Annotated in this window: 40 protein-coding genes and 1 pseudogene (2 of these 41 only partly in view); 18 read left to right on the top strand and 23 right to left on the bottom strand. The window is 39.5% G+C overall.

From position 1 onward, the window contains the following. Positions 1-1,505 carry the 3' portion of a M23 family metallopeptidase gene (locus LBE40_RS00485; protein WP_004857501.1) on the top strand. The gene continues 487 nt to the left of window position 1, outside the view, so 1,505 of the gene's 1,992 nt are visible here — the last part of the coding sequence; its start codon lies beyond the left edge, outside the window; it ends in the stop codon at positions 1,503-1,505. A gap of 981 nt (positions 1,506-2,486) precedes the next feature. On the opposite strand, the gene LBE40_RS00480 is transcribed toward LBE40_RS00485, so the two are convergent. The 3 genes from LBE40_RS00480 to LBE40_RS00470 form a co-directional block, all read right to left on the bottom strand. After that, a complete protein-coding gene (locus LBE40_RS00480) occupies positions 2,487-3,917 on the bottom strand; it encodes a sensor histidine kinase (protein ID WP_004857508.1) in 1,431 nt (476 codons plus the stop codon). Positions 3,918-4,143: 226 nt separating this feature from the next. Further along, on the bottom strand, positions 4,144-4,698 hold the full coding sequence (locus LBE40_RS00475; protein ID WP_004857510.1) for an RNA polymerase sigma factor: 555 nt from the start codon (positions 4,696-4,698) through the stop codon (positions 4,144-4,146). Between the two features lie 7 nt (positions 4,699-4,705). Continuing rightward, on the bottom strand, positions 4,706-4,909 hold the full coding sequence (locus LBE40_RS00470; RefSeq protein WP_004857512.1) for a NepR family anti-sigma factor: 204 nt from the start codon (positions 4,907-4,909) through the stop codon (positions 4,706-4,708). A 168-nt stretch (positions 4,910-5,077) separates the two neighbouring features. Here LBE40_RS00470 and LBE40_RS00465 point away from each other — a divergent pair, with 168 nt between their 5' ends. The 5 genes and pseudogenes from LBE40_RS00465 (at position 5,078) to LBE40_RS00445 (ending at position 8,281) form a co-directional block, all read left to right on the top strand. Then, positions 5,078-5,872 carry a response regulator gene (locus LBE40_RS00465; protein WP_004857514.1) on the top strand — a complete coding sequence of 265 codons (795 nt, stop codon included), beginning with the start codon at positions 5,078-5,080 and terminating at the stop codon, positions 5,870-5,872. Between the two features lie 20 nt (positions 5,873-5,892). Continuing rightward, complete coding sequence (locus tag LBE40_RS00460; protein WP_004857516.1) at positions 5,893-6,906, top strand: PAS domain-containing sensor histidine kinase; 1,014 nt, start codon at positions 5,893-5,895, stop codon at positions 6,904-6,906. 71 nt (positions 6,907-6,977) lie between these two features. After that, complete coding sequence (locus LBE40_RS00455; RefSeq protein ID WP_252615206.1) at positions 6,978-7,352, top strand: hypothetical protein; 375 nt, start codon at positions 6,978-6,980, stop codon at positions 7,350-7,352. Between the two features lie 64 nt (positions 7,353-7,416). After that, positions 7,417-7,781: pseudogene (locus LBE40_RS00450) on the top strand (hypothetical protein). 50 nt (positions 7,782-7,831) lie between these two features. Beyond that, positions 7,832-8,281: a hypothetical protein gene (locus tag LBE40_RS00445; RefSeq protein ID WP_004857520.1), complete on the top strand. Its 450-nt coding sequence runs from the start codon at positions 7,832-7,834 to the stop codon at positions 8,279-8,281. Positions 8,282-8,777: 496 nt separating this feature from the next. Here LBE40_RS00445 and LBE40_RS00440 read toward each other — a convergent pair whose 3' ends face one another. Next, positions 8,778-9,512, bottom strand: a complete 735-nt coding sequence (locus LBE40_RS00440; protein ID WP_252615205.1) for a DUF4167 domain-containing protein — start codon at positions 9,510-9,512, stop codon at positions 8,778-8,780. An 867-nt stretch (positions 9,513-10,379) separates the two neighbouring features. Between LBE40_RS00440 and fdhE the strand changes: the two genes are divergently transcribed. Further along, positions 10,380-11,273, top strand: coding sequence for a formate dehydrogenase accessory protein FdhE (gene fdhE / locus LBE40_RS00435; protein WP_004857524.1), 894 nt, complete (start codon positions 10,380-10,382; stop codon positions 11,271-11,273). A 577-nt stretch (positions 11,274-11,850) separates the two neighbouring features. On the opposite strand, the gene LBE40_RS00430 is transcribed toward fdhE, so the two are convergent. From LBE40_RS00430 to clpB, 13 genes are all read right to left on the bottom strand, one after another. Next, positions 11,851-12,306 carry a hypothetical protein gene (locus LBE40_RS00430; protein WP_004857529.1) on the bottom strand — a complete coding sequence of 152 codons (456 nt, stop codon included), beginning with the start codon at positions 12,304-12,306 and terminating at the stop codon, positions 11,851-11,853. Positions 12,307-12,832: 526 nt separating this feature from the next. After that, on the bottom strand, positions 12,833-13,120 hold the full coding sequence (locus LBE40_RS00425) for a hypothetical protein (RefSeq protein WP_004857531.1): 288 nt from the start codon (positions 13,118-13,120) through the stop codon (positions 12,833-12,835). A gap of 199 nt (positions 13,121-13,319) precedes the next feature. Next, complete coding sequence (locus LBE40_RS00420) at positions 13,320-14,054, bottom strand: phage tail protein (RefSeq protein WP_004857533.1); 735 nt, start codon at positions 14,052-14,054, stop codon at positions 13,320-13,322. After that, positions 14,051-15,175, bottom strand: a complete 1,125-nt coding sequence (locus tag LBE40_RS00415; RefSeq protein ID WP_004857535.1) for a tail fiber domain-containing protein — start codon at positions 15,173-15,175, stop codon at positions 14,051-14,053. Before LBE40_RS00415 ends, LBE40_RS00420 begins: the two co-directional genes overlap by 4 nt. Beyond that, positions 15,172-15,630 (bottom strand): hypothetical protein, encoded by a 459-nt coding sequence (locus LBE40_RS00410; protein ID WP_004857537.1) that lies wholly within the window; start codon positions 15,628-15,630, stop codon positions 15,172-15,174. Before LBE40_RS00410 ends, LBE40_RS00415 begins: the two co-directional genes overlap by 4 nt. Positions 15,631-15,776: 146 nt before the next feature. Continuing rightward, a complete protein-coding gene (locus LBE40_RS00405) occupies positions 15,777-17,240 on the bottom strand; it encodes a hypothetical protein (protein WP_004857538.1) in 1,464 nt (487 codons plus the stop codon). Positions 17,241-17,488: 248 nt separating this feature from the next. Further along, positions 17,489-18,184: a phage adaptor protein gene (locus LBE40_RS00400; RefSeq protein ID WP_004857541.1), complete on the bottom strand. Its 696-nt coding sequence runs from the start codon at positions 18,182-18,184 to the stop codon at positions 17,489-17,491. Positions 18,185-18,330: 146 nt separating this feature from the next. Then, on the bottom strand, positions 18,331-19,449 hold the full coding sequence (locus tag LBE40_RS00395) for a N4-gp56 family major capsid protein (protein ID WP_004857543.1): 1,119 nt from the start codon (positions 19,447-19,449) through the stop codon (positions 18,331-18,333). Between the two features lie 319 nt (positions 19,450-19,768). Next, complete coding sequence (locus LBE40_RS00390) at positions 19,769-20,602, bottom strand: hypothetical protein (protein ID WP_004857545.1); 834 nt, start codon at positions 20,600-20,602, stop codon at positions 19,769-19,771. 61 nt (positions 20,603-20,663) lie between these two features. Further along, entirely contained in the window at positions 20,664-22,505 is a 1,842-nt protein-coding gene (locus LBE40_RS00385; protein ID WP_004857547.1) for a portal protein, read from the bottom strand. Continuing rightward, positions 22,505-23,854 (bottom strand): PBSX family phage terminase large subunit, encoded by a 1,350-nt coding sequence (locus LBE40_RS00380; RefSeq protein WP_004857550.1) that lies wholly within the window; start codon positions 23,852-23,854, stop codon positions 22,505-22,507. Before LBE40_RS00380 ends, LBE40_RS00385 begins: the two co-directional genes overlap by 1 nt. Before the next feature lie 243 nt (positions 23,855-24,097). Beyond that, positions 24,098-24,430 (bottom strand): hypothetical protein, encoded by a 333-nt coding sequence (locus LBE40_RS00375; protein WP_004857552.1) that lies wholly within the window; start codon positions 24,428-24,430, stop codon positions 24,098-24,100. Between the two features lie 870 nt (positions 24,431-25,300). Then, entirely contained in the window at positions 25,301-27,910 is a 2,610-nt protein-coding gene (gene clpB, locus LBE40_RS00370) for an ATP-dependent chaperone ClpB (protein ID WP_004857554.1), read from the bottom strand. Positions 27,911-28,342: 432 nt separating this feature from the next. Here clpB and LBE40_RS00365 point away from each other — a divergent pair, with 432 nt between their 5' ends. Beyond that, positions 28,343-29,362, top strand: a complete 1,020-nt coding sequence (locus LBE40_RS00365) for a DUF3472 domain-containing protein (protein ID WP_004857556.1) — start codon at positions 28,343-28,345, stop codon at positions 29,360-29,362. A 1,173-nt stretch (positions 29,363-30,535) separates the two neighbouring features. On the opposite strand, the gene yacG is transcribed toward LBE40_RS00365, so the two are convergent. The 6 genes from yacG to LBE40_RS00335 form a co-directional block, all read right to left on the bottom strand. Further along, positions 30,536-30,841, bottom strand: a complete 306-nt coding sequence (yacG, locus tag LBE40_RS00360) for a DNA gyrase inhibitor YacG (protein WP_004857560.1) — start codon at positions 30,839-30,841, stop codon at positions 30,536-30,538. Positions 30,842-30,866: 25 nt separating this feature from the next. Then, complete coding sequence (locus LBE40_RS00355) at positions 30,867-31,622, bottom strand: Maf family nucleotide pyrophosphatase (RefSeq protein WP_040296757.1); 756 nt, start codon at positions 31,620-31,622, stop codon at positions 30,867-30,869. A gap of 216 nt (positions 31,623-31,838) precedes the next feature. Next, complete coding sequence (gene infA / locus LBE40_RS00350; protein WP_004857577.1) at positions 31,839-32,057, bottom strand: translation initiation factor IF-1; 219 nt, start codon at positions 32,055-32,057, stop codon at positions 31,839-31,841. Between the two features lie 1,445 nt (positions 32,058-33,502). Beyond that, complete coding sequence (locus tag LBE40_RS00345) at positions 33,503-34,084, bottom strand: disulfide bond formation protein B (protein WP_004857579.1); 582 nt, start codon at positions 34,082-34,084, stop codon at positions 33,503-33,505. A gap of 10 nt (positions 34,085-34,094) precedes the next feature. Then, positions 34,095-34,247 carry a DUF5993 family protein gene (locus tag LBE40_RS00340; RefSeq protein ID WP_004857582.1) on the bottom strand — a complete coding sequence of 51 codons (153 nt, stop codon included), beginning with the start codon at positions 34,245-34,247 and terminating at the stop codon, positions 34,095-34,097. Positions 34,248-35,179: 932 nt separating this feature from the next. Next, positions 35,180-37,114: a type IV secretory system conjugative DNA transfer family protein gene (locus LBE40_RS00335; RefSeq protein ID WP_245256390.1), complete on the bottom strand. Its 1,935-nt coding sequence runs from the start codon at positions 37,112-37,114 to the stop codon at positions 35,180-35,182. Positions 37,115-38,128: 1,014 nt separating this feature from the next. Between LBE40_RS00335 and LBE40_RS00330 the strand changes: the two genes are divergently transcribed. From LBE40_RS00330 to LBE40_RS00285, 10 genes are all read left to right on the top strand, one after another. Then, on the top strand, positions 38,129-38,854 hold the full coding sequence (locus tag LBE40_RS00330) for a tRNA lysidine(34) synthetase (protein ID WP_004857586.1): 726 nt from the start codon (positions 38,129-38,131) through the stop codon (positions 38,852-38,854). Beyond that, complete coding sequence (locus LBE40_RS00325) at positions 38,844-40,067, top strand: MFS transporter (protein ID WP_004857588.1); 1,224 nt, start codon at positions 38,844-38,846, stop codon at positions 40,065-40,067. The genes LBE40_RS00330 and LBE40_RS00325 overlap by 11 nt, the downstream gene beginning before the upstream one ends. Then, on the top strand, positions 40,064-40,441 hold the full coding sequence (locus LBE40_RS00320; protein WP_004857590.1) for an AAA family ATPase: 378 nt from the start codon (positions 40,064-40,066) through the stop codon (positions 40,439-40,441). The genes LBE40_RS00325 and LBE40_RS00320 overlap by 4 nt, the downstream gene beginning before the upstream one ends. 103 nt (positions 40,442-40,544) lie before the next feature. After that, on the top strand, positions 40,545-40,940 hold the full coding sequence (locus LBE40_RS00315) for a P-loop NTPase family protein (protein ID WP_004857592.1): 396 nt from the start codon (positions 40,545-40,547) through the stop codon (positions 40,938-40,940). A gap of 889 nt (positions 40,941-41,829) precedes the next feature. Continuing rightward, the gene (locus LBE40_RS00310; RefSeq protein ID WP_004857594.1) at positions 41,830-41,982 is read left to right on the top strand and encodes a DUF5993 family protein; all 153 of its coding nucleotides are present in this window, start codon (positions 41,830-41,832) and stop codon (positions 41,980-41,982) included. A 10-nt stretch (positions 41,983-41,992) separates the two neighbouring features. Then, positions 41,993-42,580 carry a disulfide bond formation protein B gene (locus LBE40_RS00305; protein WP_004857595.1) on the top strand — a complete coding sequence of 196 codons (588 nt, stop codon included), beginning with the start codon at positions 41,993-41,995 and terminating at the stop codon, positions 42,578-42,580. Between the two features lie 454 nt (positions 42,581-43,034). Further along, the gene (locus LBE40_RS00300; RefSeq protein ID WP_004857597.1) at positions 43,035-43,811 is read left to right on the top strand and encodes a class I SAM-dependent methyltransferase; all 777 of its coding nucleotides are present in this window, start codon (positions 43,035-43,037) and stop codon (positions 43,809-43,811) included. Between the two features lie 904 nt (positions 43,812-44,715). Then, positions 44,716-45,096 (top strand): helix-turn-helix domain-containing protein, encoded by a 381-nt coding sequence (locus LBE40_RS00295; protein ID WP_004857600.1) that lies wholly within the window; start codon positions 44,716-44,718, stop codon positions 45,094-45,096. Positions 45,097-45,620: 524 nt separating this feature from the next. Further along, positions 45,621-46,118 carry a 5-(carboxyamino)imidazole ribonucleotide mutase gene (gene purE, locus LBE40_RS00290; RefSeq protein ID WP_004857602.1) on the top strand — a complete coding sequence of 166 codons (498 nt, stop codon included), beginning with the start codon at positions 45,621-45,623 and terminating at the stop codon, positions 46,116-46,118. Between the two features lies 1 nt (position 46,119). After that, a protein-coding gene (locus LBE40_RS00285) for a 5-(carboxyamino)imidazole ribonucleotide synthase (protein ID WP_004857604.1) crosses the window boundary here: on the top strand, positions 46,120-47,329 show its 5' portion. Its footprint extends 14 nt past the window's final position; 1,210 of the gene's 1,224 nt are visible here — the first part of the coding sequence; its start codon is at positions 46,120-46,122; its stop codon lies beyond the right edge, outside the window.

Here is a 47,329-nt window from a genome sequence, read left to right as displayed (position 1 = left end):
ATTCCGGACATATTTATGGAGCGAAGGTAGAAACAAAAATAATCTTACGAAACCGTAATTTTATCATTGATCAAGAAGACTTTGATGGCGCAGATACCCTAACAGATGGTGAAGTGCAACAAGAATTAAAAAAAGCTGGATTTTCTTTGGAAAAAACCAACGAACTCCTTTCAATCCTCACTCTTATTGACCCTTTAAAATTAGAAGACTTGTCCTCATCCTCGCAATTTACAGATACCCCTGAAGTCCGTATCGTTCAAGAAAATGTAACCGTTTCCCCTCAAAATCATCGCATTGATCTCACGAAAAACTATGCTGAAGATATTATTCCCATTCATAAAAAACAAAAGATAGCCGACGTTTTCAAAGAGACAAACTACACAAAGGAGCAAATTGAACAGGTTGTAAGCAATTTAGTGAAGTTTAACCATTCGGACACACTTAAAGAGGGAAGCCTTTTACGCATTGGTATCATTACACAAGCTGGAGAAGAAGATCATCTAGTGCGGGCAAGCATTTATCAAGGGATGTATCATGTTCTCACCATTGCTCTGAATGACAAAGGCCAATTTGTTGAAAGTACAGAACCTCAAATGTCCCATGTGCTTAAAACGGCTTTTCAGAATGGTATTCCGCATTCTTATATCAATACAGCACAATTACCCACAGCTTATGACGCGCTCTATAATTCTCTGCTCAGCCATAATATGTCACAATCTCTCTCTCAACGTCTCATTCGTTTGCTAGCCACCAACATTGATATGAAAAGCCGAATAACACCAACAGATCAGCTTGAAATATTTTATGCCGTGCCACAGCAAAACGATAAAGAAACCCAAAACGGCAAAAAGAACAAGAAAACAAAAAGTCTACCCACCAATGTAGATCCAGAAATTCGTTATATCAGCGCTACCTTCGGTAATACAACGTATAAATATTACCGTTATCAATCAAAAGACGGAAGCGTCGATTATTATGATTCAGAAGGAAAAAGCTCTAAACCTTTCTTGCTCCGCAAACCCACTCCAAATGGCATTTTTGGTTCCCCCTTTGGACCACGCAGACATCCTATTTTAGGCTATGTTCGCATGCATACGGGCGTTGATTGGGTTGCACCAAAAGGCTCGCCTATTATTGCTGTAGGAGATGGTATTGTCACAAGAATTGGCGTAACAGGCGGCTATGGAAACCATACAGAAATTCAACACAGCAATGGATATATCAGCAGTTATTCACACCAGAGCCGCTATGCACCAGACATCAAACTAGGTGCTAAAGTACGTCAAGGACAAGTTATTGGCTATGTTGGAACAACAGGAATGGCAACCGGTCCGCATTGTCATTTTGAAATCATTGTCAATGGTGTAAAAGTTGATCCTATGCGTATCCGTATACCTGACAGTAAGGCTTTAACCAATCAAGACCTCCAAGCATTCATGCACGAAAAAAACAATATTGATTCTTTGTTAAATAGCCCCGCAACATCCTCAGAGAATGCTTCTTAAGAACACACTAAAACTCCTTCAAAGTGCATCAAGAATCAAAATATATGCCCCCCTCTTCGCATTTTTGCGAACAGAAATACCTGTAAAAAACTTATAAAACGAGAAAAAAGTATAGAACTTTCCGTATTCATCTTTATCCAACAGAAATTCTTTTACAATTTCAAAACCATCCAAAAGAGTCTAAATTCTCAAAAATGATAAAATTATACCATCGAATTCTCTCTTGAAGTGATTTCCTGACATGAGAAAGATGAAAAGTCCGCAAAACGATTGATAAAAAACTCCATGTGTTTCTTTAAGTGTGTGCGTCTTTCAACTTCACATAAAATACAAGAAGGAATATAAGAATGAAGCGTTTTTCTAGCCTTATCTGCCTGTTTGCTATATTTTCTCCATCAACGTTTGCTCACGCAAGCAACGCTCGTATAAAATAAAAGAAACTGAAAGCTGGCTTAATGCACATATAGACTATAGTGAATGAGATCTCACCAGTGGTAAGATCCCAAAAGTTATCGCCTCTAAAAAACGTTTTCCGATAATAAGCATATTTAAAATCTTGCTCTGTGATGCAGGAAATCACAAATTTTCGCGGCATCGTGGCAACACTTAGATCAGATGAAAGCCCTCTCACATTTTAGTGATTCACTGAAACAGGAACGCACTTCTTCATTTTTGTTCCGATTGAATTATAGCTCGAGCAAAGAAGATACACGACCAAGAGAGTTACCAATGCGATGGCGAGCATTCTCCAACAGCATTTCAACACATTAACGTTTTTTCTTGACGTGATTGCGCGCTCTTTCCAATTCTCTTTTCATTCTCTCTTTCACACTCACTTCAAAAGCAGCATTTTTTAATGTCATAATTGGAAAATTAAATTCATGAAATATAAATATACAACAACAACGATTGTTACTTTAGCAATTTTTAACTATACAACTTTTGTTCGTGGAGCAGTAAAAGGGGTGTTAAAATCCCCTTTTAAGAAGTAAATGATACTTCCTTTGAACTATTTGTTTGCAATTTTGGCAAAGGAATTGTCACTTTTGTTCCACCCAAAGCAGAAGTTTCAAAAAGTGGTTTTTCACCAAACTGCATACAAAGCTGTTCAACAACCAAACGACCAAGACCTGCTTTTTGCTCTGGAGTTTGGCTCTTCATGCCCACACCATCATCTTCCACAATGAGCATCAATTGTCCATCTTGTTGTGGACCAAATGAAATATAAATATGACCAGTACGTTGATCAGGAAAAGCATGTTTTAAAGAATTTGTCAGCAATTCACCAAGAATAATTCCAAGTGTTGTAGCATCTCTTGAAGACAAGCGACAATCTTTAAAGTTCGTGTGAATAGTAATATTTTCGCGCAATTCAAAAGGTACAGCCAATTCGACATCATGTACGACAGAACTGAGAAACTCTGCCAACAAAGTTGTTTCCATATCATCACACAGGCGCAAACGCCGATGCGCCGTAGAGATTGTCTGGATTCGGTCGCGTGCAGCACCAAGAACAGAACGCACTTCATCATTTTTGCTTCGATTTAATTGTAGCCCAAGCAAAGAAGACACCGTACCTAGAGAATTTCCAATGCGATGGCTTGCATCCTGCAATAACATTTCAACGCGTTGACGCTCTTTCTCGGCGTGGTTGCGTGCTCTTTCCAATTCTTGTGTGCGTTCTTTCACACGCGCTTCAAGGGCAGCATTTTCACTATGAAGCAGCAATTGATACATTTTTAAGGAGCGTATATCACGATGAAAACGATTAATAACAAAATAGGCAGAAATAAAAGTACTCACGACAGAAACAATTGCCGCCAATGTTAAAGCAGCACGCATAAGCGCTATGTCCTCGCGCTGTTTTTGCCGCACCACATCGTCACCATTAATAAAACTTGTCATTAATTGAGCTAAACGCGCCACTTGAATTTTCTGGACTTCAGCCGAATCCGAAGGTTGAGAGAATTGATCAGGAAGTGTGTCAAGAGTATGCATATGGGCAGTCATAAAAACCTTACGCGCTTCAACCTCTTTTTTAAAAGCCGTAAACCATCCATACCATTGCGGATGGGCATAAATAATAAGCTCCGTATAATCGAGAATATCATCAAGCTCACGCGCTGCATGTTCAAAGCGTGCTTTATCTTCTGCCTTTCGAGTTTTTGCATAACTACGGTCAGCGACAGCCATATCAATTAAACTAATGAGCACCAAATCAGCCTGTTCACGCAATTCTGAACTTGTATTCAACTGTGCAACTTCTCGATCAACAGCATTCGAGAGCAGTATAATAAAGGCCGATGCCAAAAGAGCCATAACAAGAGAAACAACAATGGCCACCCAACGCCAGCTTGATATAGCTGAATCAGAAGAAGGTATTTGAGGAAGCAAATTCGTCTTCGTTGTCATAGAATTTCCATCGGCGAACCTGAAATTTGTCATTTTTCAGTACAAAGGAAGGCTGCCTTATGGATCTTAAGATATAAAGCCCGAGAGATATTTTCACACAAGCTTCCCTTATTTTCCTTAAGGTTACACGCCAAACACTCTGAATTTCCTCAGATACTGACTTTACTTTAATAGCTATAACGGGAATAAAAAAAACAAGGCTATCAACTATAATTATTATGCTTTTTTAGCCGTTAAATGAACACAATGTACTTCCAGCGGAATAAGAATCGGGGCCATAATCAGATTCACCATTTACCTTGAGAAGTTCCTGTAAGCGATTACGCGCCCTGCTAACACGGCTTTTAATTGTACCAACAGCACACTCACAAATAGCAGCAGCATCTTCATAAGAAAAACCGGATGCCCCAATGAGAATAATGGCTTCTCTTTGATCAGCAGAAAGCATATTTAAGGCTTTTTTGAAATCTTGCAAATCAAGCGATCCATATTGCGCGGGATGAACAGCCACATTTTTGGTAAACACACCATCAGTATCTTGAACTTCTCTTCCTCTTTTACGCATTTGGCTGTAAAACTCATTGCGCAAAATCGTAAAAAGCCAAGCTTTGAGATTAGTTCCCATTTCAAAACTGTCCTGCTTAGCCCACGCTTTCATAACAGTATCTTGGACCAAATCCTCAGCTTTATCATGCTTGCCACTTAAAGAAACAGCAAAAGCCCTAAGAGCCGGTAGAACCAGTAGGAGTTCCTGTTTAAAGTTTTTTACGCCCTTTGTCATAAAGGATTCAAACCTTTTCCACATTGTTTAAACCAAATTGCTCTGCTTGCTCCAACCTCTCCAAAAGCTCCAGCAAACGCAGCGGAAGTGCTTCTTCCTGAATTTCCATGTAAAACTGGCGTAATTTTCGTGCTATTTCGCTATTGGCCCCAAGGAGATCATCTCCACACGCGAAATGATTGGTGAGATTTTTTTCATCACGGTCGTTCATTTTTTTTCCCCCTAATCCATATAATATCAGTAGCACCGAGAAGAATTTTTCGCCTCATGGTTGTAAATATGGTTGTATGTAAAAAGTTCCATACAAGAAAAGGAACTTTTTCATCTCCTAAAGATTTCAACCAACAAAGTGCTGCAAAGGTCAAAGGAGTTATAGATCATGTCATTATCAACGCGCATAGCACCGCATCTTCCCTATCTTCGGCGTTTTGCCCGCTCTGTCACAGGCAGCCAATCCTCTGGTGATGCTTATGTCTCAGCGATGTTGGAAGCACTTATTGCTGATATTTCCATTTTTCCCCAAGCATCCAGTGACCGCATTGGTACCTATTGGCTTTTTTGCCACCTTTTTGACCAAACCACACCAAACATCCCTGAACCAATGCCACAATTTGGTCTTGAACAAAAAACCAGTGCCAAATTATCGTATTTGACACCGCGTGCACGACAAGCATTTTTATTGATTGCCGTTGAAGGATTTAATGAACAAGAAGCCCGCGAAATTATGAATCTTGATACAAAAGAGTTCCGCAAGCTTCTCAACCAAGCATCGACGGATATTTCTCAACAAATTGCCACTGAAGTGATGATTATTGAAGATGAACCCCTTATTGCGCTGGATATTGAGCAAATGGTAGAAAGCTTGGGACATCAGGTGGTAGGGATAGCACGAACCCGTGATGAAGCTGTCATCATGTATCATAAGGAAAAACCACGGTTAATTTTGGCTGATATTCAATTGGCCGATAACAGCTCGGGCATTGATGCGGTAAATGACATTTTACAAAACGACCATATACCGGTAATCTTTATCACCGCTTTTCCTGAAAGATTACTGACCGGAGAGCGTCCAGAACCTACTTTTTTAGTCACGAAACCCTTTAATCCTGATATGGTGAAAGCACTTATTTCCCAAGCTTTATTTTTTCAAGAGAATGCTTCGAAAGCGGCCTAAAACAGATTAACATCAAAATCATGATTGTTACGCCTCTCCCAAAGCCCTCCATGGATAAATCGCATCTAAGCGCCCTCATGCAAGCGATCCGTGGTGCTGATATTTGTGTTTTATACCAGACAACAAACCTAGTCTATTTATGGGCTGAAAACTTGCCCCAGCATTTGCATAATAAATGGCGAGTGGGGTGCCGTGACAGTGACTTTTTTTCACTTGATCTTGCAGATAATATCGAAACAATCAAATTGCAGGTTCTAGCCACCGGCAAAATGCAAACCATTGAAGCACGGTTTGAAGATATGAGCAAACAAGCGATTTGGTATAAATTTTCTATTGATTGCCACCGTAATGATAACGGAGATATTATCGGTATTATCACCACCGGTGTTGATATTTCAGGATTACGCCGACGTGAGCAAGTGCTGAAAATACTCCTTCGAGAAGTCAGCCACCGCTCTAAAAATCTTCTCGCCATCATTCAAAGTATTGCCAGCCAAACCGCCCGCTACACTGAATCCCTTCAGATTTTCTTACGTAAATTTCAGGGGCGACTCCATTCTCTTTCCCATTCTCAAGACCTCATCACCGATTCCGATTGGCGTGGTGCGCAATTTCGCGAATTGGTTCAATCGCAAACTTTGGGCTATTTAATGAAAGACACAGAACGTTTTTCACTTGAAGGCGTAGATCCTTATCTTTTTCCGAATGCAGCCTTGCATATTGGCTTGGCTTTTCATGAACTCATTGTCAATTCTCTCTCTTTTGGTGCCTTATCACAAGAAAAGGGGAATATCCGTGTACGCTGTGAAATTCAAACAAAAATGAATGGAAAAACGCAACTGCTCATTACTTGGAATGAAAATTTTGCAGCAGAAACTCTTCTTTCTAATGAGAACAAAGCCTGTTTTGGGAGTGCCGTCCTAGAAAAGATTGTTCCCATTTCTGTAAATGGTTCGGCTTCTTTAAAACTGACAGAAAAAGGAATTGTGTATTGCCTGTGTGTTCCTGATACCTATTTTGATACCCTTTTTTAAAAAAGCGGCTAAAATACCGCAAAATGAAAAAGCAAAACACAAACCTCCAAGGATTTTTCTCATAACATCCCTTGCCTAGCACCTCTTGCCCAACACACAAATATTTTTCCGTAAAACCAACCGCTCTGGAACCTAATCCGCTGGAACCTAATCCGCTGGAACCTAATCCGCTGGAACCTAATCCGCTGGAACCTAATCCGCTGGAACCTAATCCGCTGGAACCTAATCCGCTGGAACCTAATCCGCTGGAACCTAATCCGCTGGAACCTAATCCGCTGGAACCTAATCCGCTGGAACCTAATCCGCTGGAACCTAATCCGCTGGAACCTAATCCGCTGGAACCTAATCCGCTGGAACCTAATCCGCTGGAACCTAATCCGCTGGAACCTAATCCGCTGGAACCTAATCCGCTGGAACCTAGAACCTTTAAAAACGTTTATTTGTAAAGAAAAAGCCCTAAGGCTGGCAAATTGGATTTCATGCTGTCAACCTTCATTTTGAAAGTATTTTATGAATACCCTTGTTTTTATCCTCTTATTAGTTTCATGCACAGATGATTTTAACAGCTGCTATTCTAACAATACAATGGTTAAAACTTACCCAACAGCTCAGGCATGTGAACAAGCCATGATACCATCCACCAAAAAGCTTTCCTCTTATGGGCAACAGATTTTTGCCCAATGCACAACTATACACGCAAATTTGCATCAACAAGAAGTAAAGCTGATCTGGTCCGTCACAAACCAAGGAAATTTCCTGCTTACAAGCCAAATCATGAATGATAAGAGATCAGAAATTCACGAAACAAAAGCTCTCCCCCTATCATCCCGACTTCTAGGATTACCCCTATAGACCTCTTGCACAAAAAACCTTAAAAGCATAAACCCATCAGACTCTAAGAAAACAATCAATGCAAGAGGTCAGCATGATGGATAATAAGCAGATTCAAACTTTACAAGACCATCACACAGAGCAATACGCATCACCTCAAGATCACCCCCTAGATCCTGCAGTAGAACGCGTGAGAAAAAAACTTATGCGTTTTATGATTGTTTCCATTTCAATCACGCTTATTCTTATTCTTGCTGTTCTCTTTGCGGTTATATACAAAACAGTAAAAATGGGATCAGCCTCAAAACAAACAAATTCTTTTTCTTCTTATAATAAGAAATCAGAAATTGCGCACCACACACTTTTCTTACCCAAAAACACAGAAATTTTGTCACAAAGCCTTGCCGAAGACAAGATTATGTTAAAGATCTTAACGCCAGAAGGGAAAACAAAATTTATGGTTTACAATTATCACACCGGAGCACTCATCGCTGTTCTTTCTCTTGAAACAACAGAAGAAACACCTGCACCCCAGCCCCGTTAAATAGGCAATACCTTCCAAAAGCACTTAAATCATTTTCTGGTATTAAACATTTTCTTCACAGGCCACCACTCGACGTCGACGCGGTTTTCTCTGTATTTCCTCACACAACGAAAGGCAAAGAGGGGACTTGTTCTGTCATCGCATCTCCATTCTGAGAAGAATCTGACATGGCTCGTGAAAATTCAAGGGATACTTCTTCTGAAGCACGCACAATGTGCCGCCGTTAAACGGAAAATACCTTCCAAAAGCACTTAAATCATTTTCTGGTATTAAACATTTTCTTCACAGGCCACCACTCGACGTCGACGCGGTTTTCTCTGTATTTCCTCACACAACGAAAGGCAAAGAGGGGACTTGTTCTGTCATCGCATCTCCATTCTGAGAAGAATCTGACATGGCTCGTGAAAATTCAAGGGATACTTCTTCTGAAGCACGCACAATGTGCCGCCGTTAAACGGAAAATACCTTCCAAAAGCACTTAAATCATTTTCTGGTATTAAACATTTTCTTCAGAGGCCACCACTCGACGTCGACGCGGTTTTCTCTGTATTTCCTCACCTAACAAAGGCAAAGAGGGAACTTGTTCTGCCACCGCATCTCCATTCTGAGAAGAATCTGACATGGCTCGTGAAAATTCAAGAGATGCCTCTTCTTGAGCACGCACAATGCGCCGCCGTGAAGGCCGACGTGTTTTTTTAACAGGTTCAACATTTTCTTCAGCAGAACATTGCTCTTGGTCACTTTTCTCATACGAAAGAGCATCAGCTTCTAATGCATCTTCGCGCGCATGCCCATTTTGTGCTTTTGCATGTTGACTATGACCATTTTTTTGCGACTGAGTTTGCAGTACATTCGTGTCATCAGTGACAATGTCTTTTTTTTCACCTTCAGCGTTTATTTCACCGTACTCTTGCTCACTGTTTTCATCGCGGCTCTCATCGCGTCGAGCAGGTTGGGGCGTTTGTCCAACCGCTGCCAGAATAATACGCAAGTAGTGTTCGGCATGTTGGAGATAATTCTCTGACATAACACGATCGCCAGCCCCCTGTGCATCACGTGCAAGACTTATGTATTTGTCAGCAATTTGCTGAGCATTTCCACGAATCTTAACATCTGGACCGCTACTTTCATAATTCCGAGACAACGGATTAGGACCGCGACGATTATTATTATTGTTGTTATTACCATTATTATTGCGACCGCGTACCCGTCTATTTTGTTGTGGCCTCATCTTTATCCCTTTTTGGAGTTTATGTGTCTTAATTGACTCTTCTTCATTGCATTATTTTTTGATAACGCTGATCATTTTTTAAAACGGTTATCAGGCTATTGGCTTTTTATTTCACTCAAATGATACCTACTGAAATTTTGATACCTACTGATATTTGATAAAAGCATATATTTTTTGAAAATCACAAAACAGCAGGGAAACTGCAAGCCAAAAATTCCCTATTTCTCTGTTAACAAGCAGAAACCTAGTGATGTTCACATAAAATGCCAAGTGTTTTTTTTCAAATAGACCATATTTTACTAAAAAAATAACTATCTTGTGGAAAAACAGAAAACAAGAACACAAGCAGAATACTTCTAGCAAAAAAATAACTTCTGCCAGACAATAATAGAAGCCCTCTTTTTTGCTCTAAAACCACTGATTCTAAAAATTCCGATATTCTCTGCCCCACACGTACTTAACGCTTAAGCACTTACACCACCCCGAGTTATTAAAAGAACTCATCTCGTGAGCATAACCCTTCTTATGCACTAAAGCAACCACTTTGTAAGTGGACAACCCACTCCCGCTTCACAAAGCCTCTTAGCTGATATAAATAGATTAACATGAAGCATTATTCAAGTCCTATAATCATCAACAGAACAGATTTCTTGCCAAAGAAGGACAATTACATTACAAATTTTAAGTTTAGTTCCATAAAATTTATAAGTAAATCGGATTACTTTTATAACAAATTCAACTAAAATCTAAGTATAAAAGCATCCCAAAATCATAGGCTTAAGAGAAAGAAACAACCAGCATGCCACGCCTTCCCAAAAATCAGGGTCGTTTCAAAAAAAGCCAAAGTCCATGAACAAGAATAGCATAATGAGCTCTCCAATTTTTGTCATACTACCTCATAAAGAAACTTTATTTGTAAAACGAGCACAACGTTTTGCGCATTTAGCTACATCCCATCCCAATAAAGAATCTCTGCTTTTTTCTGCTCATTTTTGTGATGCCCAACAACAATCGACCGAAAAGTTTAAAGATTTTGCTTCTCCTCTTAGTCACTTTGGTGCCACTTCAGACCTTCCTCTTGATCGCTCAAAACTTCTTACTTTGGGCTTTTATGAAAGCATTGTTGAAGATTTTTTGAAACGACTGTCAACTCCAACACTCACTAGTCAAGGATTCTCAGCAAAAAGGCAAGAAGCTTTAAAACATACACAACAGCAGAAAGACCAATGGCGCCTATGGGGAAACAATCTCTTAAACCACAGACTTCCCCAACAACAATTAGCAGAATATCTTTTCATCATCGGCGCATTGCAAATCCTGTATTCTCTTGCCGCTTCAAAGCTTGATGCGCAAAGCTTAACCTCACAACAAAAAAACCTCTGTCCCGCCTGTAGCGGAACCCATACCGCCAACCTCATTATAGAGCAAAAACCACATGGAACCATAAAAGTTTGTTCTTGCCTTTATTGCGGCACTCTATGGCATACCCCATACACCCAATGTACTTTTTGTGAAACAACGCAGAAGATTACCACCCACACAATTGAAAATACTCCCAATGGCATTTTCCCCGATGGCATATTTTTTGAAACTTGTGAAACATGTGGGTTTTATTGCAAACAGCTCAATCACTACCAAAACCCTACGCTGGATGTTTTTGCCGATGACATCGCTACCCCCACAGCTGATTTTCTGCACAAAGCCTCTTCTCATTTTAAGTATAAGAGTTTTAATCCCTTTTTAGCAGAATACAGCAAATAACCAGAGCTTCAAACCAACACAAACTTAACGCTAGAAAAACCTCTATGAACCCCACGGACAACTGAAAAGAAAGGAGCCAAAAAGCAATGACAAAAGGTTTAAAATATGGATTTTACCACAAAGAGATTTAGCAAATACAAAAAAACTCTTGCCACCTCATGCACACTACAATAAGTTTTAGGACGACCTTTTTTATTAAGAATAATACAGCATTTTTATAGTTTATATTGAAGCAATTTTCAGATTAAGAATACACAAGTTTCAATATAAGAAAATGAACGCTCTTCATAACTTACTAAACGAAAATCAAAAATATGTTTTGCCTCCTTCTTTTCACTTCTCAAAAAGCACTATACGCAAACAAGATCCCATGTTTACTTTCTCATCTTTGCGATGCTTTGTAATACCTTTTAAACTGATAGATAGGAAAAAACTTTGCGCGAAGCACCCCCACTATAATTTCAAACTTGTCATTTTAAAAAGGCACAACCTTCATAAAATGAGATACTCTTTGAAAGCTCCACATTTATATCCTTTTGATAAAACTTCGCGTATCTTTAAATTTCTGTGTAAAAATTTAAAAGTGATTGCGCATATTGCCTTTTTTCCCCTCTTTTTCTTTCTCTTTTTCACTCATAAAACAATCCCGTAAGAGAAAATAATTTCCATCCCCCGGTCGCACTATTTTCATACATTTTTTCTTTGTAGTCTCGGAAACCGTGTCCCACATTTCACGAATGGCAAAATAAGCTTCACTTTCCACATTAATACAGCGCTGATAAACTTCCTTTTTCATATCGGGCATAACTGAAGCAGCAATTTCCTTGCAATAGACGCGCATATCAAAGACTGGAATAGTCAATTCTACAGGAACTGGTTGTATTATTGGTTTGTGAGAAAAAAAAGAACTGAAAATTTTGACAACACCAAAACAAAAAACCAACCCACAAAAGAGCAATATACAAATAAAAGCGATCTTGCGATATAATCTTTTAAAATAAGCGTTTTGCCTCGCGCGGATTCTTTTTTCCATAAAGACAGTATCCTTTAATATCCCAAGATAAGCTTTTTCACAGTAAAAAATGAGAGAAGCATGAATATACAAAATACATATTGCAGTCCGCAGGTTACCAATCTTCTTGTATGAAAACACTCATTTTTTCTATATGATGAATATTTTATTCTCTTTGTTGGGTACAATTCTTGTGAGATAAGTTTTTGCATCCACTTTATGAAAAAGAATATAAAGGGATTATCATAAGAGTTTATTGATGTAAAATCCTAGAACAAGAACTATGGTGGATTTTCTAATCGAGGTAAACAAATACTGTTAAATCAACGCTTCCATTTTTGATGATGCCACACCCATGCTTTATAACACCCCTATCACACTTCATAATACCGAAAAATTTTCTCTACCCTAAGCACTATGCGTATCACAACCAATCAAACAAGACAGAAATGCGCTAACTTCCTACTTTTTTGTTTTTGATTAAATAGCAAGATATAGCTGTAACTCTTTACAGAGCTTCATACCATAGAAACACAAATCGAGATGGTTAATCACCCATCGTTTTACTTTTATCCGCTTCTTCAGCGTCTTGTTTGTGTTTCACATCTTCAAGATCTTTGATAATCGTTTTCAATTGTTGTTCTAAAATATCCAAACGCTGTGTAAGTTGGAGAATATTTTGAGTCTGTATTTTATCAAAACATTGGAGATCTTGACGTGTTTGCTTCAACAGAGCATTCAAAGGAGCATGTCCCATTCTTCCACTAGCATAAAGAACCACACGAATATGTTCAGGATCATCAATGTCAGCGATAGAAAAGGGGAAAAGTGCCATTGTATGACCTCATATGTGTTGTAGAATAAAGACAAGCAGATGAATGTTAATGCGCAACACCAGCGCGTTCTGGCACATAATCAACAGATTGTTGAAAATCTTCTGAAAGATTTCATCCAACTGAAGCGCTCAATGTTTGAAAACATTTGATTCAAAAATGCTTTGCGCATTCTTTCAGCTACGCAAAAAGATTCAGCTCTTACACTTTAACAGCATAAACAACTGTCTCATTGGAGTAATGGTGCTTACCTATACCCATTATATTGGTAGAGGAACTTGAATCATGCAAATTAGGCACTTTGAATGTTGAATACCCATCCCCAATTCCCCATGTTGTACCGAGTGCATCAAAAAGGTTTGCATATTCTTCACGCGAATATTCTTTACCATCACACAACAGCCAACCTTCAGGGATTTTTTTCATAGCAAAAGATGCAATGAAACCCGATGGTAAATTTTGAGAAAGGCTCATTGTAGGATTTGTTAAAAACCAACCATCCGCATTCTTTCCAGCAATGTCATAAGTATAGACAATCTCATAAAGACCACCTCTTTGAATTTCTCCCCCCTTTAAAGGCGCTATACCATCCTCTGTTACCTTATAAACGGGTCGCACAAGAAGTTGGTTTAAAGCGACATTTGTTATCCCTTTATTCACCCCTTGCGCTTTAAAGCGCACAACAATACCTTCCCCATAAGATTCAAGAGGAGACTTGGTTGTTAAATGAATAGATGTTCTATTCCTCTCCTCATCAATGGTAAATTGTGCATCAATCACCCCCCCATTATCTAAGAGATACTCTTTGATACGTTGCATCATCACTCGAGAACTATCATTTACTGAACTTGGAGGTTGTCCTTCAGCCCAGTTTATGTTCTCATCGGCATAGGCATTTTCAGATGCAATGAGCGACCAATCATAAATTGAACTCATAGAATATATCCTTTTTGTAAAAAACGAAGACGGGCAAAGAGAGAAGAAAAGAAAGTAGAAATTTTATTTTTAGGCGATGATATTTTTTCCATTTTCAAGCCAATTTTATCATAATTGACATGCAAGAGTTTTGTTTTAGCATGCACATAAACAGCATCGGGATTCAAACGCAGCACCTCTTGAGCAAGAACGCCGCGATAACGTTGTGGATCTCCCTTATAATTAAAGGTATAAAGCGGATAGCCATTTTTTTCACCGACAGGAACAATATTTTCTTTGGCTCTCACATCACAAAGTCCTAGAATTCCTCCTACCAATCCCAGCACTTGCTGTGCATCGCGCAATGGATCTTTTGTAACGGAAGGTATTGTTGTAGACTTTCCTGATTGTGTTCCATAATTTCCAGCAGATTGCGTTCCTACTTGTAACAAGCGTTCTAATCGATTCCACCCTTGATTATCTTGTTCTGACCATTTTTGACGCTGCGCATCCAAAGCATTTTGGCGGTTAGCATCTTGGATTATTCCACCTTTTAAAGCATTGCTTTGCGCGTTACTTTGCCCTTGATAGTAGCTGTTTGCGGCATTCGTCTGATCATATAAGGAACGGTCAATCATCTGATTGGCATTCATCATATTATGAACATCTTGATTATACTGCTGCGCAGTAGCATTTGTTGCCAATGCACCAAGTTCATCGGCGAGCACCCCAGTATGAGCGCCAGATCCATAGCGCCCAGCTCCAGACATAGACTGATTAATAGCATCGGAAGTTTTACTCAAAGCATTTTGCAACGCAGCATTAAACTTACTATTACCTCCAATCCAGTCTCCCTTAGCCATATTGAGGAGATTGGAAGCACTTTGGGTTGGTGCATTAAACCACTGCGTTAATGCTGGATTGTTATACTGACCAGCAGCCTGTTCTAAACCGGTGAGAGCATTTTTTGTCATATCGCTAAGACCAGCAATGCGTTCACCTTGATAAACATTTCCGCCAATACCTTTATTATAAAGATCAAGCGCTTGAGAACTCGCTTGTTTAAAGATATCGGCTGCCCACGCGGGTGGTGCATTTGTTTGTGTTGTTGTTTGCACTTGAGGTGTTTTTTTTCTACTCATGGGTTGAGAACCTTTCTATAATGAATAAGATTACGAGAATATCCGTGATGGGTAAGCATTTTAGCCCATCCAGATCTTCCAAACATATGCAGTTCTTCAGCATTGATTGTCCGCGCCCACTGTTCAACCTTATCAATCAATTTGACCAATTTCAGCCCTCCCTCTCCAGCAAGATCTGAGAGGATGACGCATTTTTTTCCCGTATGGGTTATTTCAACTTTGGTAATCGCAAAAGCACTAAATTGCGTTTTGTTTTTTAAGACCAACCATAATTGTGCTTGTCCTCTTGCCAGTTCTTCAGCAATTGTCGCCAGACAAACATCATCAGGAAAGCGCTTAGCATATTTTTTCAGTGCAATATTGAGAGCATCTTGATAGGGTGCTATTTTTTCCCATGACCACTGATTTGTAAGATGGGCAGAATAAAGATTTTGGCTGTCATGTTGTAGTGTCATGATTTTAGCTCTTTCAGCTTTCTCTTACAAAGAAAACTCTATGACCAATGATAAAGCATGCAACCCTATTGCTCTTTTATGCAAAAAACGCATCGCTTTTTAAGAAGAAGCAGACCACCACACTGCGCCTAGTATAAGAGACATACTTAACGCATGCCGGCCGACCTCAATTCCACATCGAAGCCCGTCACATGAGACCAATTCACGCCCTCAGGGATGCGCAATTTCAAGCGATAAAACCGTGCCCTTGCGCGACAATGAATTTGCCCAGTATTATGAGAAGGTTGTTTTTCCGGCAACCAAACAGTTTTTTCTTCGAGGGATTGACGAAAGCGCATCCCCACAGACAAATAAAACTCTCCACTATTCACTTGAGGCATAATACTTTTCACGCGGGTTATGACGCCATTTGTCTGCCCCATTTCTTGTGAAGTCACCACACAATCCATAGGGGGACCAGAAAACGAGCCAAGTCTTCCCTGATGATCAAATGCACCGAGAATAGGAGATTCATTTCTCCAAGCTTTACTATCAAGAGAAAAGGACAAATCATCAATGTTCTGAGTAATCCGATCAAGGGCTTCTAAAGTAATTCCGGCTAAGAAGATAGGCAAAATCATATTGATACCCACAACCGCTTTTGTCCATTTTTGCAATCCCCAATCATAAATAAGCAAAATGCGTTTTTGAGAACTCTCATCGGTATCAACCATCCAATAAACGCGATTATACACTCCATCAATCGCGGCAGACAAAGTGTACAGATTATTCTGATGGGATTTTGCCGTCATGGTTCGATCCACTTTTTCGAAACCAATTGGGATAATCTGTCCCTCATTGGTCATCTGATAAAATCCACCCTCATCAGCAAAGAAGGCAAGATCACCACGACAAACGATAGATTCAGCGTTTTTTGCACCGCGTTTATCGTGGATTTTTTGGAAACTAAAAATAATCTTAGAACCAGGGATAAAAGATCCGGCATAGATTGCAGAACGCATAAAGATAATTGGATTTGTCGTTTCCGTTGCACCTTGCACGAAACCACCATCAGGAAAATCTTGATAATCGCAACTTTTTTTACCAACAGTCCAACATTCGGCATCGTTCAAACCCGACCAATGAACACGTCGCGGATATTCTGTCAACTTCATCAAGCAGACGAAATCACCCCACACACGAACGATACCCGCTTGCGGTGGATTTCCCCCTAAATTTCTAAATCTTTTGTCATGATTAATATCGATCACTTGTGGCTTATCATTGGCATTAACAGCAATGACATAATCCCCAAACAAAGCGAAAGACCATGGGGCATCAACATTAGCGAGATAATGTTTTCCCGTTTTGCTAATATCTTTCCAGCGCATTGTTGTATTGTCGAGCAAGTAAATTTTTTCTTCTGTACCAACAATAATAGACACACCATTTTTTGTTTTAACAGCAACAGCCCCTAAAATGCGATCAGGACAAGGCTCTGACAAAGGTTTAAAGCTTGGCATAGGGATATAAGACCCATCAGCCGGCAACACATTGATAAGCTCATCGGTAAAGATGCCATTGATGTCAGCAACATCAGGCCGATAATCAGCAATTGGGAAAAAAGCCATTGAGAACCCCATTGAAAGAATATTTGCAGAGTCTTATCCGTGCGATATTTCAAAATACTTCAAACCGCAAAGACTTGTTTTGTTTTAACCAAAAGAGCCCCTCAAAATGGACAAGGCTCTATAACAAAGACGTAAAGTTCAGATTATAGGGAGCAAATGAAAGCACATTAATGCATAAATCACCTAAGATGCTATAAATGCTGTGCACCGACCTAACCACCAACCACTAATAATTGAGAAAAAGCCCTTTAAAATCTCATTGGAAGAATAGTTGAAGAAGCTTTTCGGCGTGATGTTTCAAATCGCAAAACTTGCAATTGTTCTTGAAAGTCTCGAAAAGAGACAGCGGCATATTCAGGATCTTTTAGGATATTTTTATAGAGCTCATATTTTGCACGCGCTTTAATAAGATCAAATGCATGGATCAACCAAGGATCATCATCCTCTCTCACCTGTTCATCCCCAAAACGAACAGGAACATAAAAAAGGCGTACGGTCTCAACTTGTTGAGGTGTTGGAAAGAGTCCTATTCTTTGATCAAAAAAAGTATAAAAGAGAGGCGTCCCTTGTAAAGGCGGCAATCCATATTGTTGTTGCAATACCTCAACAGATTTAAAAAGCAATTGTCTTTGTGTTGGTGCACGTGTTCCTAAAAGGACGCACGCCAAAGCCTTTTCTGATTCAAGAAAAATTCCCTCTTCTTGCCCATACCATGTCTTTCCACTTTGCGTTTTAAACATCACCTCTCTTTTTTCATTAAAGAAGAAGGGTTCCCGTTCACACAAACGCAAAGCAGCCAAAATAGAATCTTGAATTTGAACGGAATATTCAGCTGTTGTATCATCAATTTCGTCTTGAATGAGCGCGACCATATGCGCAAAAGTTTTAGAATGATCCAAATGTGTGAAATCAAGATCATTGTGATCAAGAGAAGAAACGGTCATGAGCAGTCATAATCCTTTTGCATATGCAACATTGTAGGTGATGCGCTTTTTACCTATTCCCCCAACAAAATATTCTGCCATCCAGATAGAATATTCCCCATCCCAACAAAATATCCCATTGGGAGAAAAGCTTTTAAAAAGCGCCGTTAAGCTGGTGCTCCATAAGTTGGAATGACGATGGTTCCAAAATCCTGTGCACCCTGTGCGCTTCCTGGCAAATTGTAGCAGGTTTTTTTCATACCAATAATGGTTTTGGCCGCAACACCAAACTCACGCTCATAGTCGAACAGTTCTTCCACCAATTTATAGCGTGTAGCACCACGATCTTTTCCAAAAGCGATAACAGCACTTTGTGCTCCAAGCAGAACAGCTCGGCGAACATTAGGTACAGCCTTGTTTGTTGTGCCTGACTCAACACCTTCAGTAACATGTTCAGCTTCACGCAAAACAACCCCATTATACATGCCCAAAGACCCATCATAGAGCGGATTTTTGAGACGGCTTCCACTATAGATAGCCTTAGTAATGTCGAGCCACTGCCCCGCATCTGTATTGGTTCGCAACTGCGTCACTTGCGTTGGATGCAGATAAAGCACATAAACATTTTCCCCCTCAACACGCACTGGTCGAATTTTTGGATTTGCAAGCTTAGCACGTTCAACCGCTTTATCGATCAACTTGAGATCAAAAACATCACTTTCTTTCAAGTCTTCATCTTTTGTTTTTCCATTGGGGCGCACAATGCGTTTATCGGTTGGTGCGGTTGGCGCATTAAACCCGTAATGGACAGGTTTAAGTGTAATAGTGCGTCCTTCAAAATTAATGGCTTTTGCAGTATAGCCACAAACTTGAATAAAGAACATCATACTCAAGCGGTCCGCATACCAATCAACCAAGCCATTTTTAGCTTCAGTACGCAAATCGTGCAAGATGCGTTGCTGATCAATCGTGCCTTCATTTTTAACACGCACAGCATGGACAAGTTCATTAATTGCCAAGCGGTCATTGAGAAATTGGAGGGCTTCTTCATTGCCTTCCAACGCCTGTCCTTCACTCACTCCATCACCGAGCAGCTGTACACGCAAACCAAAGCTAATCGCGTCCCCACTTGCCTTATTGGTTTCATCTTTTAATTGTACAATACTGTTGGAGTCTTTTCCAATCAACGGAGCAATAGGAACTGCTTTTGAAACTTCTTGATTTAGTAATTTAGACCATGTGCGCACTGCCATTGGGTCATTGATTCCGATATAAGTTACGGCCATTTTATCCTCTTAAAATTATTGATATAAAAAAACCGGCAAAGTGCCGGTTGTTGACATTCCACATTTCTGGTTTTCAAATAGTGGATCAGTTGTTGCGTGTTTTGGATGATTTTTATTGATAATTTTTTCCTCCCCCTTTAAGAAATCTCCTCATAGCGCCCCTGCTCTGAGAGGTTTTTCTCTATACTCGCTTCAAAAAATTCCCTCACAACATCCACCCTTCAAGCGCTCACTATGCATACGCCTCAAGCTCCACACGAAATTCTTCAAGCCCCATGCTATCCAGCATCAAGACCTCCACCACCACGCGTTCTCGCTTTCAAGCTTCTCCGCCACCCATTAAGTGATTAAAAGCGGCTTTGTTTTTGGGCTCAGAAACCCAACTACTAAATTCTGTTTCTGACATTTTGTCGAGCATATCCAAAGAAATGGGTCCATTCGTAGCCAAACCATTATAAGCCGCAAGTGTACGAGCAGAATTTTGTCTTTCCTGCAAATTTTCACCAATGTTACCTGAAACACCAATGTTATTTGAAACCCCCGCGTTATTTGGAGTATTTGTATAGCCAATTTTTTGCGCAATGGTGTAGATCACCTCAGCCGGATTTTGATTTTTTTGCGCACAATCACGCACAATTTGCTTCAATTCATTGCCAATCACCACATCCACGACATTTGGATCTGCCATTTCGGGATAGAGCGAAGCGTAAGCAGCCAACTGCTTAGCCCGCATATCATAAATAAAATCAGCAGCTTGATCAAAATCATGATATTTTTGTTTCACGCCAACAACAGATTGCTGATAGAAACTATACAACTGTTCTGGTTCAGGACCCACAGCAGGCGGTTGTTCAGAGAGCAATGCCCCTTGTTTGTAGAGTGTTTTTCCCAACCATTGTATATAACCCATAAAATCCTTTTTCGGATCTGGAGGTGTATCACCCCCTAGCGCCTTTTGAACCTCTTGTGCACGCGCACTTTCTTGCAATGATTGCAGTTGTTGCTGTCCATTTTGGTGTTCTTGGAAATTTTCTTCCAAAATTTTTACTTTTTCTTCCCCCACCATTTCAGGCTCTTTTCCCTGATCAGTAGTAGAAAGAAAATCCTGCTTTAATTGATTTTGTTCTTCTGGTGTTAAATATTCTTGATCCATATCGATGGCCTTCTCTTTTCAAACAATAAGGTGATATTTTTTCAAATGAAGCAGTTTATCTTTACGCATTTTCCCTCTGAAAAATGGTCTGCAACAACTGCCCCACTCCAGCATTACCGCTAAACTCTCCTACAGTCTCACCACTGTCATACAATGGAGCACTTGGGTTCTCTGCGCTCTGCTTTTGTGCTTTGATGGCAATTTTATGGATAAGCGAAGCTGGCAAAGGCGAATAGTGTAAAAGATCAAGCATAATCTCTGGAGTTGCAAAATTTTGCATCAAAGGCAGCAATTGCATAATAATGGCAAAAGTCCGCTCTTTTTCATTAAGACTTGTTGGAGCATCATCGACCACAATATCATATTCCAAACTGGTGATCATTTCACGTGTGAGTGGAACATATTGCGCGTTTTCGTCCCCAGCAATACGCACCAATCGCCCATCAGAGAGATAATTTTGAATAAGATAGAGAATAATTTTTCCCTGTCGTTGCCGGTATCGACGCAAACCATCAAAGAAAGAAGCCAACAAATTGAGTGACGATTGGCGGCGTTGTTCTTCAAGAATTCCTGGTTGGTTCACCGCCCTTGTCCCAACGAATTCAGAAGACAAACCAGTGACTTGTTCAATAGCGCTTTTTGCTTCATTAAACAGCTGAAAGAAGCCCTGCGGGAATTGTGCAACGGGTTTAGGCTGGATTCTTCCACCCGAAACAGCTCCACTTTTAAGCCAAGTAATACTATCGGCCCTCGCCCAACTTTCCACAGCTTGTCGATCATCATCGAAAGCATCCCGTTCAGCCATAATTCCGCCTTTAGACTGACTATTAAGCAAGTGCATGACTTGACTAAAATATTTATTTGCCCAGCGTTGTGGATCTTTTGTTGGTTTCACAATACCATAAAATTGCCGGCTCAACTTATCAAAGGTACCGGTAATACATTCCCAACCCAATTGGTTAGGCGGGACCAAAGGCTTATCGGGTGCGTCGAGCAATTTTTTGCCCAAAAAGGCCCGTTTGACAATTTTCCTTGTCAACCTTGTTGCTTGGATTGCAGGAAAATCTCTACAAAAATTTTGCAAATCTCGTTCCGAATAATCGATAAACTTCCCACTTAAAGGATCAAGAACTCTATAAACAACCTCGCGTTCAAACCAACGACATTCAGCCAAAGTGACCATTTTAGGACGTTGATAACTACTCGCATCATCCCCATCACCATAAAAACTTTGCCTATCACCACTCCCCGTTTTAGGTAGAAACGTATATTGTTTAACCCAATCAGCATCAAGATCACTCCAATGGATATGGGGAAACATTTCTTGAGCAACGTCCAGTGGTTTTTCATCAATATACCATACACGCTGTGCATCAATCAGATTTGGTTTTACAGCACTTGCATCCCAGACCATTTTCATCGGGTCCAATCGTGCAATCACCGGTTTTCCCTGTGGATCTTCTTCATAGTCAAGGCGGGTATCTGTCCAGCCCATTCCGCAAATAATCGCATCTTGAAAAGCATCAGAATCTTCATACTCTCCATCAGCCTCATCACGAAACCATTCAGCCGCTCCAGTAAGGATTTGATTAGCAAAAGCCGCTCCCTCTTGGCGTGGAATAAATTGCACTTGTCGTTTATTATTGCGTTCTGTACCGATCACCGCATTGATCAAAGGGGCAATGCGGTTAAAGGTCATAACCGGTCTATTTTGTTCTTGCAACACGGCAAGATCTTGCGCATTCCATTGCCGCCCATTATAAAAATCGTAGTCCTCTTGGGCATTTTTGCGCCATTGCTCAACATGCGCAATATCATCGTGATACCAACCGACCAGTTTCTTAAAGAGCGCCTGATGTTCAAGCGTCTCTAAGGGATCAAAAGAGTCTGTAGAAATATTCATTAAAAAGCCATCCATGAAGTTTGAGAATGGTGAAACGAGCGATAAACATCTTTACGAGGACGAACATTGGGCTGTTCATAAGCCACACACATCAGCCCGAAACTATCGGCGCCATGGCTTGCCCAATCATGTTCAGCCCCTAATCCGATATTACGCTGTTCGTCACGCCTTTCGTGATACCAAGCAAGCGCTTTTCGGCCAGCATGTGTTGTCTCTCGATTAAACCATATGGCAGGAAACAATCGCCTAACAGCTTCGATGCGCATTTTAACGGCCCCCACACCTTGATTAGGAATCACCCTAGTTTGAAAACCAGCTTGTTGAAGAGCACTTTCAAAACTGACATTATAGACACGATCTTTGGTTGCGCCATCATGAGGCAAAACCATCAACGCCTTATCATACCCTCTCTGGAACACCCATCCAACATGTTCTGAGAGAGGCTGTCCTTGTGCTTCATAGTAATCGAGAACACGGATTTCCCGTCCAACAAATTGCGCTACCCACAAAGCGGTAGCATCAGCCTTTGCCCCTGTTCCTCCAATATCCCAAAAGATCTTGATCTGTATCAGCGGATCACGCGGAACAGTAGTAATACGCCCTTCGCGTGAAGCTTCAAGCAACGCTTTTTGATAATAAGCACCTTGAACAGATTGGAGATATTCCCCTTCCCAAATATGATTATACTGTTCAGGCCTTTGTTCTAAATCCGCTTTCCGATCACGGTTCAGTTTTTCAGGAAAGAGAGGATTATCGCGCCAATTGATTTCCACACCTTTGATATTGGGATCATTCACATTGCGGAAACGTTTTTCCACGGGAGCATTTTCATGGCAAGGGTTCCATGTCACCCACAATTCGGCATTCCAATCTTTTCCTTCTTCGCGCAAAGTTGGAATAAGTGTTTGCCAAGCGGTCTCCGTCACGGGTTCTGCCTCATCTACCCAACAGAGAAAAACGCGACCCATTGACTTAATACTTGCGATATTACGATCAAGCCCCGCAAAGACATAAATGATACGTCCATCTTTTGACCTAATATATTTATCACCAATTTCATAGTAGTCTTGGAGAAAAGGATAAGCTTCTATCGCCCGTTTAATTTCTTCCAACGAACTTTCATTGAGTGAATTTTGAAATTGTCGTGCACAGAGAATAATACCCCGTTCACCAGCCTTTCCATGCCGATATCCGATCACAGCAGACATCAAAGCAAAGGAACGCGTTTTTCCAGATCCCCGTCCTCCCCAAGCGGCACGCACATCAGCTTTTCCAGTAAAGACAGGAATAAGCTTTGGAATGAGCGCAATTTGCGCCGTTTCCTGAATGGTTGTCTGAACGGTTGTCATTGTAAGATTTTGTAAGTGTAATTGTGTAATTGAGAAATAAAGTTCGCTCTCACTTCATAGTTTTGCTTTCCATTCAAAGATGGTTAAAAAAACGTCCTCGATAATTGCTCAAGAGCACGCTTTCATTCATCTTCATCCTGAACTTTCCTGATCACACCCTCCATTCCTGCATGAAAAGGCGCATCACGCATACGCTCCTCAAACATTACACCCCAAAACCATACCCCTCAAACACTATAATCCTCAGGCATCACAATCTTTAGTCCCCTGCTCTCCAGACACCACGTCCGTTGCATTCACTGGTACAATCTCAATACGCGAGATTGTTTTTAAAGCACCTCCATCTTCTCCAGTAACTTGTAGAGGCAAAACTTTTGCAAGAAGTGAAAAAAAAGGCACAGGATTATTGAGTGCATGGTACTGAAGATAAGATACCAGCCCATCCTCACCATAATGATATCCAGCTTGTTCAGCCGCTGTAAGAAGAGCCTCATTGAACCGCCTTGTTGTTTTATTCAACGCACCTTTTGTCCGCCCTCTTCGACGTAAAGGAAGGCAACGTTCATCTGCCATCATCCTGTTCCTTCAAATAAAAAAAGCGGCAAGCACGACATAAAAAATGGCATGAAAACCAGCAACAAAATTTCAAGAGCAACCAACAACCTTTTGACCAGAAATCCAAAATGTTCCATAGGATGACTTAGGTAATCTTTGCGTGACAACGCATTTTGTATAATTCCTTGCCAGACAATTGAGTAAAAGTCTTTTTGTCTTTGTTATCACAAGCCCTCCCTCTCATAACCATTACTCTCTTTATCCTCTAAAGAAACACACAAATCTTCCCTTACACCTTCCAACAAAGGAGGCATAAAATAAAAGAGCAATAGAAAATAAAAAGGATTACAGTACTCTAGAGTAAACTATCTAATACAAAATAGCAGTATCATCCTTTGATAAAAAAACGAGAAAAAGCCTATACTCATGCCCTCCCCCTGCTTGATCCCCCAGCAAAGAGTTACTTACAATGCAAAAACCACGCAAAGATTATCAAAACCATCTCATTGGATATTTAACCATCTTCTCAGAGAAAATCTCTCTAGAATCTCTCACGTCTACTACACGAAAACATTACAACACAATCCCGGCACTGCCTCGATAAAATTTGACCCCGTCACATTCAAGGAACCATAAACCAATAACCGCTTATAACCACAAGCCTTTAACGAGAAAGCACAAAACCCCTCATTTGAAAATTATATGATCTAAAGAATGACAGACACTAGAAGTTTTACCAAACTAGACAGAGTCGTGTCTACAAAGAACTCATTATGTAATGATATCCCGCCCCGACATCATTTTCCCCACTTGACAAAATCGTAAAATTCCGATTGTGTCATTATGATACCCATTCAGATTTACCTTGTCAAGTTTTTTATGTTCTCATTGTCATTTTTTGTCAACATCATGGGCATAATTTTCCTTTTCAGATAAAAAAGTCAAATGATCACCTTCTTTTGCAATTGTCACGGTTGATTCATCGTGAATTTTTCCAAACAAGATGTTTTCTGCCATTGGGTCTTGAATTTCTTTTTGAATAATACGTTTGAGAGGACGCGCCCCATAGAGGGGATCATAGCCTTTATGGGCAAGGAATTGTCGGACTTCTGGTTCGATATGCAAGGTTATTTTGCGTTCATTGAGCAAATTTTGCAAATGTTGGATCTGAATATCAACAATAGCTTCCATATCCTTGCGTTGCAATCTTTGAAAAAGGATAATCTCATCAATACGATTAAGAAATTCAGGACGAAAAGCAGCTTTCACGACATTCATAACATCATTTTTTGCCTGATCAGTTGTTTGCCCTTCAGGTAACGCAGTTAAAAAATCAGCGCCAAGATTTGAAGTCATAATCAGCAAAGTGTTGCGAAAATCGACGGTTCGTCCTTGACTATCGGTTAAGCGCCCCTCATCCAACACTTGTAGCAAGAGATTAAAAATATCGGGATGGGCTTTTTCAATTTCATCAAACAAAATGACCTGATAAGGTCTTCTACGCACGGCTTCGGTAAGCACGCCGCCTTCTTCATAACCAACATATCCGGGCGGAGCTCCAATCAAGCGTGCACCGGCATGTTTTTCCATATATTCGGACATATCAATGCGCAACATTGCATTGGAATCTTGAAAGAGAAAAGCAGCAAGCGCTTTGGTTAATTCGGTTTTTCCCACACCGGTAGGACCGAGAAACATGAAGGAGCCGATAGGGCGATTGGGGTCTTGTAGCCCCGCACGCGCACGGCGTACAGCGCGGGAAACAGCTTGAACGGCTTCGCCCTGTCCCACCACACGTGTGCTAATTTCATCTTCCATACGCAAGAGTGCTTCTCGCTCTGCCTCAAGCATACGATCAACAGGAATACCAGTCCAGCGTGAAACGATACGCGCGACATGTTCAGCAGTAACAGTTTCTTCAACGAGATGATTTTGTTGATCATCATTTTCAGCAATACTCAATTGTTTTTCGAGCTCAGGAATGACACTATAAGCGAGCTCTCCAGCCCGTTGAAACTGCCCATCACGCTGTGCAATAGCCAAAGCATTACGTGCTTCTTCAAGTTGTTTTTTCAAATCGGCGGCATGCCCTAATTTTTGTTTTTCAGCCTGCCAAGCAGTTGTCATTTCCGCAGACTGTTGTTCCAATGTATTCAGTTCATCCTGCACGGCTTTGAGACGTTCTTTTGCCGTTGGCTCCACATCTGTTTTCAAAGCTTCCCGTTCAATTTTCAACTGGAGGATACGCCGATCAAGTGCATCAAGTTCTTCAGGCTTTGAATCGACTTGCATACGCAACCGCGCTGCCGCTTCATCTACCAAATCAATGGCTTTATCGGGCAAGAAACGATCAGTAATATAACGGTTAGACAAGCGCGCAGCAGCAATCAACGCGCTATCAGCGAGACGTACTTTGTGATGTTGTTCATATTTTTCTTTAATACCGCGCAAAATAGAGATTGTATCGTCAAGCGTTGGTTCAGGCACAAAAACGGGCTGGAAACGACGCGCAAGAGCGGCATCTTTTTCGACATATTTGCGATATTCATCCAAAGTCGTAGCCCCCACACAATGAAGTTCTCCGCGTGCAAGTGCTGGTTTTAACAAGTTAGAAGCATCCATAGGGCCATCGGATTTTCCAGCACCAACGAGATTATGCAATTCATCAATAAACAGAATGATCTGACCGTTTTCTGCTTGCACCTCAGCAAGTACAGCTTTGAGACGTTCTTCAAATTCCCCACGATATTTTGCGCCAGCGATAAGCGCTCCCATATCCAAAGCATAGAGTTGCTTATCGCGCAAAGTTTCGGGCACATCACCATTAACAATGCGTAGCGCCAACCCTTCAACGATAGCGGTTTTTCCAACTCCAGGTTCACCGATTAGAACAGGATTATTTTTGGTCCGCCGTGAGAGAACCTGAATAGTCCGGCGAATTTCTTCTTCGCGCCCAATAACAGGATCCAGTTTTCCTTCCCGTGCATCTTTTGTCAAATCGCGCGCATATTTTTGTAAAGCATCATATTGGCTCTCGGCATGGGGGCTTGTTGCTGTTTTTCCTTTACGCAGAGCATCAACAGCTTGATTAAGCGCTTGCGGGGTCAAACCACCCTTTGTTAAAATATCAGCTGTTTTTGCGGACTTTTCCATGATAAGCGCTTGTAATACACGCTCAACAGTAACAAACTGATCACCGGATTTTTTAGCAAGATCCTCGGCCATTGCGAAGACTTTAGCCAACGGCTGTGACATATAAAGTTGCCCATTTCCCCCTTGCACTTTTGGCAAAGCCTCAAGTGCTTGCTTGAGATCCTTTTGAATAAGAGACAGATCACCACCCGCTTTTTGGATCAGTGACGCTGCCAATCCTTGAGAATCCTCTAACAACACTTTGAGAAAATGCTCTGGCATAAACTGCTGATGATCAGAAGAAAGGGCATTATTTTGTGCTGATTGTAAAAAACCTTGCAACCGTTCGCTATATTTTTCCAAGTTCATTTTTTTCCCTTTCTTGCACCACCACCGCACTTTAACTCTCCAAGACACCCCCAAAAAAGAACCGCTCTTCACAAAACACTGTGAACGAGGCTGCATGAAGAATAGCCGTAGTGCTAAAGGGAATATGGGTCCTCACAAGCCCCATAGCAAGAGGGAGAGAAAAACGTAATGTCATTTTTCAACAAAGCTGCGGTTTTGTTATAAACGCCCCCCATCAAACGCCATCATCATCTCCTTCATCAAGACTCAATTCTTAAGAATTTTAACAACAGAAGAGTGCATGCAAACATATCTTTCTTTCTAAAAAAGTATTAATTTATGATATGTAGTTTAGCTAAAAATATTAATCATATTTTTACTTAACAAAATATTGAGTATATATTTTAATACATATAACCTTACACCGTATTTATTGAAAGAAAGGAGTTAAATATGTACTACAATATAAAAAAGATACTCTTAATTTTTTTATTGCTCCTCATAAGCAAACCAAGCTATGCTGTTTTTGCCGGTAAAGTTGTTACAATGCAACACGAATGGCCTGACAACATGTCATTCGATACATTTTCTTTCTTTCAGCAAATAACCCATGATGGTGGACCTCACTCCATTTATTTCTGGGGGAACCAATTTCAGTTCCGAAATGGAAAAAGCGGACATATTGGTTTATTCAACAGAGGTACCCGCACCATACACTTCTCTATCTGGAATGCGACGGGATGGAAAAGTGGTAAATGTAAACATTTTACTCATGAAGGCTCAGGAGTACGCTGTGAAATTGAATTTCCGTGGAAGGTTGGACGTCGATACAGATTAGATGTTTCCAAGAAGGGAAATCTGGTTACAGGAACAATAATTGACCTTATAGCTGGTAAAGCAACAAAAGTCGGTGTCATCGAAGTTCCAAACACATTTGGTAAACTGCATAAATCTTCGAGTTTTGTTGAAGACCATTCGCGTTGGAAGAGGCATCTTTCCTCCTGTTATGTGTTAAGTCCGCAAAGTTCCACCTTTTTCAGCCCTATAGCTGATTACAAATACCAAGCGTTCATAAATGCCTCTGCTGAAGGGCACTGTAAAGATCCTTACGTCGTGCAAATATTATGTAAATTCAGTACGTGCATGAATAGTATAAGTGACCTTGGGGGATTAGCCTCTCCCGATATTCGAGCGATCCCCATTGTCGACAGGAAAGACCTGTCTGCACAAGTTATTGCGGATAAATTAAAAAAAGAGGAGCTTATCGTCATCCATTTACAAGATGGTGCTTGGACACCCAATATCTTTTTCCCATCTCCTAGCTCATTTCAGTGGAAATCAATTTTTGTGGACAATCGAGCAGCCTTGAGTTCCTCAATTCACGACAATCACGGTACAAAAAAAATAACCTCAGGACAGCAAATTATGTATATGTCTGATGGGAAAATCTGGAAAATTATGCAAACAAACTAACTTTCTTCCTTACGAATACAAAATCCCTCACCCCGTTTGAAAACAAACAGGAGTGAGGGATAGATTTGTTTCATAACCACTGTCTTCCCACTTTCCTGACACCTTTTTTCGCCCCGATTGTTTTATGGATAAAATGACACCTTAACTTTGAAAAAGCCTCTGTTTTTAAGACTTCCAGCTTTTCTCCCCAACTTCAAACAGCCAATTTTTTCCCAGCTTCAAAGATCTACACCCTCCTCAATCCAAACACCTCATCCTCTAAGGCTTCAAATACTCGCCCTTTCACCTTGTTTTTAAAAACGCTCATCCTCCTCAACTGCAAAAGTCTTCGCCAAAAATCTTCACATATCCGTTCCCCTACCTCACTCTCAGCTCTACATGCCACTCTTTTGCACCCTCACCTAGAGCCCTCCCATCAAGCTTCCCCCCCCTCTTTCCACACCAAAAGACTCCCCTTTAACGTTTCAAATACTCTACCATCTTCTCTTCTTCATCATTTAATTTATAGCTCAGACTTGCCATAACTCCCTATCCCTCATTCGCGCAAACCTTATCATCCAATTTTCTCTCAGCTTCTCAATTCCCGTTTTTCTTGTATTCTAAACATTGAGATACCTCTTTAATCTCAAACTCTCAATTTTCCCTCAAAACCCCATACACAGTTTATCTCTACCTTCAAATACTCACTCAGACCTGCTCACGGCAAATATTCCGTTCTCGACGTACTTAAACAACCTTATCACCTTCTTTTCTTCTTCATCACTTTTTGCGGCCATAGCAAAATATAAGCACCCAATTCAAATCAAGTGCCCCATACTATCTCACCCTCCCTCAACATCAATGACTCAGACTTTTCCTCCATTCCAAAAACCTTAGAGTCTTTCAATGCTCAGCGTCCCTCAACATCAAACATCCAACTTTCCAAACTCCAACGCTCAAACGTGCAACTTTTTAATACTGAGTTCTCTCATACCAAATGCCAGCTGTTATCGATGGCTCCAAACGCCCCATTTATACCGCTTCCAATGCTCAACATCCCCTAAGCAAGCCTCAAATACACCATTTCTGGGCAACTTCAACGCTCAATTGGTTCTAAAACCTCAAACGCCCCACTCTCCCTGCTAATCTCAAACACGCAGTTCTCAACATTTTAAAACGTTATAGCGTTTTATTTTACTCTTCTTCATCGCTACTTTGTGGTGGTGGAGGTAAAATATAAGCGCCCGAAAGCCATCGATTGAGATCAATTGCACGGCACCGTGTTGAACAGAAAGGATAGGCATTTTGTTGTGCCATTTGACCACAAATTGGGCAAGGATGCGGAGGGCGAATTGGAGATTTCTCTGTTTGCGTTAAATCAGGCTCTTTTGGCATTTGGTGCATCTTTGTTTTTTGTTCGTGCACCTTGTTTAATTTCTTTGCTGTTTGTTTTTTTTCATTTTGCCTTTCTGCTTTTTGTTGCTTTTTATACTGTTCCATTGGCTTTACCTAAATTTAAGTTTCTCTAGTCTGTTTCTCCAGTCCAAGCAGAGAGAAGTGGGTAGCGATAAGCTATGAGAAGATCCATTGTTTCAGCCAACGGCAAGCCAACCACATTAGAATAAGATCCAGCGATATGAACCACAAAAGCACCAGCTTTCCCTTGAATAGCATAGCCACCGGCTTTTCCTTCCCATTCACCAGAAGCAAGATAAGCCCTCATCACGGGAGCAGCCAACCGTTTAAAACGGACGCGACTTTCGACCAATTTTATGGTTATTTTCCCACGCTCATTCAGCGCACAAACAGCACCGTAGACGTTATGAGAGCGTCCAGAAAGAAAGCGTAAACATTCATAGGCCTCATCTTCACTCTCTGGTTTAGGCAGAATGGTATGCCCAACAGCAACCACAGTATCAGCGGCTAAAATGACCATTTTCTGCGTCAACAAAGCTTCTTGGCTTTTCTTTTCTAAAGAAAGCTTTTTATTTTTCTGAGCCAATGGCACCTTTTCACTCTTTTTGCTATACTCAAAGAGAGTTTCTTGTGCTTTAAGGGCTTTTTCCTTTGCCAAACGTTTTGCAAGAGAGGCAGGATGTTCTCCTAATTTTGGTGTTTCATCGATATTGGTTACACAAATATTATGAGGAACGATACCTATTTGTCCCAACAACAGCAAACGACGCGGTGAAGCAGAAGCAAGCACCAATTGAAGCTCTCCAGAAAGAGGCTTCCTTAAGTAAGTTTTGTCCCCTAAGTAGGTCTTCTCTATGTCTCCCATCATTTTCCCCTCAGAGTAATTGTAAGCTCTCATCCACTTGGTTTTGGCATCACTGATTTTATTTTGTAGGCTGCAAAAACCTTTACACATTGATCACGAAGGTTCATTAGATCATTTTAATTTTTTTCCCTTTTTCATTTTACTCTTTGAGGAAAAATTAAAGCACTTTGAAAAAATGCTTCAGGATTTTTACAGAAAATGAAAATCATCCATAAGTTATTTATAGCGATATGTAATGCGTCCTTTGGTCAAATCATAAGGGGTCATCTCAACCATAATTTTATCACCAGCTAACACACGAATACGATTTTTGCGCATTCTTCCAGCGGTATGAGCAATAATCTCATGATCATTTTCCAACTTCACGCGAAACATCGCATTGGGGAGAAGTTCAGTTACAATACCAGAAAATTCCAAGACTTCTTCTTTTGACATAAACAATAATTTCCTTTACAGTGCACGTAATTTTTTTAAATTTTATGTTATTTCCAGCGTTCATACCCTATTTTCTTGGTTTTGTGAACAAAATTCAACAAAAAGAAAAACCTTTTTCTTTTTGCGTCTGTTCCCTGACACCCTTAAAAAACTGTAGCCCCAGAGCTTTTGTCTCCAGAAATTTTAGCTAATTTGTGAACATGGCTTTTGAGCAGGTTCATAAGAAATTTTCTAGATTGATGAGAAATTGTCTAAACATTCTTCGACGCTCTTTCGACTCATCTTTTACACCATGCGTTCACCCCCTCCTCAAGCGCCCTATTATCTCGCTCTTCGTTCCCTCACTCCTTTTTTTGTCCTCATCATTGCTTCTTTCACGAACACATTCTTCGCCTCACTCTGAAAAACCTTTTTCCTCAAGCGTTAGCATTTACAAAAACAATCCTTCCCTTTTACTCTTCACTTTTACAGATTTAAATTTTTACGCTTTTATATTTTTAAAGATTAATACTTTCACGCTTTTACATATTTAAGTATTTAAAGAAAACAGCAAATCTGTAAAAATGGATTATACGCTTTTGCGTTATACATCCTCAAATACCATCGTGAAATGGCATTAGAAGAAACCATAAAACAGCCATACGAGAATATAAAATATGCAATGTACCCCTTACCACATAATTCCCGCCACATAATCCCCGCCACATAATCATTGTCACCGCATTCTAAACGCTCACAAGTTGTATTTGGTAAAATTGCTCATATATGGTGTTTGGGTGGAATGGTCACAACTTCATCAGACAATTCTGCCGTAAAACCATCATTAAAAATGTTTGTCACGCTCTCCAAACAAAAGCTAGAAAATTTAAATACGAAAGGGGAAAAGAACGCGTTAGCGCATAATTCTGCCAATCTAACAAACTATTGCCAAGCATATCAACCAATGAAACATGGAAGAACCAGAGAACAATATACAACAAAAAAGAGGTCCACTCATTAGTGGTGGACCTTTACGAAAATTATTCAGCGACAATTTTCTAAATTCAAAACCCCATACTCCAGAAGTATTAGGAACCTCAGAAGCATCCAAATGAATATTAACAGAAGATTCGATTAGCATAGAATAAAAAAAGCAACAAGAGCAAAAAAATACAACTCAGAGAAAATTTTCTCCTCTCAAAGAGAGAATTTTTATACAAGACTATCATTTAATTTTTGTCGTATAAAAGCTTATAGCTCTCTACAAATACTCTTTGGTGCAAAGAATATAATTGTATGGAATCAATTGAACCCGCCGCTAAAAGCATATCCGTTTACAAGAGTACAAAAATCTTATTTAGATTTTTCTCAAAAGTTTTTGCAAAAAAGAGGCAGCATTTACAGCATTGCCACCTCTCTCTTTTTTCACCATTAAGATCTTTATATCCGGAAATTATGAAAAGATTTTAAGATGAGGAAGGAAACCAGTTTGACAACAATTCATATCTCACGGGATCGTCAGCACATTGGCCACCACCACATTCAAGTACGGTAGAAATTAAGTTCGCTGCAATCAAAAATATGAATAAGAAACTTGCTGTTTTACTCAATATAGGGAAAGGAGAAAATGTTTTAAATTTGTGCGCCAATTCGCCTAAAATCATGACGAAGGAAACTGCACCAATACAAAGAACTGAAATAATGAAAGCCCAAGTATAAAAATGCAATCCAAAAAACGTTGATCCATATCCAAGATCATCTGGTGTGATATGCAAAAACACTTGCCGAGCAGCAACAATACTGGTTACCATGCAACCAAGAATAACCATACCATAATGGGTATTTTTCACCTTATGGTGAATATTGAGTAAAAATCCACAACCAGCAAGCATCAAACCAACGCGTTGCAGAAGACAAAGGGGACAAGGTAACTCAAACTTTACCAATTGATAATAAAATGCCACCACCAAAACAATGGATAATCCAATAAGTCCTAGCGTATTCATAAAGATGACAAAATGAGGGTTTTTTTGTTCAATATGTTCCATGGCTATTCTCTCAAAAAGATAAGTTTAAAGTAGAAGTTGCGTGGTGATTAAAAGTGAGAAGAATGACAACTAACAAAACAGCCCACAGAACATAACTTATATTTTTTTTGCCATACACGGTTGTTATAGCCGTACCTAAAGCGATTAAAAATGGAACAAACATAGCCTAAAAGTCTCCTTTCTTATTATCGATGTATAACATATTACAAAATTGGGCAAAAAAGAGACTATGGATTTATTATTCACAATTCACCATTCACTTTTATTGTCTTTAAACAATGGTAGAGAGAATAACAGAAAATATAGAGCACTAAAAGCGAATATCAACCAAAGCACTTGCTTGTGTGCTTCCCTTATAGCTCCCAAAAGGACTACTCCCCCTAACAATGCCCTCTTATAATGACAAAGCAAGCATCACTTGTCCAATATTGAGATTTTACCTCTCCTACTTTACAAAAAAACACTTTTATTTTTTATCTTACTTTTGCCACTAAAATCTCTTATTTATTACTAAAAATGGTTCAAATTATTACATTCCTTGCATGTTACGAGATTTCTCCCCCTTTAGCCAATAAAAAATGAAAACCACTTCTAAAAATCTTACAACAAACCATTCTCTCCAAAACTCCACCTTCCCTCCTTTCTTTTTGGGCTATTTTTTAATAAATGGCCATTAACACTGATACCCCGTTCCGTTATGTGAAACACATCATGAGGCAAGGACTATGAATGATTTTAAAAGGGGGATAGAGCCGCTAGGACAAGCTCCAGATTGAAGATACCTTTTTCAATAAACACCTTAACGATAGGCACCTCTGGAAGACAAACTCCTTAACTTTCTCCCCACCTTAAAGAAGGCAGATTCTCACCATCGCCGGTCTGTAAACAGTCCAGCTTCTCTCGGCGAGTTCCTTACTGCTAACCACGCATGTAGTTCACTTCAAAGCAAACCCTACCCTGAATATTTACCACACACCCTAAAAACACCTAATATGTGAAGCTTTACATGCCTTATATCGCCGCCCTAAAAAAACAGTACAATAAAACACGCACGAACAAGAGAACACAAAGTTAGAGCGATCATAACTTGCTTCATCAAATAACAAAGCCTTTCTTACCTTCTTTAATTTCATGTCTCTGATGCAAACGATCTGTAACAGGAGGAGAAATTTTTGACCTTTCTGAAAACACAGGATCTAAAAAATAAAGGATTTTGGTTCCTCTAATGACACTATTGCCAGCTACAAAAATAAGCATTTCACCAGTTTCAACAATATTCCCTAAATTGTCTTTTTTGGCTCTAGGCAAGCGCATGATCTCATCCGGCGTCATCAATGGGCGGCGTGTTTCCTCATAAGACGTTGAAACCTGCTCAAGTACCATACCAAAACGTTTTCCAGAAGTGGAAACCTTTTCGCGAACAACCGTTGTTACCCCAGCCATTTTACTTATCCATTCAGCTGTTTCGACTGTATTAGGTGCATACGCAATACGAATATGACAATTCGAAATAATGCTTTCATCCCTTGAATAAGCCTTGTACAATTGCTGCATATTTTGTGCAATGATATAAGCTTTAATTCCGGACTCAGCAATATAAGAAAGCGCCTTTTCGAATATATCCAATTTTCCCAAAATTGGAAATTCATCAAGCATTAAAAGCAAACGATGTTTGTGACTTGTTTTTGATCTCCCATCAACAAATTCCATGTTACTTGAAAGAGAAAGAACCATTTGTGTCAACAGCAATCGCGCTAAAGGTCTCATTCTATTTAAATTGCGCGGCGTTATAATAAAATACAGCGAAACAGGATTTTCAGCATCCATCAAATCACGGATATAAAAATCACAATATTTTGTATTTTCACCAACAATAGGATCTCTATAAAGAGACAGAGCATGATTTGCCATCGAAATAATAGGCTCTAATTCACATGCTGGTGTTCCAGACATACGAAAGCCAACACCATTGATAACAAGTTTTGCTTCTTTATCTGCATCTTGAAACAGAGGATCATCACTTTTTATATCCAGAGTTTTCATTTCATGAAACAATGCAGAAAGTGCTTTGGGATCTCCCTCATCATCAAAGTCATCATTATCTTCAACGACAGCAGCAAAATCTCCCACTCCCGTTAACATGTGTGCACAGTCTTGCAAACAAGAAACACGTCCAATTTTCTCTGCTTTGTAAAGTGCATGAAGAATGAGACCATTCAAAAGTTCAAAAGCAGCGGATCTGAAATGGTCACCTGCAATCCCTTTTCCATCGTCATCAATAAGCATTAAAGCTATGTTTTGTGCATCCGCTACTTGATAACATGTTCTAAAACGAATTTCTCCTAATGGATTCCATGAACATCCAACTTCAGGTTCTGCTGGATCAAACCTTAAAATCTTATTCCCTGCATGCTTTTTCCGCCATCCAGCAGTGACGGCATAATTTTCACCTTTGATATCAAGAACAAAAAGACTGTGTGGCCAACTCAAAAGAGTAGGAACGACTAAACCAACACCTTTACCAGAGCGTGTAGGTGCTAGCGCTATAATGTGTTCTGGTCCAGAATGGCACAAATAATGCAATATTTTCTTTTTTGGATCAGAGTATCCACCACAATATATGCCTTCTATTTCTTGATTGCAGCGTGGTACAAGCCCCATTTCTTGAATTTCATCAAAAGTCGCAAAACGCGCTGACCCGTGTAAATCATCGGTACTTTTATTACTCCTCGAAGAAAAACCCACCCAAAGAGTAAAACCAACAAAACCAATTAAAAGACCAGCACAAAAGAGAACAAATATTACATTACACCGACTAGGAGCATAATCATAAAATTTAAAAACCCAATAAAGCCAAGAAAAAGGTGGGTAAATTCCTTTAAAATTGGCCCCAAGAGAAAGACTATAATGAAAAATATGTGCTAAATACTGTGTACAACACTGATTAAGAATAATAAAATAGAAAACAAAAAAAACGAAAAATATTAATCGAGATTTTCTTTTAGGTGTGTGTGTAGATTGATTTCCCAATTTTCCCCCCATTGAACTTCAGCATTCTCTGTATACCTATACACAATACAAATGTACAAGAGCTCTTATTTTTTCCCTCTCAAAGAAAATGACCTTTATCGCGTGATAAGATCTATACCAATAGCTTTATCTTGCATTTTTTCATAGAACTTTGATGAGTTATAAGAAAGACATAACATGTTATTTTTGTATCGTTTTTATTTTTTACATGAAATAAATACTTCTTTGTATTTTTATATTTTAAATATAAAGGATACGAGATCGACATATTGATGAATTAAAATGTTTATACGTCGAGATTAAAACTCTGTTTTACAAAAGGAGGACTATTATAACACAGGAGAATCTAGCTATTAATCCGTTGTTACAAACAAGTGGAGAGAATGTGCTAAATGTAGAAAAAGTTGCACTAGAATTTTTAACAAAAATGGCTGAAACTCGAATGGGATTAGAAGGCGAAGATAAAATTTGTTCTATCAGTTCTTCAGTTTTTTCTGGTTAATTTATTTATTCTACCGACATCATTGGGGGAGACAGATGATTGTTTTTCGAGTTGTAACAGCACATGGGGTTCGTAATTTATTTTGCCCATCAGAAGAGTTATTAGTTGAATAAGTTTTAAAAATATATGGCATTCCGTATAATGCAGTGTGTGCATATAAAATTTTTCAGGATGGCAATGTTGAGGTAGTATCTTTTTTTTGGAAAGACTGTACAGCAGTTACTAGAAAATCTAGGAAAAGAAGAGCTTATTTTTAGAACAGATAGAAATATTGATTATAACAGTTTATTAGACCGAAGGAAAAATATTTATTCTAAAGTTGATGATCAAATTGTAGCGGAATATATTTTTGATAATCATAAAGAAAAAGGCAGAGAACATGTTTTTTTAGTAAAGAAGAATGTCGTTCCTTTGTTTCGCTAGAAGTTCGCAAATTCAGAGATAACTTTTTTAGTTCTTATAGCGGTGAGAAAATAATTGTTGGGGTCAGTGGAAGCGGGGATTCGAATACATTGTTAAAAAGTTTAATAAAAGTTGGAATACCTAAAGATTCTTTAGTTCCTGTAATGATGTTAGGAATACCAGATTGGGATACAGGGGTTTCAAGAGCTCAAAAACTTTGCGACGATATTGGTTTAGAATTGTACCTTGTTCATTCAGATGAAGTGGGTCAATTATTAGGTGTCGCAGGGACAGATTGGGCAGGGAATTTTAAAAAAGCGTATCCAGAATCTGACTTAGAGGTTATTGGCACTTTAGCAGTGCAGCTGGCTTTGTCTCATGTTGCTCGAAAATTTAAAACAAATCTTGTTGTAACTGGACTTAATTTAGAAGATCTGCTTGCCGAAAGTTTTTATAATATCATGAGAGGTAAAAATATTTTACCCTTTCCTGTGCGTGAAGTGGACGCTATTCGTATTTGTTACCCATTATACCGTTGCCCAAAACGTATTTTAGATGGTTGTTACCCGAAGTATGCCTTAGAAAATTATTTGGCAAGAGATCGTAGCCATATGTATTGGAGAGCAGTTTCCTATTATTTATCTCAATCTATGAGTACAGTGTTGCCAGGTATAGAATTTATGCTGATAGATGGCTTGCAAAAAATAAGTACGCGCAATGCATTTGAAGTCAAATTTTATGAAGAACTCGGATTTAGTGCCGAGCCACATTTGACAACAGAGGAAGTTACAAAATGGCTTAGCGCTCTGTCTGGGATCGTAAAAAATGTTGCGTAATTCTGTTTTTCTTATGATTTTGGTTGGAAGTTTGACAAGTTTCTGTACTGGTGGCGTATTATCTATTGGCCTTTCTTTGTTACAATTACAAGATACAACTGGAGAGACGTCTGCCACCTTGAATGTAGTTAATTTAATTGCAATAGGGATTGCAGGCTTATGTTTGGGGAATGTGTTAGCACGCTATCAAGGCTTTATTATTGGGTTTTATAGTCAAATTGTTTGTGCTGGTTTATTGTCTTTCTTACTATTCATAAACAATCCAGTGCTTATTTTACTTGTGTTTTTTTTACTTGCTCTCCTGATGGGGGTTGATAACCCGAATAACAACAGTGCCCTGAATCAGCTGGTTCCAGACCCCAAACAAAAAGCCAGTATGTTTGCATTTTATACCAGTTGCTGCCAATTTTTTGTTATTATTTCTCCATTGCTTATATATTTTATAATTGCGCATTTGGGGCACGAAATGGCTATAGCCTTTGTTGTATTTATTTATCTTTTAAATGCCAGTTTATGGTTTCGTATAAATTCTATACAACAAATAAACAGGGTAAAAGAACCATCGAAAAGAGCAACCCAAAGAGCTTATGGGGTTGGTTTTAGATGTCTTTGGCGGATTTCTGCTTTACGTTTTTTGACGATTAATCGTATTTTAAATAACTTTCTTTATACAGGATCTATTGTTTTATTGCCGCTTGTTCTTGCATCTATAACATCAGATAATATAAAATTCACAGCCATTCAAAATTCTATTTTTGCTTTGTTGGCACTGGGCTTTGTAGTCAATGGTTTCGTCTCATCCTATTATTTACGCAAATCTCCGTCTTTGATTCGTTTTTTCGTATGGGGAGCACCGGCTTTTGCAATAATCGCAATCTCTTCCGTTTTATATTTAGATTTTACTAAATATTCTCTCTATATTATGGGTTTTTTATTAGGTATTGGGCAGTTTTATTTTAGAGTGTCTGGGATAACAATTGGTCAAGCTGTCACACCTAGTGAAAATTTGGCAGAGGTGATTTTGGTAGGCGATGCCAGTGTGCGTATCATAACAGCTTTATTCTCTATTGTGCTTTTATATGCGGCAAACTTCTTTTCATTTTCTATATTATACAAACTTTGTATATCCATAGGTTTTTGCGCGCCTTTATTTATTTTACAGGGGCTATCTATTTACTTAAAAGGCTTAGCAATAAAAAAGAGCGTTGCATGAACGACATTAAATTACTACGTCAGTTTTTCTCTAATCATGGTATAGATAAAAAAATTGTACAAATACTAATAACATTAATTTTGAATGAGCATATTGCGTGGGAAAAGCCGAGGTGTCTGTTAATATCAGGTGCCTCTGGTGTAGGTAAAACGCATTTAGCCCATTTAATCAACGAAATCGCAAATAGAACTATGGTAACTATTGATTCCAAAACTCTATCAGAAGTTGGTTATAGTAGTAAAGATCCTTCAACGATGTTTGAAGGAATATTTCGCGCTACATCAGGTAACTTAAGTGAGGCCGAAAGGGGTATTATCCATTTAGATGAATTCGATAAATTAGCTACCCATATAGGGTCGAGAAAAAGATATTAATGGCATTGGAATACAGCAATCGCTTTTGAAGCCTTTAGATGGTTTTACTTTAAATTTGACAGTTCAAGACATATAAAGATTACGTCCTGTTGCTTCAGTCAATTTGAAAACAGATAATCTAATATTCATTTTTACTGGAAGTTTTAATGGTACAGCGATATCTTCTCCTGAAGATCTAATTAAAGCCAATTTCTTGCCAGAATTAGCTTATCGTATAGATTTCTATTTGCATTTAGAAGAGCCAAATTATAACGAATTATTAGCAAGTATTCATTCAGAAGGGTTATTGGAAAAAGCAACAACTTTTGCAGCTAAATACGACTTGAATGTTTCCTTTAAAGATAATTTCGAAAAAAAATTAGCACAATTTGCTTTGCAAAAACAAGGGAACTATAGAGCTATAAAGTTTATTTTCAATAACACTATATATTATAAAATTATAGCATTAATCTCACTGAACTCTCACTCTTATCATTTCACCGAAAATGATCTGTTGTAGTTCGATATTCAGTTTTATACTCAGTGGCATTAGGTAGGGAAAAGTGATAATTTATTATTTTTATGACTATTCTCATTCTCTCAAAAAGAATGACCTTTGTTGTTATTGCACGAAATATCTATACTAACAGCTTTAGCTTGCATTTTTTCATAAAGCTTGCGCATCACCTTCATATTGTTCCGCTTCACATAAATGATAGACTTTTCAGCTAATGTTAAATGCGCTTTGTAGAGATTTCCCAACTGCGTATAATGCGAGACACCATTATCTTCCGTGCTTCTTATAAAGCAAGAGAAGATTCACTAGAAAACCACTAGCCTCCGAACACATTCAAGCCGTTGAAAAACAGTTTGAAGTTAACCACATCTTGCGTGTATTCGGCCAACTATAGTACTTTTTGCTCTTTCCCCCAAAATAACGACTAAGAAGACTTTTACCATGAATAGGCACAACATATGATTTTGGGAGCTTATATCTCTTAAAAACCATTAAGCACCACCATCTTTACGCTTATGCAGGTGCAAGCCGACGTTATCATACTATTTGTCAGCTCAAAATTTTGCAACAACCCTTGCATTGAGAAGATTCACAAGAAGCGTTTTATGCCTTTCTTAAACGGTATTCATCCACATTGTGATCCCTTACTTTTATCTACACACCAACTCTGCTTTTGATGTGTAGGAAATGGTTTTAATTGATGAAAAAGCGAGTGTACCGTTCAACAACAACAGTTAAATGCCTTTGTTGAAATCCTCTTTCCGCGGTTTTTATACTTTGACTATTTTACTATAGTCGTAAAAATAATGATTGTGGACAAATTAAGCTTGAACTCTTTTTCGACACTTTTTGCAATATCTTGTGCATCAGTAAGAAAGGAGATTTTTAAGCTATGTTTGTTCCGTTTTTAGTTGCTTTAGGTACAGCAATAATGACTATATATGGCAAAAAAAACATAAGTTATGCTTTCTGGACAATTCTGTTCATTATCACCCTTTTTACTCTTTATCGTCATGAAACTTTACTTTTAAACATGTCTTTTTGAGAACATAATCATGGAACTTGCTGAAAAAAATCATCATTTAACCATATTTATGAATGTATTAGGGCTTATTGGATTATGCGTTGTCTTGTTGATGACTTTCTATTATCAATTAACAAAGCCTGTATCATCAGTTGTACCATGCCCCCTTTGTCTTCTTCAACGCCTTGGTTTTATAGTTGCTGGTTGTGGATTTTTGTTCAATATTTTCCATAAGGTGAAAAATATCCATTATGGTATGGTTATTCTTGGTTGTACGGTAACTTGTCTTTCTGCCGCTCAGCAGATCCTTTTACAGGTTATGCACAGTGATCTTGGAAATGGTCCAACGCTCTTTGGAATGCGTCTTTATATCTGGGCATTTATAATTGCAGCTCTTTATATTATTATAGTTGCCTTCATCATGGTTTTAACTGGATTGGCACGCAAATTTAAAGTATTTGCTCTTTTCCCGATGCTGAACAAAATGGTAGGTTTCCTCTTTGTGTTTTTGATTGCCGCAAACTTGCTTACCGCTATACTTGAATGTGGAACTGGACAGTGCACCGGTAATCCCATAAAATATGGGATGCTTTTAAATGGAATTTCTTCTTTATCTTAAAGGCTTTTGCCATAGGCTTCCAATCTATGTGTCTTCTCTGAAACGGAAACAGCCTCATGCGGAAAGAATATGAAGTTTGATGGGTAAAAACCAATTCCCATCTTCACTATCACCCTTTACTTCAGCTTTACGTCTTATAAGGTCCCTTTTGACATCGCAAGAGAATTCGCCTCTTTAAACCTCACCAGCAAAAGTCGTGCAGCATGACATCTTAGCTTGATTGCGATTGGCTCGAAAACGCATCATTTAAAGAAGGGAAAAATGCCGGCTCACCATCTAAGCATCAATTTTATAGATTTATAGAAGGCAAGAGTGAAAGCGTCAAAAGGCAATTCCCATTCACCCCTCCTCCAAACTTATGCTTAATGTACTAGCCAAAGAAGAGCTTTTCAATTATGCCATAGGAAAGTTTTTTAACTATATATGCCAGCAATTGTAAGGGGGCGTACAGCCTATGATACAAAGCGTTCAACCGCAAAGTGAAAAGTTTGACGGCTTAGCTGATGATTATGATCGCTATCGTCCGCGCTACCCCCTCACCTTATTAAAAACCATGCTACTTCCTTTTAAGAACAAAAAGCATTTATCTATCGTAGATGCAGGGGCCGGAACAGGCATCGCATTAGAAGGGATTGTCAAACTTCTAGGGAACGAACATCAATATCATGCTATCGATCTATCGGCAGACATGATTAAGCAAGGGCGAAAAAAGTTTCCCACTGTACAGTGGTATCAAGGCCGAGCAGAAAGCCTATTGCCCCAAATAGGTGAGGTCGATCTTGTCGTTGCAGCACAAGCGTTTCAGTGGATGGATCGTCCTCAATTGCTTTGCACTGTCTCAAGAAAACTCCGAGCTGGTGGTGTAATGGCGGTTATTCAAAACAATCGCGACTTTAAACATAGCGAATTTCTAGCCGCTTATGAAGCATTGTTAGAAGAAATGAGCCCCAACTATTCCCGTTATTATCGTAATTTTGATTTTTTACAGGAAATGAGCAATGGCTTTGGAGTAACACCAGAAAAGGTTACTTTACATACGCACACTTGGACGATGACAATCCCATCGGAAACCTTTATTGGGATGAGCCGTTCTTCAACACAAGCACAACGCGCCATTGCAAGCCATGGGGAAGAATATTTGCAACAATTGAGTGCATTGATAAAACAATATGAAGTGCAGGGAAATTTGGAACTTTTGTATCGAAGTGAACTCTATATGTACGCAAGATAATCTTACATCTATAGTAGCCTCCACTACCTTTCAGAAAGCCCGCAAACGTCAAATTTGGTACATTAAAATTGTTTTACGCCAAGCCCTGCACCTATCGGCATCCTTGCCCAATAACAGCTTGTTTTGTGCTTCTTCCGCGGGGTTTCCTAGACGATGGAAACAAAGGCTTGTTAATCTTCTCAATAAACGCGGATCTGATATCATGATTGTAGAGAGTGGTTATTATTATTAAGAGTTTGCTCCTCACTCCGCCTCCTATAAAAACAAACAAAGACTATTTTAAATCTTATTGCCAATCTCCTCAAATTACCTTACCAATAAACCTCGTGAGTTTGGTCGTACAGCGACGATCAACGGGGGACCAAAAGCCTTAAATTTTAGCATAAAATGAACCCACTGTGTAGATATCTTGAGATTCCGGGAGTTTTTGCTATGTCCAGGTGCGATAAGCACTAAAAGCAAAAAGCTGATTCGAGGTCAGTACTTTCAGACTCCCGGAATACTCATGCGAGGGCACTCACACCCAACGGGGCTGTAAATTAAAATCCAAAAGTCCACATTTCCCCAAAATAGGCATTTTAACAACATTTCTGTGAGGTAAAATTCGCTTCAGAAAAGAAACCTTGAGAATGTCTCAAATGTTTTAAATCTTATTGCCAATTTCCTGAAATTGCCTTATTAATAAACCTTGTGAGTTTGGTCGTATACGCGACGATCAATAGGGGATTAAAAGCCCGAAACCTAAACATAATATTAACCTACTCTGTAGGTGTCCCGGAATTCCGGGAGTTTTTGCTATGTCCAGGTGCGATGAGCACTAAAAGCAAAAAGCTGATTTAGGTTCAGTACTTTTAACTCCCGGAATACTAATGCGAGGGCGCTCGCACCCGGAGGGGGAAGTAAGGTGCGAGCTAAAAATCCACATTTTAACGACATTTCTATCGGTAGAAAAATTCGTTTTAGGCGAGAAATGTTGAAAATGTCTCAAAAACAATTAGGTGACCACTTAAGCGTGACCTTCCAACAAATCCAAAAATACGAAAAAGGCACAAATCGTGTAGGCGCAGGACGCTTAAAGGAAATTGCTGATATACTGGATGTCCCTATTGCCTTTTTTTACTCCGAGCTCTCAACAAAAGAAAATGCTCCATACCCCCCATACCATTGTGATGAGAGAGTATCGAGCAAAGAGGAATACTTGCTCCTGAAAAATTTTAGAGAGCTCAAATCTAGAAAGCAAAAGGCAATTTTGTGCTTAATTTCTCATGAGAATGAAAATTTTTAAATATTCTCTTGCTAAGCAACAAGTAATCATATATGCCTCTTTCCAGGGAAGGGGTTATTGATTTCCCCCGCAGGGTATCCCCCATGTAGCCTCCTTCTCTTCATTTTAAAAATCATAAAAAATTTCATCCTTTTCTCAAAGCCTTGATCCTTTTTTCAAAAAATAACGCATGTGTTAGGCAGCTTTTAGGGAAGTTCTAACATCTTAAGATTTTCAAGCCCTCATTTAATTCCAATTTAAACAAGGTTTTTTATCATCTGGTTTGAAGGGGTTATTTTTGCCATGGGCAGATTGTTAAATCTTTTTTCCAACGCTTCAATGATAAATCAAGAAGAAACACCCATCATCATTCTTTCAAACATCTGTAAAGACTCTGTTTTGTGAAAATATCCACCCCCTATAAAACGCCCTTGAAAAAACTGTTACCTATCATCCCCCTCGCCAACATTGGCTTTGCAAAGAAAATGTAAAACCCTTAAAAAAGAAGGGGAAGAATCGCATTAAACACTTGAAAAGGATATAGAATGACTAAAAAATCATGTGATGTAGCGATTTTAATGGGCAGCCAATCGGATTGGCAAACAATGCGCCATAGCGCCGATACTTTAGCATGTCTTGGTATTTCTCACATTTCGCATATTGTCTCGGCACACCGAACCCCTGAACGCCTTTACCAATTCGCGAAAGGGGCAAAAGCGGCAGGTTTTAAAATTTTAATTGCCGGCGCGGGAGGTGCAGCACATCTTCCTGGAATGTTAGCAGCACTCACTCCTCTTCCTGTTTTTGGCGTTCCAGTGCACACACAGTCTTTATCTGGTCAAGATTCTTTGCTTTCAATTGTGCAAATGCCAGCAGGCGTGCCCGTTGGCACCTTAGCGATTGGCAAGGCAGGTGCTATTAATGCCGCACTTTTAGCAGCAGCAGTTATGGCGGTTTACGATGATAGTCTAGCACAACGGTTACAAGATTGGCGTCAGCAACAAACAGCCAGTGTCGCGCAAACTCCTGTAACAGAGGTTTAAAATGACAGAATCCTCCCCCACATCCTCTTCACCTACCCTATCCGCCCCCAACACCTCCCCCACATCCAGCCCCTCCACCACCAACACACCCGCTACCACCAACAACATCGCCACCACACCCCGCATCTCCACCACATCGACGATGTTGCCTTCAGGCAGCACAATCGGTTTAATAGGGGGAGGTCAATTGGCACGCATGTTAGCCATAGCGGCAGCGGAACTAGGGTTTCGCACGGTTGTTTTTTGCCCTGAAACGGATTGCCCAGCAGCACAAACAGCAAGCGACCATATTGTTTCGTCTTATGATGATACTTCAGCATTAGATCGCTTTATTTCGCTATGTGATGTTGTAACCTATGAATTTGAAAATCTTTCGCTTCAAACGGTTCAATATATAGAAAAAGCCCAAAATGTTTATCCTTCTTCCAAAGCGTTGGAAATTACACAAGATCGGCTTTTTGAGAAGCAATTTTTGCAAGAGCAAGGCATCCGCACAGCATCGTGGCATGCTGTTGACAATATTGCTTCGCTCCTTTCAGGTCTTTCAGCGTTAGGCGAACGTGGTCTTTTGAAAACCCGCCGTTTTGGCTATGATGGAAAAAACCAGATCATGCTAGATCACCCAGATGAGCAAGCGCTTGACGAAGCCCTAAAGAATTTTCAGGAACAACCCTCGATTTTAGAAGAGATCGTTCCTTTTTTATCAGAAATTTCGGTTCTTTCAGCACGCACGAAGCAAGGGGAACATATTTTTTATGATTGCCCTGAAAACCAGCACAAAAACGGCATTCTTCACAAATCATTTGTTCCATCACGTATTCCGCTCAAAGTGCAAAAGCTTGCGCAAGAAATAAGCGTAACAGTGATGGATGCTCTAAATTATGTTGGTGTTCTTTGCATTGAATTTTTTGTCTTGATAGATGGAGAGCTTTTAGTGAATGAATTGGCGCCTCGTGTTCATAACTCTGGCCATTGGACACAAAAGGCATGCGTAACCTCACAGTTTGAACAACATATCCGTGCGATTTGCGGGCTTCCCCTAGGCAACACATACCGTCATAGCAATTGTCAAATGATCAATCTGCTTGGCAATAATCTAGGCGAGGTCAAATATTTTCTCACACGAGAGCGCACATCGGTACATTTATATGGCAAAAGCTCTGTTCAACCACTACGCAAAATGGGGCATGTCATCCAATTAACAGGACCAG

It is taken from the genome of Bartonella taylorii, assembly GCF_023920105.1.
In the GTDB taxonomy this organism is placed as follows: Bacteria; Pseudomonadota; Alphaproteobacteria; order Rhizobiales; family Rhizobiaceae; genus Bartonella; species Bartonella taylorii.
Note: the sequence above shows the minus strand (reverse complement) of the source record. Positions and strands in the feature narration are given on the sequence as shown.

Excerpts from the sequence above, each read along its gene's own strand:
- LBE40_RS00480 (WP_004857508.1), bottom strand. The coding sequence starts at position 3,917 with ATGACAACGAAGACGAATTTGCTTCCTCAAATACCTTCTTCTGATTCA.
- LBE40_RS00475 (WP_004857510.1), bottom strand. The coding sequence starts at position 4,698 with ATGACAAAGGGCGTAAAAAACTTTAAACAGGAACTCCTACTGGTTCTA.
- LBE40_RS00470 (WP_004857512.1), bottom strand. The coding sequence starts at position 4,909 with ATGAACGACCGTGATGAAAAAAATCTCACCAATCATTTCGCGTGTGGA.
- LBE40_RS00465 (WP_004857514.1), top strand. The coding sequence starts at position 5,078 with ATGTCATTATCAACGCGCATAGCACCGCATCTTCCCTATCTTCGGCGT.
- LBE40_RS00460 (WP_004857516.1), top strand. The coding sequence starts at position 5,893 with ATGATTGTTACGCCTCTCCCAAAGCCCTCCATGGATAAATCGCATCTA.
- LBE40_RS00445 (WP_004857520.1), top strand. The coding sequence starts at position 7,832 with ATGATGGATAATAAGCAGATTCAAACTTTACAAGACCATCACACAGAG.
- LBE40_RS00440 (WP_252615205.1), bottom strand. The coding sequence starts at position 9,512 with ATGAGGCCACAACAAAATAGACGGGTACGCGGTCGCAATAATAATGGT.
- fdhE (WP_004857524.1), top strand. The coding sequence starts at position 10,380 with ATGAGCTCTCCAATTTTTGTCATACTACCTCATAAAGAAACTTTATTT.
- LBE40_RS00430 (WP_004857529.1), bottom strand. The coding sequence starts at position 12,306 with ATGGAAAAAAGAATCCGCGCGAGGCAAAACGCTTATTTTAAAAGATTA.
- LBE40_RS00425 (WP_004857531.1), bottom strand. The coding sequence starts at position 13,120 with ATGGCACTTTTCCCCTTTTCTATCGCTGACATTGATGATCCTGAACAT.
- LBE40_RS00420 (WP_004857533.1), bottom strand. The coding sequence starts at position 14,054 with ATGAGTTCAATTTATGATTGGTCGCTCATTGCATCTGAAAATGCCTAT.
- LBE40_RS00415 (WP_004857535.1), bottom strand. The coding sequence starts at position 15,175 with ATGAGTAGAAAAAAAACACCTCAAGTGCAAACAACAACACAAACAAAT.
- LBE40_RS00410 (WP_004857537.1), bottom strand. The coding sequence starts at position 15,630 with ATGACACTACAACATGACAGCCAAAATCTTTATTCTGCCCATCTTACA.
- LBE40_RS00405 (WP_004857538.1), bottom strand. The coding sequence starts at position 17,240 with ATGGCTTTTTTCCCAATTGCTGATTATCGGCCTGATGTTGCTGACATC.
- LBE40_RS00400 (WP_004857541.1), bottom strand. The coding sequence starts at position 18,184 with ATGACCGTTTCTTCTCTTGATCACAATGATCTTGATTTCACACATTTG.
- LBE40_RS00395 (WP_004857543.1), bottom strand. The coding sequence starts at position 19,449 with ATGGCCGTAACTTATATCGGAATCAATGACCCAATGGCAGTGCGCACA.
- LBE40_RS00390 (WP_004857545.1), bottom strand. The coding sequence starts at position 20,602 with ATGGATCAAGAATATTTAACACCAGAAGAACAAAATCAATTAAAGCAG.
- LBE40_RS00385 (WP_004857547.1), bottom strand. The coding sequence starts at position 22,505 with ATGAATATTTCTACAGACTCTTTTGATCCCTTAGAGACGCTTGAACAT.
- LBE40_RS00380 (WP_004857550.1), bottom strand. The coding sequence starts at position 23,854 with ATGACAACCGTTCAGACAACCATTCAGGAAACGGCGCAAATTGCGCTC.
- LBE40_RS00375 (WP_004857552.1), bottom strand. The coding sequence starts at position 24,430 with ATGATGGCAGATGAACGTTGCCTTCCTTTACGTCGAAGAGGGCGGACA.
- clpB (WP_004857554.1), bottom strand. The coding sequence starts at position 27,910 with ATGAACTTGGAAAAATATAGCGAACGGTTGCAAGGTTTTTTACAATCA.
- LBE40_RS00365 (WP_004857556.1), top strand. The coding sequence starts at position 28,343 with ATGTACTACAATATAAAAAAGATACTCTTAATTTTTTTATTGCTCCTC.
- yacG (WP_004857560.1), bottom strand. The coding sequence starts at position 30,841 with ATGGAACAGTATAAAAAGCAACAAAAAGCAGAAAGGCAAAATGAAAAA.
- LBE40_RS00355 (WP_040296757.1), bottom strand. The coding sequence starts at position 31,622 with ATGGGAGACATAGAGAAGACCTACTTAGGGGACAAAACTTACTTAAGG.
- infA (WP_004857577.1), bottom strand. The coding sequence starts at position 32,057 with ATGTCAAAAGAAGAAGTCTTGGAATTTTCTGGTATTGTAACTGAACTT.
- LBE40_RS00345 (WP_004857579.1), bottom strand. The coding sequence starts at position 34,084 with ATGGAACATATTGAACAAAAAAACCCTCATTTTGTCATCTTTATGAAT.
- LBE40_RS00340 (WP_004857582.1), bottom strand. The coding sequence starts at position 34,247 with ATGTTTGTTCCATTTTTAATCGCTTTAGGTACGGCTATAACAACCGTG.
- LBE40_RS00325 (WP_004857588.1), top strand. The coding sequence starts at position 38,844 with ATGTTGCGTAATTCTGTTTTTCTTATGATTTTGGTTGGAAGTTTGACA.
- LBE40_RS00320 (WP_004857590.1), top strand. The coding sequence starts at position 40,064 with ATGAACGACATTAAATTACTACGTCAGTTTTTCTCTAATCATGGTATA.
- LBE40_RS00310 (WP_004857594.1), top strand. The coding sequence starts at position 41,830 with ATGTTTGTTCCGTTTTTAGTTGCTTTAGGTACAGCAATAATGACTATA.
- LBE40_RS00305 (WP_004857595.1), top strand. The coding sequence starts at position 41,993 with ATGGAACTTGCTGAAAAAAATCATCATTTAACCATATTTATGAATGTA.
- LBE40_RS00300 (WP_004857597.1), top strand. The coding sequence starts at position 43,035 with ATGATACAAAGCGTTCAACCGCAAAGTGAAAAGTTTGACGGCTTAGCT.
- purE (WP_004857602.1), top strand. The coding sequence starts at position 45,621 with ATGACTAAAAAATCATGTGATGTAGCGATTTTAATGGGCAGCCAATCG.